General features: G+C 39.6%; 33 protein-coding genes (1 of these 33 only partly in view). 23 read left to right on the forward strand and 10 right to left on the reverse strand.

Annotation, left to right across the window (positions count from 1 at the left end; translation table 11 throughout):
* Positions 1-449, reverse strand: the 5' end (the start) of a protein-coding gene (locus FNZ24_RS05810; RefSeq protein ID WP_153913520.1) for a LysR family transcriptional regulator. 466 nt of this gene lie to the left of the window's left edge; only the first 449 of its 915 coding nucleotides appear in the window; its start codon is at positions 447-449; its stop codon lies off the left edge, out of view.
* A gap of 243 nt (positions 450-692) precedes the next feature.
* Here FNZ24_RS05810 and FNZ24_RS05815 point away from each other — a divergent pair, with 243 nt between their 5' ends.
* From FNZ24_RS05815 to FNZ24_RS05835, 5 genes are all read left to right on the forward strand, one after another.
* Complete coding sequence (locus FNZ24_RS05815; protein ID WP_153913521.1) at positions 693-1,391, forward strand: type 1 glutamine amidotransferase domain-containing protein; 699 nt, start codon at positions 693-695, stop codon at positions 1,389-1,391.
* A gap of 27 nt (positions 1,392-1,418) precedes the next feature.
* Positions 1,419-2,576: an iron-containing alcohol dehydrogenase gene (locus tag FNZ24_RS05820; RefSeq protein WP_153913522.1), complete on the forward strand. Its 1,158-nt coding sequence runs from the start codon at positions 1,419-1,421 to the stop codon at positions 2,574-2,576.
* A 168-nt stretch (positions 2,577-2,744) separates the two neighbouring features.
* Complete coding sequence (locus FNZ24_RS05825; RefSeq protein WP_153913523.1) at positions 2,745-3,485, forward strand: TetR family transcriptional regulator; 741 nt, start codon at positions 2,745-2,747, stop codon at positions 3,483-3,485.
* A gap of 2 nt (positions 3,486-3,487) precedes the next feature.
* Positions 3,488-4,846, forward strand: coding sequence for an efflux RND transporter periplasmic adaptor subunit (locus FNZ24_RS05830; protein WP_153913524.1), 1,359 nt, complete (start codon positions 3,488-3,490; stop codon positions 4,844-4,846).
* Positions 4,846-7,953, forward strand: coding sequence for an efflux RND transporter permease subunit (locus FNZ24_RS05835; RefSeq protein ID WP_153913525.1), 3,108 nt, complete (start codon positions 4,846-4,848; stop codon positions 7,951-7,953). Before FNZ24_RS05830 ends, FNZ24_RS05835 begins: the two co-directional genes overlap by 1 nt.
* A 285-nt stretch (positions 7,954-8,238) precedes the next feature.
* Here FNZ24_RS05835 and FNZ24_RS05840 read toward each other — a convergent pair whose 3' ends face one another.
* From FNZ24_RS05840 to FNZ24_RS05850, 3 genes are all read right to left on the reverse strand, one after another.
* Positions 8,239-8,649, reverse strand: coding sequence for a MarR family winged helix-turn-helix transcriptional regulator (locus FNZ24_RS05840; protein WP_153913526.1), 411 nt, complete (start codon positions 8,647-8,649; stop codon positions 8,239-8,241).
* 219 nt (positions 8,650-8,868) lie between these two features.
* Complete coding sequence (locus FNZ24_RS05845) at positions 8,869-9,345, reverse strand: DUF1285 domain-containing protein (RefSeq protein WP_153913527.1); 477 nt, start codon at positions 9,343-9,345, stop codon at positions 8,869-8,871.
* The gene (locus tag FNZ24_RS05850; RefSeq protein WP_153913528.1) at positions 9,338-12,400 is read right to left on the reverse strand and encodes an FAD-binding and (Fe-S)-binding domain-containing protein; all 3,063 of its coding nucleotides are present in this window, start codon (positions 12,398-12,400) and stop codon (positions 9,338-9,340) included. Before FNZ24_RS05850 ends, FNZ24_RS05845 begins: the two co-directional genes overlap by 8 nt.
* Positions 12,401-12,775: 375 nt before the next feature.
* Here FNZ24_RS05850 and FNZ24_RS05855 point away from each other — a divergent pair, with 375 nt between their 5' ends.
* Positions 12,776-13,528, forward strand: coding sequence for a tRNA (adenine(22)-N(1))-methyltransferase (locus tag FNZ24_RS05855; protein ID WP_153913529.1), 753 nt, complete (start codon positions 12,776-12,778; stop codon positions 13,526-13,528).
* 1 nt (position 13,529) lies between these two features.
* Here FNZ24_RS05855 and FNZ24_RS05860 read toward each other — a convergent pair whose 3' ends face one another.
* Together FNZ24_RS05860 and ppsA are read right to left on the reverse strand one after the other, a co-directional pair.
* Positions 13,530-13,799, reverse strand: coding sequence for an antibiotic biosynthesis monooxygenase family protein (locus FNZ24_RS05860; RefSeq protein ID WP_194945004.1), 270 nt, complete (start codon positions 13,797-13,799; stop codon positions 13,530-13,532).
* Between the two features lie 367 nt (positions 13,800-14,166).
* A complete protein-coding gene (gene ppsA / locus FNZ24_RS05865) occupies positions 14,167-16,536 on the reverse strand; it encodes a phosphoenolpyruvate synthase (protein ID WP_153913531.1) in 2,370 nt (789 codons plus the stop codon).
* Positions 16,537-16,660: 124 nt separating this feature from the next.
* Between ppsA and FNZ24_RS05870 the strand changes: the two genes are divergently transcribed.
* Positions 16,661-17,473, forward strand: coding sequence for a pyruvate, water dikinase regulatory protein (locus FNZ24_RS05870; protein WP_153913532.1), 813 nt, complete (start codon positions 16,661-16,663; stop codon positions 17,471-17,473).
* A 204-nt stretch (positions 17,474-17,677) separates the two neighbouring features.
* A complete protein-coding gene (locus FNZ24_RS05875; RefSeq protein ID WP_153913533.1) occupies positions 17,678-18,742 on the forward strand; it encodes a 3-deoxy-7-phosphoheptulonate synthase in 1,065 nt (354 codons plus the stop codon).
* A 102-nt stretch (positions 18,743-18,844) separates the two neighbouring features.
* Here FNZ24_RS05875 and FNZ24_RS05880 read toward each other — a convergent pair whose 3' ends face one another.
* Positions 18,845-20,086, reverse strand: coding sequence for an HD-GYP domain-containing protein (locus FNZ24_RS05880; RefSeq protein WP_153913534.1), 1,242 nt, complete (start codon positions 20,084-20,086; stop codon positions 18,845-18,847).
* Positions 20,087-20,293: 207 nt separating this feature from the next.
* Between FNZ24_RS05880 and FNZ24_RS05885 the strand changes: the two genes are divergently transcribed.
* The 12 genes from FNZ24_RS05885 (at position 20,294) to FNZ24_RS05940 (ending at position 32,092) form a co-directional block, all read left to right on the forward strand.
* Complete coding sequence (locus FNZ24_RS05885; RefSeq protein WP_153913535.1) at positions 20,294-21,373, forward strand: TonB family protein; 1,080 nt, start codon at positions 20,294-20,296, stop codon at positions 21,371-21,373.
* Between the two features lie 268 nt (positions 21,374-21,641).
* A complete protein-coding gene (locus tag FNZ24_RS05890; protein ID WP_153913536.1) occupies positions 21,642-22,361 on the forward strand; it encodes an SIMPL domain-containing protein in 720 nt (239 codons plus the stop codon).
* Between the two features lie 26 nt (positions 22,362-22,387).
* Positions 22,388-22,978: a SixA phosphatase family protein gene (locus tag FNZ24_RS05895; RefSeq protein WP_153913537.1), complete on the forward strand. Its 591-nt coding sequence runs from the start codon at positions 22,388-22,390 to the stop codon at positions 22,976-22,978.
* Between the two features lie 162 nt (positions 22,979-23,140).
* On the forward strand, positions 23,141-23,428 hold the full coding sequence (locus FNZ24_RS05900) for a Rho-binding antiterminator (RefSeq protein ID WP_153913538.1): 288 nt from the start codon (positions 23,141-23,143) through the stop codon (positions 23,426-23,428).
* Positions 23,429-23,698: 270 nt separating this feature from the next.
* Entirely contained in the window at positions 23,699-24,142 is a 444-nt protein-coding gene (locus FNZ24_RS05905) for an acyl-CoA thioesterase (RefSeq protein ID WP_194945005.1), read from the forward strand.
* Between the two features lie 329 nt (positions 24,143-24,471).
* Positions 24,472-25,134, forward strand: coding sequence for a response regulator transcription factor (locus FNZ24_RS05910; protein ID WP_153913539.1), 663 nt, complete (start codon positions 24,472-24,474; stop codon positions 25,132-25,134).
* A gap of 14 nt (positions 25,135-25,148) precedes the next feature.
* Positions 25,149-25,745 carry a DUF938 domain-containing protein gene (locus FNZ24_RS05915; RefSeq protein ID WP_228768394.1) on the forward strand — a complete coding sequence of 199 codons (597 nt, stop codon included), beginning with the start codon at positions 25,149-25,151 and terminating at the stop codon, positions 25,743-25,745.
* Between the two features lie 176 nt (positions 25,746-25,921).
* Entirely contained in the window at positions 25,922-26,767 is an 846-nt protein-coding gene (locus FNZ24_RS05920) for a D-hexose-6-phosphate mutarotase (RefSeq protein ID WP_153913541.1), read from the forward strand.
* Between the two features lie 342 nt (positions 26,768-27,109).
* Positions 27,110-30,376 (forward strand): YdbH domain-containing protein, encoded by a 3,267-nt coding sequence (locus tag FNZ24_RS05925; protein WP_194945006.1) that lies wholly within the window; start codon positions 27,110-27,112, stop codon positions 30,374-30,376.
* 32 nt (positions 30,377-30,408) lie between these two features.
* Entirely contained in the window at positions 30,409-30,600 is a 192-nt protein-coding gene (locus FNZ24_RS05930) for a YnbE family lipoprotein (RefSeq protein WP_416384819.1), read from the forward strand.
* 17 nt (positions 30,601-30,617) lie between these two features.
* Positions 30,618-30,938, forward strand: a complete 321-nt coding sequence (locus tag FNZ24_RS05935; RefSeq protein WP_153913544.1) for a YdbL family protein — start codon at positions 30,618-30,620, stop codon at positions 30,936-30,938.
* Between the two features lie 431 nt (positions 30,939-31,369).
* The gene (locus FNZ24_RS05940) at positions 31,370-32,092 is read left to right on the forward strand and encodes a substrate-binding periplasmic protein (RefSeq protein WP_194945007.1); all 723 of its coding nucleotides are present in this window, start codon (positions 31,370-31,372) and stop codon (positions 32,090-32,092) included.
* A 226-nt stretch (positions 32,093-32,318) separates the two neighbouring features.
* Here FNZ24_RS05940 and FNZ24_RS05945 read toward each other — a convergent pair whose 3' ends face one another.
* The 3 genes from FNZ24_RS05945 to FNZ24_RS05955 all read right to left on the reverse strand — a co-directional run bounded on the left by FNZ24_RS05945 (position 32,319) and on the right by FNZ24_RS05955 (position 35,945).
* Complete coding sequence (locus FNZ24_RS05945) at positions 32,319-32,726, reverse strand: hypothetical protein (protein WP_153913546.1); 408 nt, start codon at positions 32,724-32,726, stop codon at positions 32,319-32,321.
* A 337-nt stretch (positions 32,727-33,063) separates the two neighbouring features.
* Entirely contained in the window at positions 33,064-33,702 is a 639-nt protein-coding gene (locus tag FNZ24_RS05950; RefSeq protein WP_153913547.1) for a GNAT family N-acetyltransferase, read from the reverse strand.
* Positions 33,703-34,055: 353 nt separating this feature from the next.
* Complete coding sequence (locus FNZ24_RS05955; RefSeq protein WP_153913548.1) at positions 34,056-35,945, reverse strand: choice-of-anchor I family protein; 1,890 nt, start codon at positions 35,943-35,945, stop codon at positions 34,056-34,058.
* A gap of 305 nt (positions 35,946-36,250) precedes the next feature.
* On the opposite strand from FNZ24_RS05955, the gene FNZ24_RS05960 reads away from it, so the two are divergent.
* From FNZ24_RS05960 to ilvN, 3 genes are all read left to right on the forward strand, one after another.
* Complete coding sequence (locus FNZ24_RS05960; protein ID WP_153913553.1) at positions 36,251-37,408, forward strand: multidrug effflux MFS transporter; 1,158 nt, start codon at positions 36,251-36,253, stop codon at positions 37,406-37,408.
* Positions 37,409-38,136: 728 nt separating this feature from the next.
* A complete protein-coding gene (locus FNZ24_RS05965; RefSeq protein ID WP_153913549.1) occupies positions 38,137-39,855 on the forward strand; it encodes an acetolactate synthase 3 large subunit in 1,719 nt (572 codons plus the stop codon).
* A complete protein-coding gene (gene ilvN, locus FNZ24_RS05970; protein ID WP_153913550.1) occupies positions 39,855-40,349 on the forward strand; it encodes an acetolactate synthase small subunit in 495 nt (164 codons plus the stop codon). The genes FNZ24_RS05965 and ilvN overlap by 1 nt, the downstream gene beginning before the upstream one ends.
* Positions 40,350-40,517: the final 168 nt, after the last annotated feature.

Here is a 40,517-nt window from a genome sequence, read left to right on the forward strand (position 1 = left end):
GCACCACGAATAGCGATATCTATTCCTTGATTAATAATATTGACGACTTCATCGGTCAACATCACGTCCAGTTCAATTTTAGGATACAACAGCTTAAATTCGTTCAAAGCAGGAACTATGGTTTCGAGCCCTGCATTAACTGGACAAGTTAATTTGATTAAGCCCATTGGCTCGCTTTTCATATTCTCAATTTGCTGATTAGCAGAATAAGCTTGCTCAGCAATCACTTTACAGGACTGATAATAAGCTTGCCCTTCTTCAGTGAGACTAATGCTGCGAGTTGAACGATTGAGTAATTTAACTTGTAAATGCTCTTCTAGTTTTTTTATATGGTAACTTACAACTGCTCGAGAAAGGCCAATATGCTTAGCTGCGCCAGTTAAACTGCCTTGCTCAACCACTTGAGAAAACACCACCATACTTTTTAATTGCTCAAAAGATACATTCATTATCGACCCTAATCTCCAAACTAAAACTCAAACTCAAACTCAAACTCAAACTCAAACTCAAACTCAAACTCAAACTCAAACCAGCATTAAAAATAGCTCAGCCCCCATTGTATCAATTATTTAAACAATGAAGTCAATAAAGTCTGCATTGTCAGATTAAATTCAGGTTTCTATACTGAGTTCATTATTTAATAAGCCAACCAGTGTTAATGGCTTAATATCAGCAGCAAACAAGGAATTGATATGACAAACGTTACCGCCAAAAAAGTATTAATGGTGCTTACTTCACACGACCAATTGGGTGACACAGGCAACAAAACCGGCTTTTGGATTGAAGAGTTTGCCGCGCCATATTTTGTATTTAAAGATGCTGGGTTTGATATCACTTTAGCTTCACCTGCCGGCGGTCAACCACCAATAGATCCAAGCAGCGAACTAGCAGACTTTCAAACGGATGACACGCGTCGATTTGATAATGATAAAGATGCTCAAGCACATCTTGCTACTACACTTGTGCTATCTGACGTTAATGCTGATGATTACGATGGCGTTTTCTACCCAGGTGGTCACGGGCCGTTATGGGATTTAACCGATAATTCAAACTCAATCGAATTAATCGAACAGTTTATTCAACAAAACAAACCTGTCGCTGCAGTGTGTCATGCAAGCGCAGCCTTGTTAAATGTTAAAAACAGCGATGGTAGCTACTTAGTAAAAGACAAAGCTGTAACTGGTTTTAGTAATACTGAAGAAGATGCTGTGCAATTAACTGATGTTGTACCTTTTCTGCTTGAAGATGAATTACAAAAACGTGATGCAGATTATCAAAAAGTCGCTGACTGGCATGCATTTTCAGTTCAAGATGGCTTAGTCATCACTGGACAGAATCCAGCAAGTTCTTCACTGACAGCGCAAAAGCTAGCATCATACATTAACGCGTAACGAATAATATTGTATTAGGACAATCTCATGCTTAATTTTTCATTTCAAAACAATACAAAAATTCTTTTTGGCGAAAACCAAATAAATAGCATTAGTAATGAAATTCCTGCTGATGCGCGAGTACTCATGATCTACGGTGGTGGTTCAATTAAATCAAACGGTGTCTACCAACAAGTGACTGATGCACTTAAAGAACACACTTGGTTTGAATTTTCAGGTGTAGAGCCTAATCCGCAATACGACACCCTAATGAAAGCGCAAGCAATCATTGAAGCTGAAAATATTGATTACTTACTCGCAGTGGGTGGTGGCTCTGTTGTTGATGGCGTTAAATTCATTGCTGCAGCAGCTAAATTTGAAGGTCAAGATCCTTGGGATATGATAGCAAAAGGCGCAAGCGTAAATGACGCACTGCCAATTGGCGCTGTATTAACGCTTCCTGCAACAGGGTCTGAATCAAACGGCGGCTCTGTTATTACTCGTGATGGTAATAAATTACCTTTTGGTAGCCCATTACTGCGTCCATTGTTTGCAGTTTTAGATCCTGCCGTAACCCTTTCATTATCTGATCGCCAAATAGGTAATGGCGTTATTGATGCGTACATTCACATTATGGAGCAGTACTTAACTTACAGTGTAAACGGTAAAGTACAAGACAGATTCAGTGAAGGTCTACTGCAAACCCTTATTGAAGAAGGCCCAAAAGCATTAGCTGCAGAAACTAAACAAGATTTAGAAATACGGGCAAACATTATGTGGTCTGCAACAATGGCATTAAACGGTCTCATCGGTGCTGGTGTCCCTCAGGATTGGTCAACTCATATGATAGGTCATGAACTAACGGCAAGTCATGGAGTCGATCATGCGCGCACTTTATCTATCGTATTACCTGCGGTAATGAAAGTTCGTCGTGAGCAAAAACACGCAAAACTTGTCCAATATGCTGAACGCGTATTTAACATCACTTCTGGCTCTGATGAAGAGAAAATAGATCAAGCTATTATCGCCACTGAGAACTTCTTCAAGTTAATGCAAGTCCCTACTCGTTTAAGCGATATTGATGTAGGTGCAGATCAAGTAGATGTGCTTGTAAATGCACTTGAGAAACATGGCATGACTAAACTGGGTGAGCATGGTGATATCGATTTAACCATCAGCCGAGAAATCTTAACCACTGCTATATAAGCACTAACTCAAGCTAAACTTTAACTTTATAAGGTTTAGCTTAAGTAAAATCGACAAAGGCTAGCATTTCGCTAGCCTTTTTTATTGGCTGCAATTTAGGCCAATAGCGGCTTTAAAGTGTGACCTAAGCTTGATAACCATTAATAATTCTTCAAATGATGAATATTGATGAATTATTTTACTAAGTATTCTGCACTGCTTGGCTTACTATATTCTACACTTGAAGAATTATTCAAAAAATACTGCTCGCTGATGCCTAGATTAAAAAAAACCGCAGGAAGACCGTTAACCCAGGTGGATAACCGCAGTGCGTTAATTGATGCAGCAAGAGTCTTGTTTGTTGAAAATGATTACGAGAAAGTCTCGGTACGTACTATTGCACAGCACGCCAACGTGGATGCCAGTTTAATCCGTTATTATTTCCAGTCGAAGATGGGCTTATTCAGTGAAATGCTAAAAGAAACGCTCGCGCCTATTACTGAGAAAATAAATCAAACTAACAAAGCTTTCATTCACAATTCAGCCGAAGATATTCTCAGTACTTATTATACGTTAATGAGCCAAAACCCTGACTTTCCAAAGCTGATTTACCGTACAGCAAGTCTACCCGACTCTCAAAGTAATCGAGAATTACAAGCCAGCCTTTTAGCATTATTACCTTCACCACGCTTTGCCATTATTGAACAAATGCAAAATGCCAACTTGCTAAAGGATGGTGTCGATACTACGTGCGCCAAAATGAGCTTTATCAGCTTACTGATATTTCCCTTTTTAATGCCAGATTTATTGAAAAATGCTATCGGCATTAAAACATCTCCAGAGTTTATGCAAAAACTTGCTAAACACAATGCTCAACTGTTACGTCATGGGCTTATTGCCGATGAAACACTACCAAGCCAGGACCGCTAAACATGACCAGCTTAAAAAGACGCTATGTATTTCCCGGAATTGCTGCCGGATTTATTATTTTATTTGCCGCAATTGCTTTGCGATCATCGCCTGAACTAGAAGCAGGTCACGATAAGTCACGGTTAGTGGAAGTGATAAGCCTAGATAAACAGCTAAGTATGCCTGTGATCAAAGCGTATGGCCGAGTCGCCCCGAAACACAGCTGGCAAGGAATTGCAGAAGTTGGCGGTAAAATCATTTATCGTCATCCTGAACTTGAAACTGGCCGCTTGATTAAAGCGAATACTTTAGTGCTTGCTATCGATCCCTTAGAGTACGAATTAAAACTTGCCCAAGCTGAGGCTAATGTGAACGCCAGTGAAGCGCAGTTAATTCAATTAAATCAAAAAGAAATTAACCTAGAAACCAGTTTAGAGATAGAACAACAAAAACTCACTTTGGTTGACCAAGAGTATCAGCGTAAACAAGCGCTTAATGTTAAAAACCTCATTTCAAAGTCCGAACTTGAAACCCAAAAACAAGCCCTACTTGCACAGCGCAACTTAGTACAAGATTTAAATAGCAGTTTAAGTCTATTACCCGATGATAGAAAAGTGACTCAAGCTCAAGTCAAAGTGAACCAAGCCCTATTTAACGATGCCCAGCGCCAGTTAAACAATACTCGATTTACTTTACCCTTTGATGCCAGAATTGCAGCGGTAAATATTGAACGTGCTCAAGCTGTGACTAATGGTTCTGTATTGTTTGAAGCCCATCAACTAGGCGCGGTCGAGATCAAAGCGGAACTGTCACTGCAAGATGCCGAAACCTTAATTAGCAGCATTTCAGGCATTCCACGTGATACTGCATCCCTCCCTTCCATCGAAAAAGTTAATTTTGACTCCCATGTTGAAATTAATATGGGCAAAAAACACCATCAATGGCAGGCGAAGTTAACCCGTATTGCCGATACCATTAATCCAGATCAGGCCACTATCGGTTTCTACCTTGAAGTCGAACAAGACTTTAACGAAATGGATTTAGTTAAACGCCCTCCTTTAACTAATGGCATGTTCGTCACCGCTTATATCCACGGCTACGAATCAAAACAATTTATCATTCCTGAAAAAGCCCTACATGGCGAGCATGTGTATGTCATGGATGCAGAAGATAAATTGCAAATCAAAAAAGTAAACGTGGTGTATCGCAGTGAACATGGCGTTGCTATTGATAGTCAGTTAGATGGTAATAGTCAATCAGACAGCGAACCATTAGTTCAGGGCGATCGCATTGTCACTAATGATCTTATCCCAGCCATAGCAGGCATGAGTTTAAAAGTTGCAGAACACGCAGATGAGCAAAGTGAAAAGGAGCTTAACTAGTGATTAATTTTTTCACTCGTCATCCCACTATTGCTAACTTAATGATGCTGGCATTTTTTGTGGTGGGCCTTAGCAGTATTGGCAAGATTAAACGGGAAACCTTTCCAGAGTTTAGTCCCCCTTACATTATTGCCAGTGTGGTTTACCCTGGCGCATCACCTGCAGAAGTTGAAGAAAGTTTGTGTCTTCGTATGGAAGATGCCATTGATGGTTTAAGCGATATTGAAGAAACCAAATGTGATGCCCAAGAAGGTTTTGCATCACTTACAGTCAAGCTCACCGGTGATGCTGATATGGGTCGCAGTTTGGTAGATATTCAAACTGAAATTAATGCCATTAAAGATTTTCCATCACAAATCGACCCTCCAACAGTTAAAGAACTCGACTGGGCTGAACCAGTTGTTGATATTGCTATTGCAGCCGATGCCAGTTTACCCCACTTAAAATCATATGCTGAAGATTTAAAGCGTCGATTAAAGATTGATGCAGGGGTTAATTTAGTCACTGTTTCAGGGTTTTCTGACCATCAAATTCGGGTTGAATTAAACGAAGCGGATATCAGACGTTTAGGGTTAACGGTTGCAGAAGTAGCTGATAAAGTTGGCCGCCAAAACGTGCAAATGCCAGCAGGTAGTGTTGAGTTATCAGATAAAAACTTGCTTATCCGCTTTGATGAACGTCGAATTACGCCTGAAAATTTAGGCAAAATCATTGTGTCATCCAACCCTGAGGGCGGAGTCGTTCGCCTGCGGGATATTGCCAAAATAGAAGATCTATTCGAACTTGAAGAAGAGCACACAATCTTTAATGGTAAGGCTGCAGCAGTATTAAAAGTTCAAAAGAACAAAGCTGATGATGCGCTGCGTATTAAAGAGCGAGTAACTGAATTTGTTGCCCAAGAGCAACTTGTCGCCCCTGATGGCGTTACCCTAACACTGACAAATGACATGTCTTCGTTGTTGCAAGACAGATTATCCATGCTGCTTAAAAATGGTTGGCAAGGCATCATCTTAGTGTTCTTTTCTATGTGGCTGTTTTTCTCAATCCGTTATTCATTTTGGGTATCTGCGGGACTGCCAGTCGCCTTTATGGGCGGCTTGTTCTTAATGTGGGTATTTGGTGTGTCGATTAATATCATGAGCCTTGTGGGTCTATTAATGGCCATTGGTATCATGATGGATGATGCAATTGTTATCGCAGAGTCTGTCGCCGCTCATGTAGAGAAAGGCTTGCCCATTAACGACGCGGTCACCCAAGGAGTTAAAAAAGTTGCCCCTGGGGTATTCTCATCCTTTTTAACCACAGTATTTATTTTTGGTAGTTTGCTATGGTTAGATGGTCAAATGGGCGATGTATTATCCGTCGTACCGCTAGTGCTCATTATGGTATTAAGTGTCAGTTTGATTGAAGCATTTTTGATTTTACCGAATCATTTAAGCCACTCACTTAAATCAAACAAACAAGAGAAACCGCCACTTAAATTTAAAAGAGTATTTTTAGAAAAGTTTGAACATTTTCGAAATAATAACTTAGTCGAAGCTGTTACCTTTGTTGTTAAATGGCGCTACGCAAGCCTTGGGGCAACCTTAGGCTTGCTATTTGTTTCAATAGCCCTAGTGGCTGGCGGCGCAGTTAAATTTGTTGGGTTCCCAGAACTGGATGGCGATATTGCTGAAGCGCGCATCATCTTGCCTCCAGGTTCAACACTGGATCAAACCAAACAAGTCGTAGCACAACTTGTTGCCAGTGCTAATAAAGTCGGCGCGCGATATACACAAGAAAACCAAGAAGAATCTGATCTTATCCGATTTATTACTGAGCAATACAATATAAACGCCGATGCGGGCGAATCTGGCCCACACGTGGCTACCGTTCGTTTAGATTTATTGTCAGCGGAAACTCGAAGTACGTTAATCGACAATTTCATTCAAGATTGGCGCATCGAAAGTGGTGATATTGCTGAACCATTGTCGTTAGTATTTAAACAACCTAGCATGGGCCCTGCTGGCCGCGATGTAGAAGTGAGATTACAACACGATGATCTAGATTTACTCAAAATGGCCTCGGTTGATTTGCAGTCATATTTAAGTCAGTTCTCTGGTGTAAATGGCATTTTAGATGACATGCGCCCAGGTAAAGAAGAAGTGTTAGTCAAGCTACGTGATGGCGCCGAAAACTATGGTGTTGATGGCGAGATGATTGCATCTCAGCTGCGTGCGGCTTACTTTGGCCAAACTGCAGATGATGTTCAAGCTGGACCTGAAAACATTGAAATCCAAGTGCGACTCAATAAACAACAAGCCGGTGATTTACAGGCGTTAGCAAACTTTCCTATCATGTTAGGTGATGGAACACAGCTGCCATTAAATGCAGTCGCAACGTTAAATTACGAGCGCTCTTATGTGCGGATCCAGCGAATAGAAAGTCAACGTACCGTCACCGTTATGGCTGATATTGACAACACTAAAGCTAATGGTAGTGAAATCGTCGGTAAAGTCAGAAACGAATTTGCTCACGAATTACGTGAAAAGTACCCGGGTCTTAAAGTTGATTATGAAGGCGCTGCCAAAGAAACAGCTAAAACCGGCGCTTCCTTTATGCAAGGTTTTATCATTGGTTTATTTGGTTTATTCGCAATATTAAGCTTCCAATTCAGAAGTTACTTAGAACCTTTCGTGGTGATGCTAGCCATTCCACTCGCATTAATCGGGGTATTCTGGGGCCACCTGTTAACGGGGCATAGTTTATCGATGCCATCGATATTAGGTTTTGTATCTCTTGCAGGTATTGTGGTCAATGACTCCATTTTGTTGGTGCAGTATATCCGCCACCATGTGGATATTGGCGATAACATTCAAGAAGCTGTGGTTAAAGCCAGCCGAGATAGATTCAGAGCGGTTTTCCTAACCTCTCTAACCACTGCAGCTGGTTTGCTACCGCTATTGATGGAAACATCCCTACAAGCACAAGTGGTTAAGCCCATTGTTATCTCAATTGTGTTTGGTATTTTCACATCTACCCTATTGGTACTGTTTATCATCCCAAGCGCATACGCAGTGTTAGCTGACTTTAACCTTGTGCATAAGCATGAAGAGTTGTCTGCTTAAACACGTATAAGCCTAACTCACAAGAAGCAATAAAAAGGCCGTTTGTGTCATCATTAACGGCCTTTTTAATTGAACGAGTACTTTAAGAATTTTATAAAAGTCACTAAAAATATGAGTTAGCCTACAACTTAAATATCGAAAAAGTACTCAAGACGAGTAGACGTTTAATAAGCTTTTTGACAAATGGTATAGAGAAGTTTGAGACATTAATTTAGTCACAAAATGACTGAGTTTTTTGTGGAGCCTATCACTGTAACTAACCGATTTCACAAAATAAAAGCTATGCTACTTATTAATTTTATTCAATAAATGTAATAAGGTCTGTTGCTCTTGCTCATCAAGGGCTTCAAGGCACTTCTCATTAACCCACTGCGCTTCATGAATTAAATCTTGCTCTAATGCTTTACCTGCATCGGTTAAAAAAATTTGAAAAGCACGGCGGTTATCAGACTCTTGATGACGGGTAATGTAGCCTTGTACCTGAAGTTGGTCGAGCAAGCGTGTCATGGTGTAATTAGCGACATCACAAAGCTTGGATAGCTCTGTTTGACTGATGCCCTCTTCTTGCCATAAGGAAAATAAAACCGGCCAGAGTTTAACGTCTAGTTCATAGCGTTTAAGGCGTTCATCAAGCTCGTTTTGAAGCGTGATGTTGAGATGAGATACTTGATAATAAAGACTTTCGTAACGTTTCATAACGCGCTCCTACATGCTCATCAAATCTTAGCTACTGGTCAGTAGACGAATCAAGCTAAGAATACGACTGTTGAGTTGTACTTTAGATTACTATCATATAAGCAGGTTTTCACTTAATACTGACTGTTAATACTGGCACTGATTCTAAAAAACGATTCTAAGAAAACGATTCTAAGATAACGAATCTAAGACATAGTACGTATAAGACCGTTATTTTAGTCAGTCTGTTACAAACTGATTAATATATCGGTAGTAACACGCACGCCCTAAACCAGCTATAACCCCTCTTTCAATTTGAATTTCAATGGCATCTTCCAATAAATTCACAGCTGAAGTATTAGCTATAGCATGTTCAGTACCAATACTGCTAATGAATGTTAATCCATCTTGGTTGTCACCGTTATTGGAAAAGCCCTTAGTAAAATCATAGTCAACAAGCACTATAGCGTGCCTTTTAACTTGGACTTTCACTTTTTCAACTGGGGTAATTAAAAAGTATTCACCGTCGATATAATTGAGCACACTGGCAAACAACTTGGCAAATTTAGCAGGCAACGGACTGTTTAGATAAAACCATTCACCCTCACCCTTAATCTCGAACATAGGCTCTTCACTACATAGGTCGACACCTTTGTTTTCGGAGTCCTTAGTAGGAAGTTGCCCTAGTTGCTTGGTAATATTAACCGGCTCAGCCATGGGATTTATTCGCTTGAACTATCAATTGCAACAGGGCCTCAATTGGGTGTTTAGGTTTAAATCCTGCAAAGCGTTTCACTTGGCTTCTACATGAATAGCCTGATACCAATACTTGGGTTTTGTCATCAATACCATCTAGTGTTGGCTGCCATGACATAGCAAATAATTTGGTTGAACGAGCAAGGTTATCTTGTTCATGGCCGTAGGTACCTGCCATTCCGCAGCAGCCCACATTGATCACATCAAACTCTGCGCCAAAATGACTAAACACATTCTTCCATTCTGCTGGGGTTGCAGGTTTTGCAGTTGATTCAGTGCAGTGACTAAACCAACTATACTTTTGCTCAGTTTTAGCAAGTTGAGGGACAGTCTTAATCGCATCGGTTAGCCATTCATTAGCTAGCAAAACTTCAAAATTACCGCGCTTATCCCCTAACACTTCTTGGTATTCATCGCGATAGCATAAGACTAACGCAGGATCTAAGCCCACCATCGGCATACTTAAAGCATGAACCTGATTTAAGAAATCTGCACTAGATTGAGCTGTTTTGGCAAACTTGTCTAAAAACCCTTTAATGTGAGTAGGTTTACCGTTCGGTTTAAACGGTAGTAACACAGGTTTAAGACCCATTTCTTTAATTAATTGAATAAAGCGATACACAAGCTCAGCATCATAAAAACTATTAAACGGATCTTGTACCACTAATACGTAATTTGCTCGTTCAGATACAGGAATACCTTGTAATGCTTCTAAATCATAACCACGGCTTTCGTGGCCATCTAGGCGCTGCTTTAGGGTTGGTACAGACAATGCTGGTGCATCGACATATCCAATAGACTTTTTAATTACCCATTGGCTTAGCTTATTTTGTGATGCTAGATTTGTCACTTTGGGCATTGCTGCCATCATAGGTAACATGTCTTCGATACCCGCAACCAAATAGTCCTTTGCTGGGCGCATATAACGTTTGTAATAGATATTAAAGAACTGCGCTCTAAACTTGGGAACATCTACTTTAACAGGGCACTGACCCGAACAAGCTTTACATGCCAAACAGCCTTTTAGCGACTCCATCACTTCATGGGAATAATCATAGTCACGTGTGCTGTTAATCGTGTTTTGGGCCCGCTGCATAATACTTAATGGTTTAGACTTTGCTAGAGCATCAACATCGACCCCTTCAGCTTCCAATAAACGTAGCCATTCACGCATTAAACCACTACGACCTTTGGGTGAATGAATACGATCGCCCGTCGCTTTAAATGACGGACACATAAACGAATAACTGCTGTAGTTAAAACATAGCCCGTTACCATTACAGTTCATCACATCAGGAAAAGCATCACGTACTTGAACTGGAATTTGTCGGTCGAACTTGCCGCGTTTAACGCTATCAACATTAAACATCATTGGGCCACTGTCTTTTGGCGACACTAATTTACCTGGATTTAGGCGATTATCTGGATCGAATAAACCTTTCACCACCTCAAGTTCACTATAAAGCTCATCACCAAATACTGCAGGGCCGTATTCACCTCGCACGCCTTTTCCGTGCTCGCCCCACATTAAGCCGCCATATTTAAGCGTTAACTCAGCGACTTGATCAGAAATAACCTTTAATAATTTTTCATCTGCTTCATCACACATATCCAGCGCAGGTCGCACATGTAGAACTCCTGCGTCAACATGGCCAAACATGCCATATTGAAGTTGATGGCTATCGAGTAAGTCGCGAAACTCCATAATGAAGTCTGCTAAATTTTCAGGCGGCACGGCTGTATCTTCAGCAAAGGCTAACGGTTTACGGCGCCCTTTGGTGGCGCCTAATAAACCCACCGCTTTTTTGCGCATAGCGTAGATCTTATTAATACTTGGCTTATCTGATGTGAGCTGATAACCCACTACGCCAGCTTCTTCATTGGCAAGTTGACTCGCTAGCACCGCTTCAAGTTTACTAATGCGCTGTTTAACGTCTTCTTCGTCACCTGCAAACTCAACCATATTAAGCCCTTCAATGACTTTATTAGGCACAGCTTCAATGAGATGTGAAACTGAATGCCAAATAATATCTTCACGGGCAAGGTTTAGCACCTTTGAGTCTATGGTTTCAACTACTGTGGCACTGGCGGCCACCAGCGATGGAGCATGACGTAATGCAGATTCGAACGAGTCATATTTAATATTCAACATCATCCGCGTATTCGGTAGCGGGGTGATATTCAGTTTAGCCTCGGTTAAAACGGCTAATGTGCCTTCTGAGCCAGCTAAAATCCGTGACAAATCAAATTGAGTTAATTCATCGTTCCATACATGTCGAAGGTCATAGCCTGTTAAAAATCGGTTTAATGCAGGAAACTGTTTAACGATTAACTCACGTTTATCATGACAACGATTAGCAATTTGGTTAATGATATTTTGCGCAAAAGGATGTTCATCAGCTTGCTCATTCCCTAACGCTAAACCTGAGTCCATTGGAGATGTAGATAGCACACTACCGTCAACCAACACACTAGTTAATCCCAAAACATGATCTGAGGTTTTACCGTACACGAGCGAGCCAGCACCTGAGGCATCGGTATTAATCATGCCGCCCACTGTTGCGCGGTTTGAAGTTGATAAATCTGGGCTAAAAAAGAATCCATGGGGACGAAGAGCATCATTTAACGCATCTTTAACCACACCTGCTTGTACTTTTACCCAGCCTTCTTCAGCGTTAACTTCTAGCACTTGATTCATGTGCCTAGAGACATCGAGGATTAACCCATGAGTTAACGATTGACCATTGGTTCCGGTTCCGCCGCCACGAGCACTAAAAGTCACTTGCTTGTACTGAGGGTCTGATGCCAGAGTTAATACTAGCTCGACGTCAGTTTGATTAAACGGGTAAATAACCGCTTGGGGCAGGAATTGATAAACAGAGTTATCAGTAGCTTGGATCAGCCGCGCGCTATAGCGCTTGTCAATTTCACCAGCAAACGATGACGCTTCAAGCGCATCTAGAAAGCTTAAATAAATAGGTTCTAAAGTTTGATGGTGAGATAGCAACGGCAGCATATTCGACTTCTGTTTATAGTAATTTTGTGATCATTATAAACAAAAAAACAGCCGCTAAGTAGTTGAGTTAAAAAATTTCATTAGAAACATTCATCACTATAACAATTCAATAATTAATAAAATTATTACACGTAAACCTCTGTTTCAGAATACAAATATAATTTATAAAAATTTATGAATATTGCCATTAGTTACTTATGTAAGATTCATATTTCTTGATTATGATGATTAACCCTCTTATTCAAATCTAATACAGGTTAAATAGTGCAGATTATTCATCACTATTACGGCTCATCCATATACCCACAGTTTGAAAACCATTACAATGCGGCGCTTTTTAATAAATACTCCAACTAAGACTCGGATATACACCCCATGAAACTCAGTAAAAGGTTGCAGCAATTAGATGATATGGTCTTATCTGGATACGATCATATTTGGGATTGTTGTTGCGATCATGGTTTTCTAGGCGGGGCTTTATTATCGCGCCAAGCAGCGCCTAATGTGCACTTTGTTGATATTGTTGCTGAGTTAATGAATGAACTGGAACAAAAGTTAAACCGACTTCATTCAAGCTCAAAGCTTAATTCTGCTGTTCAATCCAACTGGTTTACTCACTGTATAGACGTAGCAAAACTTCCTTTAGATCAATATTGTGGTAAGCATTTAATTATCATTGCGGGTGTTGGCGGTGATTTAATGAATCAGTTTATCAATAGTATTCAAAAGCAGTACTCTGACTTAAATATCGATTTTTTACTTTGCCCTGTTCATCATCAATACAGCTTAAGGCAGAATCTTATTTCGTTAGATTTTAGCTTAAAGCAAGAATGTTTAATTGAAGACAACAAACGTTTTTATGAAATTCTGTTAGTTGCTAATTATTCAAGTTCAGCTTATAAGGCTGACTCGAAAAACACTAAGCAACATAAGACTTCAAAAGCTATATCTGAAGTCGGAGAGCAAATTTGGTTGAATAAGAGTGAAGCTGAAAAAAGTGTGTCTTGGCGTTACCTCAACAAAACACTAAACCATTACCAACGTATACAGGTTGGACGTAAACAAGAGGTGCAGCACATCATTAATGCTTATAAAGCAATTGATATGCCTCAAACGTTTGAGCAGTAATTTACTTATGGGCTATAACGTCCCATCGACGTTCGACTAAAACAGTCTTACTTGTGACTTTCTTAGCCGAGGCCTTCTTAGTCGGGACTTGTGCGATGTTTTGTTGCTCAATCAATTGAGTTAATTCAGCAAAAACTCCAATTTCATATGCCCTATAAGCTTGTTCACTCGACCAATAAGTCAATACTAGATAATTATTAGAATCTTTTTCTCGCTGCCAAACATCACCACCAATAAACCCTGGTTGTTTTTGCAGCGAGTTGTTGGCCATTCTATGCATCAAGGGCGCAAGGCAGAGACTTTGTGGTGTAGTCATTCTACATAAAAAGTCGATAACGCAGTAAACCCAAAGGTTTCGACTAAAAGCCTTTTACTCTTTGTTGGATGTATCTTTGTGAATAAAAGCTGCTTAGATGACTAGACATCAACTCATCCGCCTCAATTAAAACGCTTTTATTTCGAACAAAACTTAACCAGCAAAGATCAACAGGCCCTAGCTGCTATAAAAGTAACAAAATAGAGTAAAAAAAAGTCCCAATAACTAAAAAAGCACAAATTAGGCTCAATTTAAAGGCAAAAAAAAGCCGCATTTAAGCGGCTTTTTCAAGCTAACTAAGTTAGCTTAACTTAAACAGCAATTAAGCATGTTCTTCAGCTAGGTATAACCAAGTGTCGATTACTGTATCAGGGTTAAGTGATACGGTATCAATGCCTTGTTCTACTAACCATTGTGCAAAGTCAGCGTGGTCAGATGGGCCTTGGCCACAAATACCTACGTATGCGCCTTTCGCTTTCGCAGCTTTAATCGCTAAAGATAATAATGCTTTAACAGCGTCATTACGCTCATCGAATAAATGGCTGATGATGCCAGAGTCACGGTCAAGACCTAAGGTTAACTGAGTTAAATCGTTAGAGCCGATAGAGAAACCATCAAAGTGCTCTAAGAACTGGTCAGCTAATAATGCATTCGAAGGTAGTTCACACATCATGATGACGCGTAAACCATCTTTACCTCGCTCTAAGCCCTGCTCTTTTAGTAACTCAATAACTTGAGCTGCTTCATCAACAGTACGTACAAATGGGATCATGATTTCAACGTTCTTCAGACCCATGTCGTTACGAACACGTTTTATCGCTTCACACTCTAATGCGAAACAATCGCGGAATGATTCAGAGATATAACGGCTAGCACCACGGAAGCCCAGCATTGGGTTCTCTTCTTCTGGCTCGTAACGGTCACCACCAACAAGGTTAGCGTATTCGTTAGACTTAAAGTCTGACATACGTACGATAACTTTTTTCGGGTAGAACGCACTACCGATTGTCGCAATACCTTCAACAAGACGAGCAACATAGTATTCAACTGGAGAATCATAACCTGCAATCATCTCGTTGATTTCTTGTTGTAACTCAGCTGGCTGAGAGCTGAACTCAAGCAATGCTTTAGGGTGAATACCAATCATGCGGTTGATGATGAACTCAAGACGCGCAAGACCAACACCTTCATTTGGAAGGCGAGCAAAATCAAATGCACGATCAGGGTTACCCACGTTCATCATGATTTTCATTGGTAGTTCAGGTAGGGAGTCAACACGGTTTGTGATGACTTCAAATTCTTGTTTACCGTCGTAGATGAAACCAGTATCACCTTCAGCACATGAAACAGTCACTAGTTGACCATTTTCAATACGGTCAGTGACATCGCCACAACCTACAACTGCAGGAACACCTAGCTCACGAGCGATAATCGCAGCGTGACAAGTACGGCCACCACGGTTAGTTACAATCGCGCTTGCACGCTTCATGATTGGTTCCCAATCTGGATCAGTCATGTCAGTAACCAGTACATCACCTGGCTCGATTTGATCCATATCTTCGATTGATGCAAGCACTTTAGCTACACCGGTACCGATTTTATGACCAATGGCACGGCCTTCACATACAACATCACCCTTAGTTTGTAAGTGGTAACGTTCGATTAGCTGTACATCTTCACGGCTACGAACAGTTTCAGGACGTGCTTGAACGATATAAAGCTTACCGTCGTTGCCATCTTTAGCCCATTCGATGTCCATTGGACGACCATAATGCTTTTCAATGATGCAAGCTTGCTTAGCAAGTTCCATCACTTCTTCATCATTAATCGAGAAAACACTGCGCTGTTCAGCTGGGATATCTTCAATCTTCACTTGCTTACCATGTGAAGCATCGTCAGAGTAAACCATCTGAATCAACTTACTGCCGATATTACGGCGCACAACAGCTTGATGCCCTTGCGCTAAAATTGGTTTGTGCACGTAGAATTCATCAGGGTTAACAGCACCTTGTACTACCATTTCACCTAAACCGAATGATGAAGTGATAAAGACAACGTCGTTGTTACCTGATTCAGTGTCCATGGTAAACATAACACCTGATGATGCTTTATCTGAACGTACCATACGTTGTACGCCAGCAGATAATGCGACACCTTGATGTTCGTAACCTTGGTGAACACGGTAAGAAATTGCACGGTCGTTAAACAGCGATGCATACACGTGCTTAATAGCAAGTAGTACAGCATCAAAGCCTTTAACGTTTAGGAAAGTTTCTTGTTGACCTGCAAAAGATGCATCTGGCATATCTTCAGCTGTTGCTGACGAACGCACTGCAAATGATGCTTCTTGAGTCTCACTAGAAAGTTGCTCGTAAGCTTCGCGAATCGCGTCTTCTAGTTCTGGTTGAAATGGGGTATCAATAACCCACTGTCTGATCTGTGCACCAACTTTCGCTAATTCATTAACGTTATCAACATCCAGTGTTGCAAGAATATCGAAAATTTTCTGGTTAACACCACTTTGCTCTAGAAACTCATTAAACGCATGAGAAGTTGTAGCAAATCCGCCTGGAACTTGAACGCCTGCGTTTGCTAGGTTACTGATCATTTCACCAAGTGACGCATTCTTGCCGCCAACCTTGTTAACATCACCCATGCCTAGTTCTTGATACCAGAGTATGTATTGCTGCACAGTTATCTCTCCACAAGTTTATTTCAATGGCCCCTTCACACGAGGGCAGCGGCATTCTACACTCCCACACAAGTGACGTAAATCTATAATTTTATTTGTAATTTTATTACTACAAGAGGTCATAATGGCACCAAAAGTATTCTATATCTCAGACGGGACTGCGATCACAGCAGAAGTATTCGGACATGCTGTACTGTCTCAATTTCCAGTTGAATTTGAGGCACTTACAGTTCCGTTTGTAGAAACAACTCAAAAAGCTGAGAAAGTTAAGCAGCAAATTAATGATTGTTTTATTACAACAGGCGAAAGACCAATACTTTTCCATTCAATCGTAAAACCTGAAATTCGTGACATCATTTATTCAAGCGAAGGCTTGGATTATGATTTTTTGAACACTTTCGTTAGCCCGTTAGAAAAACAATTGGGTATAGAAGCGAAGCCGGTAATGAATCGCACCCATGGTAAAAGTAACTTGGGCTATGACTCTCGGATAGAAGCGATCAATTACACAATGGAGAACGATGATGGTCAAACCATGAAACATATGGATAAAGCCGACATCATTTTATTGGGGGTTTCTCGTTGTGGTAAAACGCCTTCAAGCTTGTACTTGTCGATGCAATTTGGCATTAAAGCAGCCAATTATCCGTTCGTAGAAGATGATATGGATAACTTGAAACTACCAGAAGCGTTAAAACGTAATAAATCTAAATTATTCGGTTTAACCATTGACCCTAATCGTCTCCATGAAATCCGTCAGGGGCGAATGGAAAACAGCCGTTATTCATCTTTAAGACAGTGCCGTATTGAAGTGAAAGAAGTCGAAATGATGTATAAGAAAGAGCGCATCCCTTTCGTTAATACCACTTTCCATTCAGTAGAAGAAATTTCAGCTAAGATTCTTGATATCACAGGCCTAAAACGTCACATGTTTTAAGCTAAAACATCAAGTTACAGCTGTGTGAATCAAACTTGTAATAAGTCGAAAATGTTAATAATCCAACATTTTCGGCTAACTTATGTCATTTTAGCCGCTTTTGTTCCCAAACTTAGTCGATTTCGACGTGTCTAACGCTAGCATATTAGTTATAATCCCGAGCAATATGATGTTAATTCATCGCAAACATGCTCGGTAAAGTGAATGACAATTAAAACAGACGAACTACGCACCTCCCTTTTATGTAAGGTAATTTCACCTGCGCAACTCGCATCTGAATATCCATTAACCCAAGATGCAGCTGATTATTTAGTAGAGCAGCGTCGTGAAGTTGAAGCTATTATTGCAGGCGAAGATCAACGTTTACTCGTTATCATTGGCCCATGCTCAATTCATGATACTGAAGCCGCACTAGAATATGCTCAGCGCCTGGCAAAATTACACCATGAGCTTAAAGAAGACTTATGTATTGTGATGCGTGTTTATTTCGAAAAACCACGCACTATTGTGGGTTGGAAAGGATTAATTTCTGATCCAGATTTAGACGGCAGCTTTAGCCCTAATAAAGGCTTAAGAATGGCTCGCCATCTACTACAACAGATCACAGAATTGAAACTACCGATCGCCACTGAATTTTTAGACATGGTTAACGGTCAATATATTGCTGACTTAATCACTTGGGGCGCGATTGGCGCTCGTACCACTGAAAGCCAAATTCACCGCGAAATGGCCTCTGCACTTTCTTGTCCTGTAGGATTTAAGAATGGTACCGATGGCAACATCAATATCGCAGTAGATGCAGTGCGTGCAGCGCAAGTGCCACACATTTTCTACTCACCAGATAAAGATGGCGCAATGGCGGTATACCGTACCCACGGTAACCCATATGGCCACATCATTCTGCGCGGTGGTAAAAAACCTAACTACTCTGCTGAAGATGTTGAATCAGTTCGTTCGCAGCTTGAAGCTGTCGGTGTCACTCAACGTATTGTAGTTGATTTCAGCCATGGTAATAGCGAGAAGAAACATAAGAATCAGTTAAACGTTGCTGATAGCATTATGGCGCAAATGCGCAGTGGCAGTACTGCTGTAGCAGGTATTATGGCTGAAAGCTTTATGATTGAAGGCAATCAAAAAGTCGTTGAAGGACAACCTTTAACTTATGGTCAAAGTATTACTGATGCTTGCCTACATTGGCAAGATTCAGAGAAGTTATTACGCGAATTAGCTCAAGCTTCAAAAGAGCGTAAAGCACTACTTGCCAAGTAAGCGTTTAATGACCAAAGATAATTCAAAAACTTCAAAAAGCCAATCATGTTAATGATTGGCTTTTTTGTTTTATTGCAGCTGAATAACTCGGTTTAATCGTCGTTAAGCCGGGATAAAACCTGCGTCTTCTTCCTCTAAGGATTGTAACGATAATCGCTCAAACAAATGATCAATTTTGATAAAGCTCTCAACCAAGTTAGGGTCAAAGTGTTTACCTTTACCCTCAAGTATCAATGTAACCGCTTTATCATGACTGAAAGGCTGCTTGTAACAGCGCGGTGAAGTCAGTGCATCGTACACATCTACCAACGCGACAATACGTGCAGCAAGCGGTATATCTTCACCTGATAATCCTTTGGGATAACCAGTTCCATCCCATTTCTCATGATGTCCACCAGCAATATCACGCCCCATTTTTATAAAATTACAATCAGGCGCGTATTCAGTAAGGCTATCGAGTACTGACGAGCCTATCACTGGGTGAGCTTTAATATTCTCAAACTCCTCTGGAGTTAGTTTTCCAGGTTTCAACAAAATGGCATCTGCAATACCCACTTTCCCGATATCGTGTAACACCGATGACAAGGTAATCTCTTCAATAAATGCTGGCGTAAGCTCCTCTGGCGCATCCAGTTCCGTTAACCTTTGCTTCGCTAATAAGCCAGCATAGCGCTGCATTCTTAATAGATGCGCACCCGTTTCGTTGTCCCGATATTCAGCCAATTTAGCTAACCCTATGACTGTCGCACGCCTCGAGGTTAATGTGCTGTCTAAAGAGTGGGATAATTTACCGATTAAAAAAGAAGTTGAAACTGTGACTATGGCATTGGTGGCTAGAAAATTAATGACAACAACGGTCCAAATTATCAGGCTATAACCTTCAATATTTGGCCAAATATGAAATTGAAAATGATAGGCTACACCTAATAAAACCAAAGATATGGCATTTAAAAATTGCGCTACATTGCTCGCTTTTTTACCCAGTAAAATACAAGTCAGAGGCGGAAACATAAATAGCCAAAAAAAACCTGCACCACTTGGGCCGATTGCCACTAAAAAACCAACACCGATACTAAAAGCTAATAAACAGCCTATTTTATAACGATTTGAATCAGTTATTTTTTTATCAAAAATAATAAATAATAGAATCGCATAAACTAGCGTATCGAAAACAGCCATAGCCAGTAAATCAGCTTGAATGCAAAGGTAAACACTAGTGACATAAACAGGAATACAAATTATCGCTAACATGCCAAAGATACGGGCGAAGAGAACTCTACGCCAATAAACTAGCGAATCTCCTATTGTAACTTGGTCGATAAATATCCTATCTACGAATGACATAACTCTTCCTTGAATTGCCTTATTTGCTCTAATAACTTTCTTAAGTATTGGCTTAATTATTGTTGAGATTAGTTATTACGCAACAAAACTCACACAACTTCCTCAGTAATACGAAATGAGTAAATTAAATTGTTATCAAGATGAGTTAACGTTAGTATTTGATAATATAACGGATAAGAATAGCTATATTTTTCAAAAGGATTTGTCATGAGTATTAAGACTTACAAGCTAAGCAGATTAAGTATTTTAATAGGCTGCTTAGTGCTTCCACTGCAGTTATCAGCAACACCATCAGAGTTCAAACAAGCATACAAAGCTTATAATGAGGCTTTTGAATCTGGTAATACCGAGCAAGCAGCAAAATCAGCCAAACAAGCATATGACTTAGGCAAAGTCATTTACGGCGAGACTAGCATTGATACAGCGAACCTTGGTTTTAACTTGGCTATTTCACTCGCAAATAATTATCAATTTGATGAGGCAGATCCCTATTTTGCCGACACCCTGGATTTATACAAAATCCATTTCGGTGAAGATAGCGTCCAACTTGTAGACCCTTTACTCACCTATGCTGATAAAACCAAAAATTTAAAGCTGGCTAAAAGTTTACTCTCTGACGCTAGATCAATTGCCGATGATAGTGACCAACCAATACTTTACGCCCACACGCTATCTGCAAGCTATTCCAAACTTGTTCAAACTAAATACGACAAGAAGCAAGTTCGTAAATATATTTTGCAAGCCAAAGACATTTATGGTGAATTACTGCCTGCCGACTCTACCGTCTTAGTAAACTCAAGATTTGAAAGTTCAGCTGTTTATTTGGCAAATAAAAAATATGACAAAGCTGAAGAAGAGTTACTAGAAGTGATCAATCAATACCAAGCACTGGATTATACACACCCATATGAACTGGCAGCTCATGCCCGTTTAGTCGCCATGTATAGTGAAAGAGAACAATCAGATCTTGCGACTCAACACTGCTTAGCAATTGGAAGCATGAAGCCTTGGAGTCAAGAGCAGCAACAAACACCTATTTACCGCGTAAATCCCGAATTCCCGCAATCGAAAGCCAGACATCGCACTGAGGGCATGGTGCAGCTTACCTTTACGGTTGATGAACAAGGTTTTGTAATCAATCCAGAAATAGTAAAATCTAAAGGCGGTAAAGCTTTTGAAACTGAAAGTATCAAAGTGCTGAAAGAATGGCGCTATGCCCCCAAGTTTGTTGATGGTAAACCAGTTAAAGCAAAATCAAGAGTCCAATTAGATTATACATTTGGTTAATTTAAACTACCGATTAAAGGAGGCTATGAGCCTCCTTTTTTTATTTAAATATTAGTACTAAATCCTCCTAACTCTTGTATACAACCCCACTTCAACCCGTCTACAAAACAATCAATCCTGCTCAAAAGTTGACGAGCACGTCAACTTACCGTTATGGTCTTTAGCTCAAGCTTGTTACAAACCGGTTAATATTGAATTCATTTCTAAATGGTTTAATCATCAATTGGGCAATAATATTCAAAATAATAGCCAATTAAAGGAGCGCCTCTTGAACAATTCAAACAAATCCAGTGCCGCTATTTTGGGTGTGTTATTACTTGTTGGTTTATCAGTGATGGGATTTTTACTGAAACAAGCGATTATTGAATACAAGTTATTGGATAGAAGTGTCACTGTTAAAGGGCTTGCTCAAAACGAATACCCAGCTGATGTCGTTATCTGGCCAATTCAATTTACTGCGGCGAGCAACAATCTAGAAGACCTATATAAGCAAATTGATTCTCAAACAGTATTAATCAATCAATTTCTAGACAGTAATGAAATCACAGCAGATGAAGTCACACAATCAGCACCTACTATTACCGATAAATTAGCCCAGCAATACGGTGGCAACCAAACGGTAGAATACCGCTACACTGCCTTACAGAATGTTACTGTGTACTCAACTGATATTGAAAAAGTACGAAGTGCAATGCCGAAGTTAACTCAACTAGGTAAAAAAGGTATCGTTTTTTCGCAAAACAATTACGACGCACGAATTGAATATATTTTCACACGTTTAAATGAAGTTAAACCACAAATGATAGAAGAGTCGACCCGCAATGCACGCATAGTGGCCGACAAATTTGCCAAAGACTCTGATAGCCAACTAGGGAAAATTAAACGCGCAAGTCAGGGGCAATTTAGCATCAGCAATCGCGATAAAAATAATCCACATATCAAACGCGTTAGAGTGGTATCAACGATTGAATACTACCTTGCTGATTAAGTTAACCCTAACCATAGGAGGACAATATGGACAGTGACTATAAAAAACAATTAAACCGAAGATACTTTACTGGGCTATTGATGACATTTGGCCTGATCACCATTTTAGCTATTTTGATGTTTAGCAGTGGATTAATTGCTGCAGAGGTAAAAACGACAAAAACTCAATCAGAACAGTTAGCAAACGTTAAAACAAAAACAATATTCCTTGTACGACATGCTGAAAAAGAATCCGGCAGTGACCCTCTCCTAACTATTGAAGGTCAATCTCGCGCGCAAAACTTAGCGAATTTGCTTCAATCAGTGCCTTTAGATGCTATTTACAGTACAGACTATCATCGCACTCAAGATACCGCTAAGCCGACAGCATCGCTTAAATCATTAGCAATAACTAGCTATGACCCGCGCAAATTATCTGACTTTGCATCTTTGATAAAAACCAATCAGCACCAGCGTATACTCATTGTCGGCCATAGTAATACTACCCCTGAACTGGTCAGATTATTAGGTGGTATTGCTGGAGATGAAATTGTGGAGGCTACTGAGTTTAATCGATTATATATTCTGACTGTTGATAACCAGGAGCAACAAACCAGCTCAGTTTTATTAAGGTACTAGTTATTAAAATACTGGTTATAAAAATACTTGTTATAAAAAATTAAAGCACACTTAATTTTATCCTAATTGATTTTCAACACACCCTACCCCTGATGTTAATCTGCATCTAAATTTAGTCTTTACTCGAAACCTCAACGACCAGCTATTTCTTTCGGAGTGCTCATGCTTAAATGTGACTTACACGATTACATCGAAATATTATGTCTTTACCGATATCACGTAGAGCTAAGCATGAAAGATAGCTCCATTATCGATGGAGTATTTTTTGACACTGGATTTAGCTTTGAAAAGCTTGCTTCAACAAATAAACCAGCAGAGAAAGTAGAGGTAATTAAAGGTCAATTAAGTCAGACTCAACAGCCTATCATCGTCGAAATCCGCAATATAAAACACATTAAGGTACTTACTGAAAATGCAAAGTTTACCTATTTAACCTTACGTGATGATTAGAGCTTGTTAATCTTGGCTGGTTGAATTTTTAACCTCGCCTTCGGCCAACGTATGTTGTTAATTTCTAATTTGTTATCGGCTTAATATGTAAAATATCGACACCACAAATCCTCTACCTTGTCTAAATGAACCATAACTCGCGACGATACATGATTTAAAGATCAACACCCCCTAAATTAGTGACTGTTGAGTTTCACTACCTATTTCGTGGCGTTATCCGTATAATTCGCCATCCAGCTAGAAGTACTAAAAATAAAATTAGGTAGTTGAATGCCCTTTACTAGTAACGTATCACCAGAAAATAATCCGACATTACCAAAAGAAATTAGCGACAGAATTGAACAATCTGAAGCAAAAGTCATTAAAGCGATATTTCCGTCAAATACCAATCATCACAACACCTTATTTGGTGGCGATGCTTTAGCATGGATGGATGAAACAGCATTTATCGCAGCAACTCGCTTTTGCCGTAAGGCCTTAGTCACCGTCAGCTCTGATAGAATTGACTTTAAAAAAGCTATTCCAGCAGGAAGTCTTGCAGAGCTTGTAGCCCGCGTGATTCATGTTGGTAATACTTCTTTAAAAGTAGAAGTAAATATTTTTGTAGAAGACATGTACCAAGACTTACGCGAACATGCCATAAGGGGTGTTTTCACATTCGTGGCGGTAGACGAACAAAGAAATCCTACCCCTGTTTGGCCTGTAAACACTTAAGCTTAGGCTGTTAGTTTTCATTTTAAACAGCAAATGACACCAAATAAAATCAAACCTTACTAAGTGCAAACATTGCTGGAAAGCGTAACGCTTTCCAGTTTTAAGCCTATTGTTCATAAAAGCAACCAATTAAAGCTCCGCTTGGATTTCAGCAAGCATTTAATTGTTTTAGCTTTTGCTCCGAAAGCGCACCAACATTAGACCAAAGTCTGAGCCACAATATTATTTAACTGTTTTCGTTATACTCTTGCACTTTAGCGTGGATCGATAACCAAGTTATCTGTTACATTAAAATTACCTTCACGTGCAACCAAGACAACTAAAAAGCCATGAAGCTACAAAATTTAAATATTATTATTGCAGACGACCATCCCTTATTTAGAAATGCATTGAGACAAGCATTAAATAATGCTTTTCAAGGTACTAATTGGTTTGAAGCTGACAGTGCTGAAGCACTGCAAACAATTCTTGATGAAAAAGCGACGGATCTAGACTTAATTTTACTTGATCTTCAAATGCCAGGTTCTCATGGCTATTCAACATTGATCCATCTTCGAGGCCACTACCCTGATATACCTGTAGTGGTTATTTCAGCCCACGAAGATATTCAAACTATAAGTCGCGCTATTCATTACGGGAGCTCAGGGTTTATTCCCAAATCAGCTTCAATGGATACCCTTAAGCAAGCCCTTGATGCTGTATTGTACGGCGATATTTGGTTACCAGAAGGAACCGAGATCCTCGAAGTTGATGACGATCCAACAAGTCAGATGGCAAATAAGCTGTCAGACTTAACACCGCAGCAATATCGTGTTTTACAAATGTTTGCTGAAGGTTTGCTCAACAAGCAAATTGCCTATGATTTTGGTGTCTCTGAAGCAACAATTAAAGCCCATGCAACGGCAATATTTCGTAAGCTTGGAGTCAGAAACCGTACTCAGGCTGTTATCGCGTTACAACAACTTGAAATGGAAAAGGTAGACCTATCTTAAGTCATGTTTCACAATTGCCGTTTTCACAAGCCTGTGAAAATAATAAAGGACCAATACTTGTTGAGCTAAAACGTATTTTTGCCAATAGCCAACAAGTATTAGAAATAGGCAGTGGCACTGGACAACATAGCGTCCACTTTGCTGAACACCTTCCACATGTTACTTGGCAAGCAAGCGATCAAAACAGTTATCTAACTCACTTAAATGCCCGTATTGAGCTTGTAGGTAGTCCTAACCTATTACCTGCATTTGGACTTGATGTGACCCTAGATTGGCCAACTCAGATGATATCGCCTGTGCTTGATAGCATTTTCACAGCCAATACATTACACATAATGAGTAAACCAATGGTAGAAGCCTTTTTTAAAGGTATCGGTCAATCTCTTATTAAGACTTCTCAAGTCGCAATTTATGGCCCTTTTAATTATCAAGGTAAGTTCAGCAGTGATAGTAATGCATCATTTGATCAGTGGTTAAAACAAAACAACCCTGAAAGTGGTATTCGAGATATCGAATGGATCACTACTCTCGCAAAACAACAAGGGTTAATACTGCAAGCTGATATCGAAATGCCGGCCAATAATCGTTTGTTGCACTTTTGCCGTAATTAGCAAACTGAGTGTAATCCAGCTAAGTTCATTGAGCTGAACCTAATCTAATCAGTTTATGTTATTTATCAAACACTCAAACCGTAATTACAAAGAGTAAATCTCTTAAAATATCATTGAAAAATTTGTAAGCTATTAACTTATTTAATCTATGCAAATATACATAAGGAAAACGCATTATGGGTTCGGTTACCACTAAAAAACACCCAAACGGTTTAGATTATGTCGAAGTAAATACTGATTTATGCCAAGCCAGTATTTTTCTTCAAGGCGCGCAAATTGATTATTTTAAACCAGCAGATAAGTCACCATTATTGTGGGTATCTGATGCTGATGATTACCAACCAGGTAATGGCATTCGTGGCGGGATCCCGGTTTGTTGGCCATGGTTTGGCGCAAGCGCAGTTGAAGGTTTCCCTCAACATGGATTTGCAAGAACTAGCATCTGGTCTCTCGCCTCAGTAAAAATGCGTAATCAATTAGTGGATTTAATTTTTACACTTAAGATCACTGAAGATAATAAACAATTTTGGGCTCACGACACTGAAGTTAGTGTCTTGTTTACCCTTGGTGAAACCCTATCGGTGAGCATCGTTAACAAAAATAACTGTGATTACCCTGTAAACCTCACTCAAGCTTTACATACCTATTTCCCAATTGAAGACATACACCAATTAAAAGCCACGGGGTTTTCTGGTGCAAAATATATCGAATTTGGTAAAGGGCCTTATCAGCAAGATAGCGATGAGGTCAGTTTTAACAGAGAAACCGACCGGGTTTATACTGATTTAGGTGCAACGCAACTATTGCATACCCCCAATGGCATCATAGAAGTCAGCCGCGAAAACAGTCAATCTGCGGTTTTATGGAATCCATGGATTGACAAGTCACAACGTTTATCCCGCTTTGAAGACAATGACTATCTCACCATGGTGTGCCATGAAGCGGCTAATGTACTGGAAGATGAAGTACAACTAGCGCCAGGTGAAAGCCACACTTTGACCACACACATACGCTGGCGCTAATAGCGATAATGACGTGGCTAGAACTTTAGAATAAAGCTGTGAGTCTAGTTCTGTTAGAGTAAAGTTGTGAGCTAATTCTATGAGAATAAAGACGTGAGACTAATTCTCTGAAAAAAAGCCGCGTATAAAACCATATGTGCTTATGACTGAAATCTTAAGCACATATCTAATTAAACTGATTAGATTAAATGTAAAAGAGCCACCGCAGCTTAGCTATGCTATCCTTCCTTAAACTCAACAAATCAATATCTTAAAAGACGACATACCCTAATGGCAGGCCGTATTTTCACAGTTAAGCGATTCCTTTTATTGTGCTTTTTAACAATCGCATTAGGGCTTGTCTTGCTTCAACAAAACTTCAGGCCATTAGCACTCAAGTTCATCAACTCATTAACTGAACCCTATCATGTCGAAGTCATCGATGTGGAAGTGAAGCTGACGGATCTAACCCAGTTTAAACTAACAGATCTTAACCAATTATCTTTACCCTGGCTTAAGATGCGTTATCAAGACAGTGTCATTGAGCTTAAGGAAATTCAATTAGATTTATTTGATGGTTATAGTGCTATCAAAAGTATGTCTTTAAGTATTGAGGATATAAAAGCGCTACATGTTGCAGATATACAGGTCAGCTTAGGTGAGAGTTTTTTACAAAGACAAGAGCAAGGTGAAAATTCTGACAACCTTGGTTTAAGCATAAATCAAATACCACAGATAGCTTTAGATAATATCAGCGTTTATCTGCCTACAAGATTGCAAGATAAAGTCCCCTTTCCAATAATTCAAACTCAATACTTGCAACTCGCTGATATCCCAACTGATGAGAAATTAAATTCAAAAAATACAGGACAGAAAGCTGCAAAAATACTGTCTGCGACACTAAATCTAATGGAACAACAGGTTCTTAAGTTCGATTTAACATTAGACAAAGAGCGCTGGCAGCTTAACCATCAAACCGATATAGATACACTTCTTGTAGGGGTAGCTAAATTTAATGGCGCATTGGGATCAACTTTTGATCAAGTCTCAAGCCAAATCAACAAACAGAGCAATGTGAGCAAGAGTGCTAAGCCCGAGTTCATGACGGCACTCGATCGTTTTGTGCAGCATTTAGAAGAATCACAAATTGAAGTTAACGGTAAATGGAATAGCCAAACAACGCTCGATTTAGTCCGCGGGTCTATCGCAAGTCAACACAAGATTATTCCAGTAGCGGCCCCTCAGTCAGCAGATATCGCATTTTCAGCGAATACAACTAACACATCTTGGAAGCCAATCATTAGCAGTCCATTACTTTCAAGTATTGCATTTACGCCAGAATCGACGATTGAGTTTGCTATAGACTATAGCCCTGTTACAGACAATTCCCCTGCTAAAGTAGCCTTGGCGCTACAACCTATTATTTGGCGCCTTAAGACTCACCATCAGCAATTAGATGAAATAATCACTTTATTTAACTTATCAGATTTAACTGTATTAGATAAGCAAGCCACAATTTTGGCCGCTGAACTCTCACAGCCAATCGATTGGACTTTATCCTTAGATAAGCCCTTAACGATTGAAATGCCAATCAATAACCAATCTATGGTTAATGTTTTTAATACCGATTTAAGCTTAAATGTTAGCCATCCAACCCTTTCTGCAATGCTCAATATTAATGAGTTTTCAATAGACAATTTATCTACTGACCTTATATCTAAGGGCCTTGGTTCAGTTGAGCCAGACAGCTTACAAATAAATTCAGCACTAAGCCTTAATATCAAACAAAAGCAAAAGGTTGATCTACAGGCTTATCAGAACAAAGAAAAGTCAGTCGCGAATAGCATTGTCATTAATGACTCAGAAGTTAATATTTCTGCCACTCTATCTGCTGATGCTCAATCAGCAAAAATTGCCTTACTACCACAATCTGAAATACACACAGAGCAGCTAACGCTGCAATTACCACATAAATCATTATCTTTTGACAACCTATATTGGCAACTCACAAAACCTGCAAGCATTCAAACAAGCTATGGGTTCAGTACGTCCGAAGTGAATGGACTGTCAGGTTCTCAATCACAATCAAATATAGATCAATCTGCCAAGCTGATACTTGCTGATTTTATGCTTGGGTTTGACTCATTTTCCTTTATTAACCATCAAGACAGTTCTCTTTTAACTGAAAGCTTTGAAATTTTTCTAGGCGCCTTCGAACTAAAAGCCCAACAGGATATTGAGTTATCAGTCAATTTAGATACGAATAATCAAGCTGTATCATCAGATATTAACGCTATTGCAAATAATACTACTGCAATTAATGCTACTGGGATTCAATCAAGCTTGAAGCAATCAAATCAATCGAATCCTGGGCTAGTTTCTGAATTACTCGCGCAAACTAATGAAACTGAACTGGATTGGAGCTTACAGAATATTCGTATTGATAAACTTATCCCTAATCGTTCAAAAGTACGTCGATACAAAGTGCTGCGTCTTGATGAAATCACGCTTAATCAGCAACTTCGTTTACAACAGCAGTTATTGACAGGTAGAGAGCTTTGGCAGTTAGATGAGCTATTACTATCAAGCTATCACCTACTCAGATTACCTCAACAGCAAACACCTGTTTCTTTAGCGGGGCAATGGCAAGTTGATACTGATTTACAGTCAGTAATAAACACCTTAGGCCAAACTCAAATGTTACCCGATAATTTAACGCTATCAGGCTACAATAAACTCAACGCAGGATTCGCCCTCAACGAGAGCCAAGGTGTCTCTTTATTTGAAATGAAATTTGAGCAGCAGCTGACTCAATTGGATGCCAAATATAATGACAACTTTTTTTATGATGCTAACTTAACTTCAAACTGCCAATTTAACTGGCAACAAGTTCATAGTACGCCTAGTCAGCCAACAACCTATAGCCAAAGTCGTCTTTTATGCCAGCAAGCTGAGCTTAATATTGCAGATGCTTATGTCGGTGTAAATCTTGAAAACATCAATCTTAAAGCCAATATTTCATTGGGAAAAAATGATGAAATACCCGCTAAGAATTGGTTACAGGAAATTAGTGGCCTTAGTGATACCGATGTTAACTTAACTGCCTGCGGTGATTTATTAGATGGCCAATTCCTCATTCCTGAATTTTATGTCAAATTACATGACAAATCTGAAGGTTACTTTGTATTAAACGGCATCAGTTTAGAATCATTGTTAGCCGCACAACCCCAAGTAGGTGTTTATGCTGATGGTATTTTCGATGGCGTGCTTCCAGCAACTTTAATTGATGGAAAAGTGACTATAAAAGGCGGCCATTTAGCCGCTAGACAACCTGGTGGGCTAATACAAGTCTCCAACAATCCAGCCCTCGAACAAATTCGTAATACTCAACCTTATTTAGACTTTGTAGTACAAGCGCTAGAACATCTGGAATACAGTCAACTTAGTAGCAGCTTTGACATGGAAGATAATGGCGATGCTTCCCTTAAAATACAGGTAAAAGGTAAAAGCCAAGACATTGAAAGGCCTATACATTTGAACTATTCTCATGAAGAGAACTTGTTCCAACTATACAAAAGCACGCAGATTGGAAACAGACTGCAAAATGATATTGAACGTTCCGTGAAGTAAATTTCGTGAAGTAGAAGGACAACTCAGTGAAAATTCATTCGTTATATAAGTTATTATTATTGTGCTCAGGCAGTTTGCTCATCACAGCCTGTTCCCCAACGGTAAAAATTGCCCCGCCTGATAAACCGATTGAGATAAACCTCAATGTTAAAATCGAGCATGAAATCATCATAAAAATCGATAAAGAACTGGATATTTTACTAGAAAATGAAGAGTTATTTTAATTAATAGGGATCACATTATGAAGCTAGCAATCATTGCCTTATTAACAGGGCTATTAATATCGGTAAATGCTTATGCATTAACACTGCAACAAGCAAAATCACAGGGTTTAGTTGGCGAGCAAACCAATGGATACCTCGGCTTAGTCGTCAATAACACTGAAGCTAAACAGCTTATGACTGAGGTTAATGCGAAACGAAAACAGCATTATCAAAAAATAGCTAAAAAAAATAAACTGTCTACATCAGATGTTGCCAATAGAGCCGCCAAAAAAGCCATTGCAGCTGCTGACAAAAACCATTTCATTCAAAATTCTGCCGGTAAATGGCAACAAAAATAAACGCCCTACCTCAACTTACAAAGTAAATGTCAGCAGTAAAAAATCTATGGTGTTTTTAAACCCCAATCTTACTGACTGCATTTACACGGGTAAGGATTATTACCAAAACCTTTGGTTTATGCCTTATTCATTTCGTAAGTTATTAGCATTATTATAATTTTTAACAATATCAATTGTGCTTTATCGTATTAGCCTGCAATCACACAAAGCCCCCGACACACCTAGGTTTAGCTTAACTTTCCGAACTCTGAATTTTCTAAAATTTAAAGTCACCTTTCAATAACCTTATTTCATAAGCGGGTATTTTTTTAATCAATCAAAAGTGTTACATTTGTAACGCAAGTCAATTTTTTGTCTGGTGTCATTTTTCCATTAACCCTTCTTACTTTGAGCATATGAACAAATTCCTTTCTGTTATTGTTGCACTCATAATGTTGATCAGCCCAGTGCAAGCTAAACCTGTCGTTAACGTCGGAGGTTATTTATTTGCGCCGTATGTGAATATTACCGAAGGGGGCATGTTCCAAGGTTTTACTATTGATTTAATCTCTGCATTTAATGAAATACAGTCAGAAGTTAATTTCCAGTTCGTTAACACAAGTATTGGCAATCGCTATCAAGCTTATAAAATTGGTCGTTACGATATGATGATTTTTGAAAGCCCTGTATGGGGTTGGCAGAATTTTGATACCATTTTTATCCCACTTGATATTAAAGATGGTGAAGTATTTATCACCCTTAGAGGCAGAAATAAAAATCAAAGTTATTTTTCATCGTTCGAGGGGAAATCACTCAGTCTTGTCAGTGGTTACCATTACCAATTTGCCGATTGGAATACCGATGACAATGAACTGGCTGTTAATTTCAATGTTCAGTTTGTCCACACTAATAAAGCATCGATTGAAAGTGTGCTTAAAGGGCGAGCTGATATCGCGCCAGTGACATATTCATACTTAATGCACTACCTGCAAACACACCCAGAAACACGATCGCAGTTGTTGATATCTGACAAATTAGATCAATCTTATTCCCACAGTATTTTAATCAATCCAAACGCTATTATCTCAGCAAGTGATGTTAAACAATGGTTTGAGGAAATAAGACATTCTGGAAGATTAAAAAGAATAGCCGACAAATATAATGTCGATATTTAAGGTTTACTCTAAGTGCTAAATCAAAAGGTCTATAAGAATAATGTTCTAATTGCGACTAAAATAAAACTTGCTGACAATATTGCCGAGAGGCTTTGATTACCAAGTACCCTTGATTACCAAGAATCTTTGCAAATACTATCAACAAGTTATATTTATAAGTAGTAAGACAAACGCTCAGCACGCTAACTTCAAATCTAGCGTCAATTCTAACTTCAGCCCTAGCAAACTACATCGTCACCATTGCCCAATATTCAAGACGAGATTTAGGGTCAAGCACAACCTTTTTACACAAATCTTTATACTTACCCATTAATGGGCCTAATCCACTAGAACCGCCTAAACTGGCAATTTGTTGCTCTTTTGCTGTTGCTACAGCTGCTTCTACTTTGTCAGCAGCCATGTACTGACCCGCTAGCTTTTCAGCTTCAAGCCCTGAGTCTTTAAGCCTTCCACCCACAGCCTGCATTTGTGGCGCATCCATTCCCATAATCACGCCTGATGCAATCTCATAATACGCAGCGCACTGCACCAGCTCATTACTGAAAGCTTCTTCCGCTTTGTCTTGGGCAAAACTCGTCGAGGAAACTGTTAGCAAAACGACTGACGCAGCTAATTTAAATCCTTTGTTTAACATGAAATATCCTTGATTGTTTTTATCATTTATTTAGGGCCTGTTGATCTTTACTGGTTAAGTTTTGTTCGAAATAAAAGCGTTTTAATCGAGGCGAATGAATTGATGCCTAGTTATCTAAGCAAAGTTCATTCAACAAAGAGTAAAACGCTTTTAGTCGAACCCTTCGGGCAGCGTTTGTTGGTCATTTTTACTGCGTTATCGACTTTTTATGTAGAATAACTACACCACAAAGTCTCTGCCTTATACAAATGACCGACAATTCGCTGCAAAAACAACCTTGAAAGGTCAACAGGCCCTAGCTAAAAAGCTGAATATCTAAACCATCATGCTTAATGATTTAGTAATTAATTTCGGTATGCAAAATGGCCGTCGCATTTTGTTGCTGATAATAATCTAAACGATGCTTTAAATGCTTTTTCACTGTGGTCCATTCTGTGTCAATAATGGAATACACCACAGTGTCTCTGACAGTGCCATCTTTAAGTAACTTATGGTTTCTTAACACGCCATCTTGTTTAGCCCCTAAACGCATAATGGCTTGTCTTGAAGTTTGATTATGCCAATGAGTTCTAAACTCTACCGCCATCACATCTAAGGTGCCAAAAGCGTACTCAAGTACTAATAATTTAGTTTCGGTATTTACAGCGGTTCGTTGTGCCCTTTTGGCATACCATGTATAGCCAATTTCTAAACGTCGGTTGGGTTGATCCCAATGACAAATACGAGTGCAACCAATAATCTCGCCTGAGGTTTTCTCTCGCACAACAAAGGCTAATGCTTCACCACGGCTTTCTTGTGCTAACGCTTTTTCAACATACGCCTTCATGTCATCAGGGTGAGGAACACTGGTATACCAAAGTTCCCACAAATTCCCATCAGTGGTGGCCAAGCTTAATGCCGCCACGTGATCAAGAGTTAATGGCTCTAAAATGACATGTTCACCAGTTAAACAAGTATCACTGTTTACTTCTGTCATTCATCTCTCCTAATAAGTTGTTAACTGACTCACACAAATACAGAATACATGATCTAGAGCAGAATAAAATCACCTTTTTATTCGGAAAATCAACAGGCCCTGTTTGCTTCTATAGGTAGCCTCGTTTTCATTGAGCTTTCCGGCTGCAATCTTGCTATTTAAGTTTAATCAAATAAAAAGCCAATATTTTTCAATATTGGCTTTGCACAGCAAAAGCTGTCGTTGAGTATATTAAGTCAATTTGCAGTTGGGAGCTGCAACTGACAACACCAGTAAACCGTGTTTATATGACGATTTAACGATGACGAGATAACTAGTTGCCCCATAAATTAAGCAACCAGTGTAAATCTTCGTTATTGATTAAAAGTCAGTTGATACACACTCGTTGTACCACTCACTTCGTTACCAATCACTAATAACGGCATACCTGTAGGGTTTGATTCTGCGCTGATAAACTTCATCCCTTCAGGACCAAGATCGCCAGCTAACTCTGGTTGGCCGGTGATATCATCTCCATCAATTTCAAAATCAATGTCGAAATCACGGTTAATCACATAATCAATAAAACTGACGTTGAAAGGATTAGTAATATCGTAAACCATGAAACCGCCCGTTCGCTCTAAACCAATAAAGGCATACTTTTTATCACCGATTTCGCCAATAGCAAGTGCTTCTGGCTCTGGACCTTTATCATCACTGCGACTATCGCCTTTGCTTTCTTCATTATGATTATTAAAGTTTTCGCCTAAAATTGCAGCCGTAATACGCTCAAACTGACTGCCACTATCGAATACTAATTGACCATCATGGCTCCAGATTGAAAATGAACGAGCGCCATACGATACGATTTTATCCATATCGCCGTCGCCATCTTCATCACCCATACTTGTGGTGATTTTCAAACGACCAAGCTGAGTGTCATCTTGAGCGGCTAGGATTTGAGGGTGACTTGGGTCTAAAGTTAAATCTTCAGCGCGTTCTTCTTCAGAAAAGCCATCGTAATCTCTAGCGTCACCTTCGTTAGCCGTTACGATGAAGTCTTGACCATGCCACTGATAGCTAGCGATAGTATCTGGTTGGTACATACCATAAACGCCTTCGTAAGCTACAATATTAATGGCATCATCTTTGTCACTGGCATCAATTTCGTTACCCGCTTTTCCATAATCTTTAAGACCCAACGCATTAATGCTTTCAACCGAGTTATCTTCAAGGTTGATCACTGCAATAGCATTGTTTTCTTGCAAACTCACGTAGGCATATTGATTATCTTTTGATACCGCAACATATTCAGGTTCTAAATCCTGTGATACCGATGCGCCAGGTCCATTTAATTTAATTAAATCACTTAGCTCATCATGGCGTGCATTACCTGCATCAAATTCGTTAAAGGTAATTAAGGTCGCTGTATCTGCTGGCATGCTATCAAGGATATTGATCACTGCTACAGTCCCTTCAGGGTCAACTGTGTATGCAGAGTTTGGTTCACCTTCATTGGCAACAATGACCTTGGTGCCATCATGAGTAAACATGACGTTATCAGGCAGTGCACCAACAGTGACCGCTTTAATGAAACTTGGCGCTTCAGTTTCTGAAAGTTGGTAAAAAGCGATAATGCCATTACCTTGAGTAGCATTTCCTGCATCATCCTCACGCTCAACAGCTGCAGCTAAAAGGTTGTCAAAAATACTAATACTATTAACGCTGCCTAAACCTGTCATTTCAGCATCTGTTGCTACATCTAAGCTAAATGCTTTACTCAGGTTATTGAGGGTACTTGATTCTGCATCATCAGCGGCTTCGGTATTGAGTGCCGATAAGTCAATCGCATCGACCATACCACTTTGCGCGTTTACGACATAAGCAAGATGACTAGCGGCATGATAATCGACAATCTCTGCGGCGCTTTTTCCGAAAATACCTGATTCATAACGACCTACTAAACCTAAAGATAATGCGCCTTGTGACGAATTACAGATAATTTGTGCTTGATCACTAATCACCTCGTCATCATCAAGAACACCATTACTATTAGCATCGATTCCAGTATCGATTTGCTTACCACCAAAAGGACACGTGGCGTGGCCTGACGCTAAAGTGCTCGTTGCAAGCAGTGATGTTAGGCCATTTGAGCCGTTAATACCGGCAACGCCATTCACACCATCAGTTCCATCATCGCCATCACAGCCAGCTAAAAACATCATCGAAACTACTGCTGCTAGTGGTAAAATTTTGGTTTTCATTATCATTATCCTGTTGCGTACTTGTTATAAAAATTCCAAGTAAGCTAACCAAGTTCAATGACAGTCAGTCGACACTCTTGTTAATCTATTGTTACATTCCTTTCAATCAGTTAAGTAAAGATTTTGATACAAGTTTAATTTCATTAATTCCCTTTCGTGTGGTGTAAACATGTTAAAATCTTTTATGGAATATTCTTAAATTCCTTTCCTTGTTGTCTGCTTTCTTTTCTATAACTGAGGTAAGTGTGAGCCCGTCTTCTAACACTCATTCTGGTGCTACGGCACAATACTCTCCAAATCTTGCCATGTTAATTCCGATGCTGGCTGCGATTGTTGCTATCACGCCATTAGCAATTGATATGTACTTGCCTGCGATGTCGGCGATTGCATTAACTTATGATGCTCATGTCACCACAGTGCAGCAGTCATTAAGTATTTATTTAGCAGGCTACGCATTAGGTATGCTGACTTTTGGTCCATTAGCAGATAGGTTTGGACGTAGACCGTTAGTCATTTTTGGTTTGAGTGGTTTTACTCTCATTAGCTTATTTATCTCTTTCAGTAGCAGTATCGAAGTGTTTCTCGCACTACGATTTGTTCAAGCATTTATCGGCGCTGCCGCAACGGTGGTTGTGCCAGGTTATATCAAAGAGGTATACGGTAAGAACACAGCTAAAGGTATGTCTTATGTCAGTTTAATCATGATGTTAGCGCCATTACTCGCACCAACTTTAGGCAGCTTAATTTTAGAGTTTGGGGAGTGGCCATTAATATTTATAAGCCAAAGTTGTTATGCCATCGCCTTACTATTGCTAGTGCTGTTTAAGCTTAAAATGCCCAGCGATAAAGCCAAGGATACTCGAAGTACCCAATCATTTTTTAAATCTTATAAAACCGTGTTATCTCGCCAAGGGGTTAAAGTTAACATTACTTGCGGGGTACTCACCTCGTTTGCATTTTTCTGTTATTTAACCGCATCACCTTTCATTTATATGGAAGTATTTAATCTTGATAAGTCACTATTTGCCATATTGTTCAGTACCAATGTCGGCGCATTAATGTTGGCAAATATCGTCAATTCACGCATTGTTGGTCGCTACGGATCAAACAGAATGTTATTTGTGGCAACTGTTTTTGCTACCTTGTCTGCAACTGGACTGATTATCGTTAACTTAATCGAGCTAAGTTACCATTACACGGTGATAATGCTTATCCCATTAATGGGTTGTCTTGGGATTATGTCAGTGAACGCTGATGCGATCGTTTTAATGAAATTTAAAAAAGAAACGGGTACAGCAACAGCTGTTATTGGAACACTTAGGTTTGGTTTTGGCTCGTTAGCAGGCCCATTATTGGCTTTCTTTTACACTGGAACAGCAGTGCCCTTTTCAGCCATGATGTTGATATCAGTAATGTTGGTTATGGTTTGTTTACTATTTCAGCGCACTCAGCCAAGTGTTTAACTGCTTTATACTTAAGCTCTTTATACTTGCCTTTATGCTATAGCACTTTATACGTTAACCCCTTTATACAATTTGTATAAAGGGGATTCTTTTAAGCTCAATTAAGTGGACTGCTATCAACATTTTAAATTATTTAAACGCTTTAACTTTGAACTAATGTGGTCTCAATACATTTATGGTCTCAGTACATTTTCTCAGAATGTATTTGGTCTGAGTGAATTTGCTAAGAGTGCTTTTTCTACGAAGCTAAAACTTATATCAAACTTCCCCCTCGATTAACCTAAGCTACCTCGCGCCAAACTCTCTTAACCGTTCTCATCAACACTGTTATCAAATCTGTTATAAAACACAACAATAAGAACGTATCTGCAGTTTTCATCACATTCAGAAACTCATAGCCTTTATTCAATATTATGCAATTTATGATGGATTTAATGGTTATTGATGACTTAATAATTAATTATTTTAAATATTCATGAAATCCGCTCAAGTTTAATAATAAATTTCTAAAACCCTCTTGTATCAAGTTCAAAATTAATTATGATGAAATCATCTTGTTTCACTTGGTGTTGTATAAACAACTCATATAGCAGGACAATTATCTAAGGCGGTTATCGACTGCAAAGATAAACGAGTTCGAATTACCATTCGGGCTTACTTTTAGAACGATTACCGTCGTTGTAACAAGATACTGTTTACCCACAACGGTAACTTAAGAGGATTTAGCAATGGAAAAATTATCCGGCGCAAGCATGATAGTGCGCTCGTTAATCGATGAAGGCGTAAAACACATATTCGGCTACCCTGGTGGCTCAGTTCTTGATATCTACGATGCACTTCATAAAATTGCAGGTGTAGAACATATCCTTGTAAGACACGAACAAGCTGCAGTCCATATGGCTGACGGTTATGCCCGCGCAACGGGTGATGTCGGTGTCGTGTTAGTTACCTCAGGTCCAGGTGCAACCAATGCTATTACAGGTATTGCGACGGCCTACATGGACTCAATCCCAATGGTTGTGCTCTCAGGACAGGTTCCGAGTAACCTTATCGGTAATGATGCCTTCCAAGAATGTGACATGATTGGTATTTCTCGCCCAATCGTTAAACACAGCTTTTTAGTCAAAGATCCTCGCGATATTCCTGAGATCATTAAAAAAGCCTTTTTCATCGCCTCTACAGGCAGACCCGGTCCTGTGGTTGTCGACTTACCAAAAGATTGCCTGAACCCTGAGTTATTGCATGATTATATTTACCCAGAATCAGTCAATATGCGTTCATACAATCCAACAACGTCTGGACATAAAGGCCAAATACGCCGTGGTTTACACGCGTTATTAGCCGCTAAAAAACCAGTACTTTATGTAGGTGGTGGCGCAATTATTTCAGAATGTGATAAGCAGGTTTTACAATTAGCAGAACGTTTAAACATTCCAGTGATTAACACCCTTATGGGCTTAGGTGCATTCCCAGGCAGCCATCCACAATTTCTTGGCATGTTAGGTATGCATGGTCGATATGAAGCCAATATGGCAATGCATGAAAGCGACCTGATTTTTGGTATCGGTGTACGTTTTGATGACCGGACAACGAATAACGTCGAAAAATACTGCCCTAACGCCACCATTTTGCACATTGATATTGATCCCGCATCGATCTCAAAAACCGTACGTGTTGATATTCCTATCGTTGGCTCTGCGGAAAATATTCTTGATAGCATGTTAAAACTGCTTGATGACACCCAAAAAACCAATGATGCTGAAGCACTTGATTCATGGTGGGCTGATATCAATAAATGGCGTGAACGTGACAGTTTAGCCTACGACAAAACAACCGATCGAATAAAGCCTCAGCAAGTGATTGAAATGCTGCACAAGCTTACTGATGGCGACGCTTATGTCACATCAGATGTTGGTCAGCACCAAATGTTTGCCGCTTTATACTATCCATTTGATAAACCTCGTCGCTGGATAAATTCTGGTGGCCTAGGCACCATGGGCTTTGGTTTACCTGCCGCCATGGGCGTGAAAATGGCAATGCCAGATGAAACTGTTGTATGTGTCACTGGTGATGGTTCGATACAAATGAATATTCAAGAGCTTTCAACAGCACTTCAATATGACACCCCTGTAAAAATCATCAACTTAAATAACCGTTTCTTAGGCATGGTGAAGCAGTGGCAAGATATGATTTACTCAGGTCGTCACTCGCATTCTTACATGGATTCAGTGCCTAATTTTGCCAAAATTGCCGAAGCTTATGGCCATGTTGGTATGACCATTAGCGATCCAAACGAACTTGAATCTAAGCTTGCAGAAGCATTAGCAATGAAAGATAAACTGGTATTTGTTGATATTAGCGTTGATGAGACTGAGCATGTGTACCCTATGCTGATCCGTGGCGAATCAATGAAAGATATGTGGTTAAGCAAAACGGAGAGAAGCTAATGCGTCGTATTATTTCTGTATTACTTGAAAACCAACCGGGTGCATTATCCCGTGTTGTCGGTTTATTCTCTCAGCGTGGTTACAACATTGAAAGTTTAACGGTAGCGCCAACAGAAGACACCACACTGTCGCGCCTTAACATTACTGTGAATGCTGAAGCCAATGTACATGAGCAAATCGAAAAGCAATTGCATAAGCTAATCGATATTCTCAAAGTGTCTAACATTACTGAAAATGCGCATATTGAGCGAGAGTTAGCCTTAGTAAAAGTAAAAGCACAAGGCGATATGCGTGAAGAAGTTAAACGCACTGCGGATATTTTCCGTGGTCAAATCGTTGATGTGACATCGAGTTTGTACACCATTCAAATGGCAGGAACCAGTGACAAAATTGATGCCTTTATTAGTGCGCTCGCTGAAGTGACTAAGGTGATTGAAGTATCTCGTTCTGGTGTTGTAGGACTTGCTCGCGGCGATAAAGCCATGAAAGCCTAACAAATACTGTTTGAACCATATATACAAGGTTTGAAAAGTGAATAACAATTACCTCAGCTTACGCCTTGCATTGTTATCCGAGCTTGTGCCTGACAAAGCATCTTGAGGTAACATGGGTATAAAGGGAGCGATCGCTCCCTTTATACCCATGTTACCTCAAGATGCTTT

The organism is Shewanella sp. TC10 (assembly GCF_009663145.1).
GTDB lineage: Bacteria > Pseudomonadota > Gammaproteobacteria > Enterobacterales > Shewanellaceae > Shewanella.

Excerpts from the sequence above, each read along its gene's own strand:
- FNZ24_RS05815 (WP_153913521.1), top strand. The coding sequence starts at position 693 with ATGACAAACGTTACCGCCAAAAAAGTATTAATGGTGCTTACTTCACAC.
- FNZ24_RS05820 (WP_153913522.1), top strand. The coding sequence starts at position 1,419 with ATGCTTAATTTTTCATTTCAAAACAATACAAAAATTCTTTTTGGCGAA.
- FNZ24_RS05825 (WP_153913523.1), top strand. The coding sequence starts at position 2,745 with ATGAATTATTTTACTAAGTATTCTGCACTGCTTGGCTTACTATATTCT.
- FNZ24_RS05830 (WP_153913524.1), top strand. The coding sequence starts at position 3,488 with ATGACCAGCTTAAAAAGACGCTATGTATTTCCCGGAATTGCTGCCGGA.
- FNZ24_RS05840 (WP_153913526.1), bottom strand. The coding sequence starts at position 8,649 with ATGAAACGTTACGAAAGTCTTTATTATCAAGTATCTCATCTCAACATC.
- FNZ24_RS05845 (WP_153913527.1), bottom strand. The coding sequence starts at position 9,345 with ATGGCTGAGCCGGTTAATATTACCAAGCAACTAGGGCAACTTCCTACT.
- FNZ24_RS05850 (WP_153913528.1), bottom strand. The coding sequence starts at position 12,400 with ATGCTGCCGTTGCTATCTCACCATCAAACTTTAGAACCTATTTATTTA.
- FNZ24_RS05855 (WP_153913529.1), top strand. The coding sequence starts at position 12,776 with ATGAAACTCAGTAAAAGGTTGCAGCAATTAGATGATATGGTCTTATCT.
- FNZ24_RS05860 (WP_194945004.1), bottom strand. The coding sequence starts at position 13,799 with ATGGCCAACAACTCGCTGCAAAAACAACCAGGGTTTATTGGTGGTGAT.
- FNZ24_RS05870 (WP_153913532.1), top strand. The coding sequence starts at position 16,661 with ATGGCACCAAAAGTATTCTATATCTCAGACGGGACTGCGATCACAGCA.
- FNZ24_RS05875 (WP_153913533.1), top strand. The coding sequence starts at position 17,678 with ATGACAATTAAAACAGACGAACTACGCACCTCCCTTTTATGTAAGGTA.
- FNZ24_RS05880 (WP_153913534.1), bottom strand. The coding sequence starts at position 20,086 with ATGTCATTCGTAGATAGGATATTTATCGACCAAGTTACAATAGGAGAT.
- FNZ24_RS05885 (WP_153913535.1), top strand. The coding sequence starts at position 20,294 with ATGAGTATTAAGACTTACAAGCTAAGCAGATTAAGTATTTTAATAGGC.
- FNZ24_RS05895 (WP_153913537.1), top strand. The coding sequence starts at position 22,388 with ATGGACAGTGACTATAAAAAACAATTAAACCGAAGATACTTTACTGGG.
- FNZ24_RS05900 (WP_153913538.1), top strand. The coding sequence starts at position 23,141 with ATGCTTAAATGTGACTTACACGATTACATCGAAATATTATGTCTTTAC.
- FNZ24_RS05905 (WP_194945005.1), top strand. The coding sequence starts at position 23,699 with ATGCCCTTTACTAGTAACGTATCACCAGAAAATAATCCGACATTACCA.
- FNZ24_RS05910 (WP_153913539.1), top strand. The coding sequence starts at position 24,472 with ATGAAGCTACAAAATTTAAATATTATTATTGCAGACGACCATCCCTTA.
- FNZ24_RS05920 (WP_153913541.1), top strand. The coding sequence starts at position 25,922 with ATGGGTTCGGTTACCACTAAAAAACACCCAAACGGTTTAGATTATGTC.
- FNZ24_RS05935 (WP_153913544.1), top strand. The coding sequence starts at position 30,618 with ATGAAGCTAGCAATCATTGCCTTATTAACAGGGCTATTAATATCGGTA.
- FNZ24_RS05940 (WP_194945007.1), top strand. The coding sequence starts at position 31,370 with ATGTTGATCAGCCCAGTGCAAGCTAAACCTGTCGTTAACGTCGGAGGT.
- FNZ24_RS05945 (WP_153913546.1), bottom strand. The coding sequence starts at position 32,726 with ATGTTAAACAAAGGATTTAAATTAGCTGCGTCAGTCGTTTTGCTAACA.
- FNZ24_RS05950 (WP_153913547.1), bottom strand. The coding sequence starts at position 33,702 with ATGACAGAAGTAAACAGTGATACTTGTTTAACTGGTGAACATGTCATT.
- FNZ24_RS05955 (WP_153913548.1), bottom strand. The coding sequence starts at position 35,945 with ATGAAAACCAAAATTTTACCACTAGCAGCAGTAGTTTCGATGATGTTT.
- FNZ24_RS05960 (WP_153913553.1), top strand. The coding sequence starts at position 36,251 with ATGTTAATTCCGATGCTGGCTGCGATTGTTGCTATCACGCCATTAGCA.
- FNZ24_RS05965 (WP_153913549.1), top strand. The coding sequence starts at position 38,137 with ATGGAAAAATTATCCGGCGCAAGCATGATAGTGCGCTCGTTAATCGAT.
- ilvN (WP_153913550.1), top strand. The coding sequence starts at position 39,855 with ATGCGTCGTATTATTTCTGTATTACTTGAAAACCAACCGGGTGCATTA.